Annotated in this window: 58 protein-coding genes (2 of these 58 running past the window's edge); 14 read left to right on the forward strand and 44 right to left on the reverse strand. The window is 65.1% G+C overall.

Annotation, left to right across the window (positions count from 1 at the left end; genetic code table 11):
- The 3 genes from RHO23_RS09240 to RHO23_RS09250 all read right to left on the reverse strand — a co-directional run.
- Nucleotides 1-1,246: the 5' portion of a bifunctional 3,4-dihydroxy-2-butanone-4-phosphate synthase/GTP cyclohydrolase II gene (locus RHO23_RS09240; protein ID WP_030093516.1), read on the reverse strand. The gene continues 8 nt to the left of window position 1, outside the view; the window shows 1,246 of its 1,254 coding nt (coding positions 1-1,246); its start codon is at nt 1,244-1,246; its stop codon lies beyond the left edge, outside the window.
- 96 nt (nt 1,247-1,342) lie between these two features.
- Nucleotides 1,343-1,939 (reverse strand): riboflavin synthase, encoded by a 597-nt coding sequence (locus tag RHO23_RS09245; RefSeq protein WP_030093517.1) that lies wholly within the window; start codon nt 1,937-1,939, stop codon nt 1,343-1,345.
- Between the two features lie 28 nt (nt 1,940-1,967).
- Entirely contained in the window at nt 1,968-2,534 is a 567-nt protein-coding gene (locus RHO23_RS09250) for a hypothetical protein (RefSeq protein WP_423488958.1), read from the reverse strand.
- A 442-nt stretch (nt 2,535-2,976) separates the two neighbouring features.
- Between RHO23_RS09250 and RHO23_RS09255 the strand changes: the two genes are divergently transcribed.
- From RHO23_RS09255 to RHO23_RS09265, 3 genes are all read left to right on the forward strand, one after another.
- On the forward strand, nt 2,977-3,654 hold the full coding sequence (locus RHO23_RS09255) for an MspA family porin (RefSeq protein WP_057965947.1): 678 nt from the start codon (nt 2,977-2,979) through the stop codon (nt 3,652-3,654).
- Between the two features lie 62 nt (nt 3,655-3,716).
- Entirely contained in the window at nt 3,717-4,406 is a 690-nt protein-coding gene (locus tag RHO23_RS09260) for an MspA family porin (RefSeq protein WP_064408980.1), read from the forward strand.
- 42 nt (nt 4,407-4,448) lie between these two features.
- On the forward strand, nt 4,449-5,177 hold the full coding sequence (locus RHO23_RS09265) for a hypothetical protein (protein WP_254383495.1): 729 nt from the start codon (nt 4,449-4,451) through the stop codon (nt 5,175-5,177).
- Here RHO23_RS09265 and RHO23_RS09270 read toward each other — a convergent pair whose 3' ends face one another.
- The 4 genes from RHO23_RS09270 to RHO23_RS09285 all read right to left on the reverse strand — a co-directional run bounded on the left by RHO23_RS09270 (nt 5,178) and on the right by RHO23_RS09285 (nt 8,625).
- On the reverse strand, nt 5,178-5,840 hold the full coding sequence (locus RHO23_RS09270) for a methionine ABC transporter permease (RefSeq protein WP_057967972.1): 663 nt from the start codon (nt 5,838-5,840) through the stop codon (nt 5,178-5,180).
- A complete protein-coding gene (locus RHO23_RS09275; protein WP_423488959.1) occupies nt 5,837-6,868 on the reverse strand; it encodes a methionine ABC transporter ATP-binding protein in 1,032 nt (343 codons plus the stop codon). The genes RHO23_RS09270 and RHO23_RS09275 overlap by 4 nt, the downstream gene beginning before the upstream one ends.
- Nucleotides 6,865-7,731: a MetQ/NlpA family ABC transporter substrate-binding protein gene (locus tag RHO23_RS09280; RefSeq protein ID WP_030093524.1), complete on the reverse strand. Its 867-nt coding sequence runs from the start codon at nt 7,729-7,731 to the stop codon at nt 6,865-6,867. Before RHO23_RS09280 ends, RHO23_RS09275 begins: the two co-directional genes overlap by 4 nt.
- A 153-nt stretch (nt 7,732-7,884) precedes the next feature.
- Nucleotides 7,885-8,625: a hypothetical protein gene (locus tag RHO23_RS09285; RefSeq protein WP_064408983.1), complete on the reverse strand. Its 741-nt coding sequence runs from the start codon at nt 8,623-8,625 to the stop codon at nt 7,885-7,887.
- Nucleotides 8,626-8,796: 171 nt separating this feature from the next.
- On the opposite strand from RHO23_RS09285, the gene RHO23_RS09290 reads away from it, so the two are divergent.
- Together RHO23_RS09290 and RHO23_RS09295 are read left to right on the forward strand one after the other, a co-directional pair.
- The gene (locus tag RHO23_RS09290) at nt 8,797-9,474 is read left to right on the forward strand and encodes an LppX_LprAFG lipoprotein (RefSeq protein ID WP_423488960.1); all 678 of its coding nucleotides are present in this window, start codon (nt 8,797-8,799) and stop codon (nt 9,472-9,474) included.
- Complete coding sequence (locus tag RHO23_RS09295) at nt 9,471-11,018, forward strand: MFS transporter (RefSeq protein WP_057967970.1); 1,548 nt, start codon at nt 9,471-9,473, stop codon at nt 11,016-11,018. The genes RHO23_RS09290 and RHO23_RS09295 overlap by 4 nt, the downstream gene beginning before the upstream one ends.
- Here the strand turns inward: RHO23_RS09295 and ribD are convergent.
- The 4 genes from ribD to fmt are packed head-to-tail and all read right to left on the reverse strand — an operon-like array spanning nt 10,986 to nt 15,048.
- Nucleotides 10,986-12,008, reverse strand: a complete 1,023-nt coding sequence (ribD, locus tag RHO23_RS09300) for a bifunctional diaminohydroxyphosphoribosylaminopyrimidine deaminase/5-amino-6-(5-phosphoribosylamino)uracil reductase RibD (protein ID WP_217339422.1) — start codon at nt 12,006-12,008, stop codon at nt 10,986-10,988. The two genes, RHO23_RS09295 and ribD, sit on opposite strands and share 33 nt — an antisense overlap.
- A gap of 1 nt (nt 12,009) precedes the next feature.
- Nucleotides 12,010-12,675 carry a ribulose-phosphate 3-epimerase gene (gene rpe / locus RHO23_RS09305; RefSeq protein ID WP_030093529.1) on the reverse strand — a complete coding sequence of 222 codons (666 nt, stop codon included), beginning with the start codon at nt 12,673-12,675 and terminating at the stop codon, nt 12,010-12,012.
- A gap of 40 nt (nt 12,676-12,715) precedes the next feature.
- Entirely contained in the window at nt 12,716-14,119 is a 1,404-nt protein-coding gene (locus RHO23_RS09310) for an RsmB/NOP family class I SAM-dependent RNA methyltransferase (protein ID WP_070930699.1), read from the reverse strand.
- Nucleotides 14,116-15,048: a methionyl-tRNA formyltransferase gene (fmt, locus tag RHO23_RS09315; protein ID WP_081349344.1), complete on the reverse strand. Its 933-nt coding sequence runs from the start codon at nt 15,046-15,048 to the stop codon at nt 14,116-14,118. Before fmt ends, RHO23_RS09310 begins: the two co-directional genes overlap by 4 nt.
- Before the next feature lie 179 nt (nt 15,049-15,227).
- On the opposite strand from fmt, the gene RHO23_RS09320 reads away from it, so the two are divergent.
- A complete protein-coding gene (locus RHO23_RS09320; RefSeq protein ID WP_064410332.1) occupies nt 15,228-15,794 on the forward strand; it encodes a TetR/AcrR family transcriptional regulator in 567 nt (188 codons plus the stop codon).
- Nucleotides 15,795-15,805: 11 nt separating this feature from the next.
- Here the strand turns inward: RHO23_RS09320 and RHO23_RS09325 are convergent, their stop codons facing one another.
- The gene (locus RHO23_RS09325; RefSeq protein ID WP_423488961.1) at nt 15,806-17,821 is read right to left on the reverse strand and encodes a primosomal protein N'; all 2,016 of its coding nucleotides are present in this window, start codon (nt 17,819-17,821) and stop codon (nt 15,806-15,808) included.
- Between the two features lie 57 nt (nt 17,822-17,878).
- Here RHO23_RS09325 and RHO23_RS09330 point away from each other — a divergent pair, with 57 nt between their 5' ends.
- A complete protein-coding gene (locus tag RHO23_RS09330) occupies nt 17,879-18,817 on the forward strand; it encodes an alpha/beta hydrolase (protein WP_057966039.1) in 939 nt (312 codons plus the stop codon).
- Here the strand turns inward: RHO23_RS09330 and RHO23_RS09335 are convergent.
- From RHO23_RS09335 to RHO23_RS09350, 4 genes are read right to left on the reverse strand one after another with little or no spacing between them, the layout of a single operon-like run.
- Complete coding sequence (locus RHO23_RS09335; protein ID WP_423488962.1) at nt 18,795-20,252, reverse strand: NCS1 family nucleobase:cation symporter-1; 1,458 nt, start codon at nt 20,250-20,252, stop codon at nt 18,795-18,797. The genes RHO23_RS09330 and RHO23_RS09335 overlap by 23 nt on opposite strands.
- On the reverse strand, nt 20,252-21,268 hold the full coding sequence (locus RHO23_RS09340; RefSeq protein WP_423488963.1) for a TIGR03842 family LLM class F420-dependent oxidoreductase: 1,017 nt from the start codon (nt 21,266-21,268) through the stop codon (nt 20,252-20,254). The genes RHO23_RS09335 and RHO23_RS09340 overlap by 1 nt, the downstream gene beginning before the upstream one ends.
- Before the next feature lie 25 nt (nt 21,269-21,293).
- Nucleotides 21,294-22,715 (reverse strand): dihydropyrimidinase, encoded by a 1,422-nt coding sequence (hydA, locus tag RHO23_RS09345; protein WP_070917545.1) that lies wholly within the window; start codon nt 22,713-22,715, stop codon nt 21,294-21,296.
- Between the two features lie 10 nt (nt 22,716-22,725).
- Nucleotides 22,726-23,574: a nitrilase-related carbon-nitrogen hydrolase gene (locus tag RHO23_RS09350; protein WP_057967962.1), complete on the reverse strand. Its 849-nt coding sequence runs from the start codon at nt 23,572-23,574 to the stop codon at nt 22,726-22,728.
- Nucleotides 23,575-23,744: 170 nt separating this feature from the next.
- Between RHO23_RS09350 and RHO23_RS09355 the strand changes: the two genes are divergently transcribed.
- Nucleotides 23,745-24,536, forward strand: coding sequence for a 3-oxo-5-alpha-steroid 4-dehydrogenase (locus RHO23_RS09355; protein ID WP_217339425.1), 792 nt, complete (start codon nt 23,745-23,747; stop codon nt 24,534-24,536).
- Nucleotides 24,537-24,603: 67 nt separating this feature from the next.
- On the opposite strand, the gene metK is transcribed toward RHO23_RS09355, so the two are convergent.
- From metK to mihF, 5 genes are all read right to left on the reverse strand, one after another.
- Nucleotides 24,604-25,806: a methionine adenosyltransferase gene (metK, locus tag RHO23_RS09360; protein ID WP_030093540.1), complete on the reverse strand. Its 1,203-nt coding sequence runs from the start codon at nt 25,804-25,806 to the stop codon at nt 24,604-24,606.
- Between the two features lie 82 nt (nt 25,807-25,888).
- A complete protein-coding gene (coaBC, locus tag RHO23_RS09365; protein ID WP_423488964.1) occupies nt 25,889-27,142 on the reverse strand; it encodes a bifunctional phosphopantothenoylcysteine decarboxylase/phosphopantothenate--cysteine ligase CoaBC in 1,254 nt (417 codons plus the stop codon).
- 50 nt (nt 27,143-27,192) lie between these two features.
- Nucleotides 27,193-27,501, reverse strand: coding sequence for a DNA-directed RNA polymerase subunit omega (gene rpoZ / locus RHO23_RS09370; RefSeq protein WP_030093542.1), 309 nt, complete (start codon nt 27,499-27,501; stop codon nt 27,193-27,195).
- Between the two features lie 78 nt (nt 27,502-27,579).
- Nucleotides 27,580-28,149, reverse strand: coding sequence for a guanylate kinase (gene gmk / locus RHO23_RS09375; RefSeq protein ID WP_046253899.1), 570 nt, complete (start codon nt 28,147-28,149; stop codon nt 27,580-27,582).
- A gap of 10 nt (nt 28,150-28,159) precedes the next feature.
- Nucleotides 28,160-28,477, reverse strand: coding sequence for an integration host factor, actinobacterial type (gene mihF / locus RHO23_RS09380; RefSeq protein WP_030093544.1), 318 nt, complete (start codon nt 28,475-28,477; stop codon nt 28,160-28,162).
- 457 nt (nt 28,478-28,934) lie between these two features.
- On the opposite strand from mihF, the gene RHO23_RS09385 reads away from it, so the two are divergent.
- On the forward strand, nt 28,935-30,254 hold the full coding sequence (locus RHO23_RS09385; RefSeq protein ID WP_423488965.1) for an acyltransferase family protein: 1,320 nt from the start codon (nt 28,935-28,937) through the stop codon (nt 30,252-30,254).
- Here the strand turns inward: RHO23_RS09385 and pyrF are convergent.
- The 7 genes from pyrF to pyrR are packed head-to-tail and all read right to left on the reverse strand — an operon-like array spanning nt 30,236 to nt 38,865.
- Nucleotides 30,236-31,063, reverse strand: coding sequence for an orotidine-5'-phosphate decarboxylase (gene pyrF, locus RHO23_RS09390; protein WP_217339427.1), 828 nt, complete (start codon nt 31,061-31,063; stop codon nt 30,236-30,238). The two genes, RHO23_RS09385 and pyrF, sit on opposite strands and share 19 nt — an antisense overlap.
- 43 nt (nt 31,064-31,106) lie before the next feature.
- Nucleotides 31,107-34,445, reverse strand: coding sequence for a carbamoyl-phosphate synthase large subunit (carB, locus tag RHO23_RS09395; RefSeq protein WP_057965957.1), 3,339 nt, complete (start codon nt 34,443-34,445; stop codon nt 31,107-31,109).
- Nucleotides 34,445-35,590 (reverse strand): glutamine-hydrolyzing carbamoyl-phosphate synthase small subunit, encoded by a 1,146-nt coding sequence (carA, locus tag RHO23_RS09400; protein WP_371258593.1) that lies wholly within the window; start codon nt 35,588-35,590, stop codon nt 34,445-34,447. Before carA ends, carB begins: the two co-directional genes overlap by 1 nt.
- Nucleotides 35,572-36,069: a hypothetical protein gene (locus RHO23_RS09405; RefSeq protein WP_030093549.1), complete on the reverse strand. Its 498-nt coding sequence runs from the start codon at nt 36,067-36,069 to the stop codon at nt 35,572-35,574. Before RHO23_RS09405 ends, carA begins: the two co-directional genes overlap by 19 nt.
- On the reverse strand, nt 36,066-37,367 hold the full coding sequence (locus tag RHO23_RS09410) for a dihydroorotase (protein WP_423488966.1): 1,302 nt from the start codon (nt 37,365-37,367) through the stop codon (nt 36,066-36,068). Before RHO23_RS09410 ends, RHO23_RS09405 begins: the two co-directional genes overlap by 4 nt.
- Nucleotides 37,364-38,362, reverse strand: coding sequence for an aspartate carbamoyltransferase catalytic subunit (locus tag RHO23_RS09415; protein ID WP_193601822.1), 999 nt, complete (start codon nt 38,360-38,362; stop codon nt 37,364-37,366). The genes RHO23_RS09410 and RHO23_RS09415 overlap by 4 nt, the downstream gene beginning before the upstream one ends.
- Nucleotides 38,317-38,865, reverse strand: coding sequence for a bifunctional pyr operon transcriptional regulator/uracil phosphoribosyltransferase PyrR (gene pyrR, locus RHO23_RS09420; RefSeq protein ID WP_030093552.1), 549 nt, complete (start codon nt 38,863-38,865; stop codon nt 38,317-38,319). Before pyrR ends, RHO23_RS09415 begins: the two co-directional genes overlap by 46 nt.
- Nucleotides 38,866-39,006: 141 nt before the next feature.
- Here pyrR and RHO23_RS09425 point away from each other — a divergent pair, with 141 nt between their 5' ends.
- Entirely contained in the window at nt 39,007-40,227 is a 1,221-nt protein-coding gene (locus RHO23_RS09425) for a serine hydrolase domain-containing protein (protein WP_217339430.1), read from the forward strand.
- 8 nt (nt 40,228-40,235) lie between these two features.
- Here RHO23_RS09425 and RHO23_RS09430 read toward each other — a convergent pair whose 3' ends face one another.
- The 3 genes from RHO23_RS09430 to RHO23_RS09440 are packed head-to-tail and all read right to left on the reverse strand — an operon-like array spanning nt 40,236 to nt 42,438.
- The gene (locus RHO23_RS09430; protein ID WP_057965963.1) at nt 40,236-40,919 is read right to left on the reverse strand and encodes a class I SAM-dependent methyltransferase; all 684 of its coding nucleotides are present in this window, start codon (nt 40,917-40,919) and stop codon (nt 40,236-40,238) included.
- A 51-nt stretch (nt 40,920-40,970) separates the two neighbouring features.
- Complete coding sequence (locus RHO23_RS09435) at nt 40,971-41,519, reverse strand: hypothetical protein (protein ID WP_057979799.1); 549 nt, start codon at nt 41,517-41,519, stop codon at nt 40,971-40,973.
- Nucleotides 41,512-42,438 (reverse strand): DUF4259 domain-containing protein, encoded by a 927-nt coding sequence (locus RHO23_RS09440; protein ID WP_423488967.1) that lies wholly within the window; start codon nt 42,436-42,438, stop codon nt 41,512-41,514. Before RHO23_RS09440 ends, RHO23_RS09435 begins: the two co-directional genes overlap by 8 nt.
- Before the next feature lie 144 nt (nt 42,439-42,582).
- Between RHO23_RS09440 and RHO23_RS09445 the strand changes: the two genes are divergently transcribed.
- Complete coding sequence (locus RHO23_RS09445) at nt 42,583-43,011, forward strand: nitroreductase family deazaflavin-dependent oxidoreductase (RefSeq protein ID WP_423488968.1); 429 nt, start codon at nt 42,583-42,585, stop codon at nt 43,009-43,011.
- A gap of 1 nt (nt 43,012) precedes the next feature.
- Here the strand turns inward: RHO23_RS09445 and nusB are convergent, their stop codons facing one another.
- Genes nusB through RHO23_RS09460 form a run of 3 tightly spaced genes read right to left on the reverse strand, consistent with a single transcriptional unit; the run spans nt 43,013 to nt 45,191 of the window.
- Nucleotides 43,013-43,498, reverse strand: coding sequence for a transcription antitermination factor NusB (nusB, locus tag RHO23_RS09450; protein WP_044103937.1), 486 nt, complete (start codon nt 43,496-43,498; stop codon nt 43,013-43,015).
- Entirely contained in the window at nt 43,491-44,054 is a 564-nt protein-coding gene (gene efp / locus RHO23_RS09455; RefSeq protein ID WP_030093559.1) for an elongation factor P, read from the reverse strand. The genes nusB and efp overlap by 8 nt, the downstream gene beginning before the upstream one ends.
- A gap of 36 nt (nt 44,055-44,090) precedes the next feature.
- On the reverse strand, nt 44,091-45,191 hold the full coding sequence (locus RHO23_RS09460) for a M24 family metallopeptidase (RefSeq protein ID WP_057965967.1): 1,101 nt from the start codon (nt 45,189-45,191) through the stop codon (nt 44,091-44,093).
- Between the two features lie 32 nt (nt 45,192-45,223).
- Here RHO23_RS09460 and RHO23_RS09465 point away from each other — a divergent pair, with 32 nt between their 5' ends.
- Nucleotides 45,224-45,748, forward strand: a complete 525-nt coding sequence (locus RHO23_RS09465; protein WP_423488969.1) for a B-4DMT family transporter — start codon at nt 45,224-45,226, stop codon at nt 45,746-45,748.
- On the opposite strand, the gene aroQ is transcribed toward RHO23_RS09465, so the two are convergent.
- From aroQ to RHO23_RS09490, 5 genes are all read right to left on the reverse strand, one after another.
- Complete coding sequence (gene aroQ / locus RHO23_RS09470; protein WP_423488970.1) at nt 45,721-46,155, reverse strand: type II 3-dehydroquinate dehydratase; 435 nt, start codon at nt 46,153-46,155, stop codon at nt 45,721-45,723. The two genes, RHO23_RS09465 and aroQ, sit on opposite strands and share 28 nt — an antisense overlap.
- Nucleotides 46,152-47,261, reverse strand: coding sequence for a 3-dehydroquinate synthase (aroB, locus tag RHO23_RS09475; protein WP_030093563.1), 1,110 nt, complete (start codon nt 47,259-47,261; stop codon nt 46,152-46,154). The genes aroQ and aroB overlap by 4 nt, the downstream gene beginning before the upstream one ends.
- Nucleotides 47,254-47,901, reverse strand: coding sequence for a shikimate kinase (locus tag RHO23_RS09480; protein WP_423488971.1), 648 nt, complete (start codon nt 47,899-47,901; stop codon nt 47,254-47,256). The genes aroB and RHO23_RS09480 overlap by 8 nt, the downstream gene beginning before the upstream one ends.
- Nucleotides 47,898-49,136 carry a chorismate synthase gene (gene aroC / locus RHO23_RS09485; protein WP_030093565.1) on the reverse strand — a complete coding sequence of 413 codons (1,239 nt, stop codon included), beginning with the start codon at nt 49,134-49,136 and terminating at the stop codon, nt 47,898-47,900. Before aroC ends, RHO23_RS09480 begins: the two co-directional genes overlap by 4 nt.
- A 66-nt stretch (nt 49,137-49,202) precedes the next feature.
- On the reverse strand, nt 49,203-49,643 hold the full coding sequence (locus RHO23_RS09490) for a prepilin peptidase (protein ID WP_217339431.1): 441 nt from the start codon (nt 49,641-49,643) through the stop codon (nt 49,203-49,205).
- Between the two features lie 37 nt (nt 49,644-49,680).
- Between RHO23_RS09490 and RHO23_RS09495 the strand changes: the two genes are divergently transcribed.
- Both RHO23_RS09495 and RHO23_RS09500 read left to right on the forward strand, forming a co-directional pair.
- On the forward strand, nt 49,681-50,469 hold the full coding sequence (locus tag RHO23_RS09495; protein WP_423488972.1) for a methyltransferase domain-containing protein: 789 nt from the start codon (nt 49,681-49,683) through the stop codon (nt 50,467-50,469).
- Nucleotides 50,470-50,478: 9 nt separating this feature from the next.
- Nucleotides 50,479-51,198 carry a TetR/AcrR family transcriptional regulator gene (locus tag RHO23_RS09500; protein WP_030093568.1) on the forward strand — a complete coding sequence of 240 codons (720 nt, stop codon included), beginning with the start codon at nt 50,479-50,481 and terminating at the stop codon, nt 51,196-51,198.
- Here the strand turns inward: RHO23_RS09500 and RHO23_RS09505 are convergent.
- The 5 genes from RHO23_RS09505 to alaS all read right to left on the reverse strand — a co-directional run.
- A complete protein-coding gene (locus RHO23_RS09505) occupies nt 51,181-52,194 on the reverse strand; it encodes an AurF N-oxygenase family protein (protein ID WP_030093569.1) in 1,014 nt (337 codons plus the stop codon). The genes RHO23_RS09500 and RHO23_RS09505 overlap by 18 nt on opposite strands.
- Before the next feature lie 163 nt (nt 52,195-52,357).
- The gene (locus RHO23_RS09510; protein WP_423488973.1) at nt 52,358-53,176 is read right to left on the reverse strand and encodes a shikimate dehydrogenase; all 819 of its coding nucleotides are present in this window, start codon (nt 53,174-53,176) and stop codon (nt 52,358-52,360) included.
- Between the two features lie 18 nt (nt 53,177-53,194).
- Nucleotides 53,195-54,481, reverse strand: coding sequence for an endolytic transglycosylase MltG (mltG, locus tag RHO23_RS09515; protein ID WP_030093571.1), 1,287 nt, complete (start codon nt 54,479-54,481; stop codon nt 53,195-53,197).
- Nucleotides 54,478-54,978 carry a Holliday junction resolvase RuvX gene (ruvX, locus tag RHO23_RS09520; RefSeq protein ID WP_070941087.1) on the reverse strand — a complete coding sequence of 167 codons (501 nt, stop codon included), beginning with the start codon at nt 54,976-54,978 and terminating at the stop codon, nt 54,478-54,480. The genes mltG and ruvX overlap by 4 nt, the downstream gene beginning before the upstream one ends.
- Before the next feature lie 5 nt (nt 54,979-54,983).
- A protein-coding gene (gene alaS / locus RHO23_RS09525) for an alanine--tRNA ligase (RefSeq protein WP_423488974.1) crosses the window boundary here: on the reverse strand, nt 54,984-56,753 show its 3' portion. It continues 918 nt past the right edge of the window; 1,770 of the gene's 2,688 nt are visible here — the last part of the coding sequence; the start codon falls outside the window, past its right edge; the stop codon is at nt 54,984-54,986.

The raw sequence follows: 56,753 nt of genomic DNA on the forward strand, positions 1-56,753 counted from the left end.
CGTCGGCCTCAGGATGATCGTCAAGATCCGCCAGGTCATGCCCCATCCGGTCCCGCTTGGTACGCAGGTATCGAATATTCTCCGAGTTGGCGCGCACCGGCAGGGGCACCCGCTCGATGATGTGCAGGCCGTACCCGTCCAACCCCACACGCTTGGCGGGATTGTTGGTCAGCAGGCGCATGGACTTCACCCCGAGGTCCACCAAAATCTGCGCGCCCAAACCGTAGTCACGCGCGTCGGCAGGCAAACCGAGCTTGAGGTTCGCATCCACGGTGTCCTCACCGGCGTCCTGCAATTGGTAGGCCTGCAGCTTGTGCATCAAGCCGATACCGCGCCCCTCGTGGCCGCGCATGTACAGCACGATCCCACGCCCCTCCTTGGCCACCATCTCCATTGCCGCGTCCAGCTGCGGACCGCAATCACAACGGCGAGAACCGAATACGTCACCGGTCAAACACTCAGAGTGCACCCGCACCAACACGTCATTGCCGTCGCCTTCGGGCCCCGAAATATCGCCCAGCACCAGTGCCACATGCTCGACGTCGTCGTAAATGCTCGTGTAGCCCACCGCACGGAACTCTCCGTGCTGAGTGGGAATCCGCGCCTCAGCGATCCGCTCCACATGCTTCTCGTGCTTGCGGCGCCACTCGATCAGGTCCGCGATCGATACCAGGGCAAGGTTGTGTTCGTCGGCGAAGACCCGCAGTTCCTCGGTTTGGGCCATCGCGCCCTCGTCTTTTTGGCTGACGATCTCGCAGATCACCGCGGCGGGCCGTAGCCCCGCCAGCTTCGCCAGATCCACCGAGGCCTCGGTGTGGCCCGGACGCCGCAGCACCCCACCATCCTTGGCGCGCAACGGAACAACGTGACCCGGCTTCGTGAAGTCATCGGGTGCGCTCGTCGCATCGGCCAGCAGCCTCATTGTCGCCGCGCGATCAGACGCCGAAATCCCGGTCCCGATACCATTTTTCGCGTCGACGGTGACCGTGTACGCGGTGCCGTGCTTGTCCTGATTCACCGCGTATTGAGGCAACAGTCCGAGGCGATCGCAATCCTCCCCGGCCAGCGGCACGCAGAGGTAGCCCGACGTGTATCGCACCATGAACGCCACCAACTCCGGGGTGGCCTTCTCCGCGGCGAAAATCAGATCGCCTTCGTTCTCCCGATCCTCATCGTCGACGACGACGATGGCCTTACCGGCGGCGATATCGGCGACAGCGCGTTCGATGCTGTCCAACCTGGTCATGGGGACCACTCTCGTTAGGGGCGTGTGGGGCATGTTAATTATGAACCACCGCAAATCGAACGATTCGAGCGCTGTTCACTCAGCGGAACCGGGAAGCTAAGAACGGTGCTCGAGCAGGCGTTCCACGTACTTGGCGATGACATCCACTTCGAGGTTCACCGGCGTCCCGACCTCGGCAGATCCGAGCGTCGTCAACCCCAACGTGGTCGGAATCAGCGACACCTCGAACCAATCCGGCCCCAGCGCCGACACCGTCAGAGACACCCCGTCCACGGTGATCGAGCCCTTTTCGACGACGTACCTGGCCACCTGCGCGGGCAGTGAGACGCGCACCACTTCCCAGTTCTCCGACGGAGTGCGAAGGAGCACGTTCCCGGTGCCGTCGACATGCCCCTGCACGATGTGCCCACCGAGTCGGCTGTTGACCGCGGCCGCGCGCTCAAGATTGACCTTCGTGCCGGTCCCGATCTTGTCCAGACTCGAGCGCGACAGCGTTTCCCCCATGACATCGGTGGTGAAGACCCCTCCGGGGCGCACCTCGACCACCGTCAGGCAGACGCCGTTGACGGCTATCGAGTCGCCATGTTTCGCGTCCTCGACAACCAGCGGACCGAGCACAGTGAGGCGGGCAGAGTCGCCGAGATCCTCCCTGCCCAGGACCTCGCCAAGCTCTTCAACGATTCCAGTGAACATGGAACCAGACTAGGACGGCCGCGCAGGGCTAAGCGTGCGTCCCCGCCAGCGCGCAGGCCATCTGAACGTTATGCGCGTCGGTATTCAGGTCGTTGGCCTTCCCGTTGACACCGTCGACCGGCGCCCGGACACCCATGAGGATCATGAGCTTGTTGGCGTTTGTCGCCCACGAACGCATCGGATCGGCGATCGCCGGATCCAGCTCCGGAGTATTTGCCGCCTCATTGGCGAAAGAGGCGGCTTCACGGAGCGCGGCCCGTCCCGTACCGTTGCTGGACGAGACGTACACGTCGCTGTAATTGCCCTCCATACCGGCCAGGTTGTCGGCAAAATCAGAGTAGTTGGTGGCGGCGTAATCAAGTGCCGTCGCGAATTTGGCACACGCCTCGATCGCCGCCGGAGTGGCGCTATCGGAGGTAGGCGCGGGCGCGGACGCCATGGCGGGTCCGGGCGCTACCACGGTCTGCTGCGCGGGTTGTTCCGACGGATCCGGCTGATCGGGCTCCGCATACGCCGACGGCACAACCGTCAGCCCCATGCCGATCGCAACCAGCGTGGGCACAACCGCCTTGCGACACAGATGTAGTGACCTCATCGATTCCTCTCCAGATTCTCTGGTGCCGTGACCGTACCGGGAATTCCATAAGACGTCGCGTTAGGGCGGCACCGATATTCGATGGTGAGTTGCGGAATTGTCACAAGTGTGAACGAAAGTTGAACAACCGTTATACGGCGCGAAATTCGACTGACCGTTGAAAAGTGTGCTGGATACCCCTACGGGGTAGTCCCAAACGGCCACCGCGAAACGGTAACGACACCAGTGGTTTTCGTCACAATCGCCGAGGCAGAAGGCTTTTCGCGTTTCAAATCATCGCGGTTGGAATGGTGTGTACCGACGTACGAAATGGATAGACATTGGGCGATAACTGTTGTCCGTCCATTAACCGTTTAGCAATCCGGCACCCTGAACATTCGTCGGGACAGCTTCCTCACAGAAGTCATGGACATCACCACACAATGAGAGGCGCCACCGCACCATGCTGAAAAGTCTTGTCACTCTGACTGCTGTATGCGCGCTCGCCGCGACGGCGCCCCTCGCCCTGGCCGAACCCGGTGATGATCCGGCGCCCGTGCAGCCGGTGGCCGATGCACCACCTCCCCCGCCCGTCGACGATGGCTTCATGCAGTCGGCAGAGCCGGGCACCCTATCCACCCCAGACGGCTGGATCCTGGCCGTCGCCGCCAAGGATGAAACCATCCTGCCAGTAGCGCCCCTCACAACGGCGCTGTCCTCCCGCGAGTACCTGGTGGGCGGCACCTTCATCGGTGGCGTCAAGGGCTCCGGCAAGACCAAGCTGGCCGGTGGAACGTTGGAGGCCGGATACCAGATCGGCTGCGGTATCACCGGTGGCCCGGTGGAGCTGATGGGTGGCGTCAGCCTCCAGCCCTCTATCAGCATGGCGGGTGTCCCCTCGGCCAGCGCCGGTGTCGTCGGCCAGATCAAGGTCGGCCTGAGGCCCGGCACGGTGACCATCGTTCCGGTGAACAAGAAGTCCTTCGAGGGCACTACCTCACGCACCACCATTACAGGCTTCCGCATCAAGATCGACGGCTGCGTCGGACAGTCCTTCATCCGGTCGTACGCAACCTTCACCAGCTCAACCGAAAACACCGATGACGTGGTCACCTACATGGGTGTCACCAAGGCCGTCTGACGTTGATGACCGAAACTCACTCAGCCGCCCCACCACAAAAGACCACGAGAGGCCCCATTCCCATGCTCAAGAGTCTCGTCACCCTGACTGCCGTGTGCGCGCTCGCGGCGTCGGCGCCGTTCGCCCTGGCGGACCCGTCCGATGACCCACCACCCGTGCAGCCCGTCGCTGACGCCCCGCCGCCGCCCGCCGACGGCCCCCCGCCGGACAACGGCGTCGTCGGCTCGGAAGATCCGGGCATCGTCAAGACCCCCGACGGCTGGACCCTGACCGTCGGCGCCAAGGACGAGACCCAGCTGCCCATCCCGCCGCTGACCACCGCCACCTCGTCGCGCGAATATCTCGCCGGTGGCACGTTCACCGGCTCGGCCAAGGGCGGCGGCAGCACCAAGCTGTCCGGCGGCACGCTGGAAGCCGGCTACCAGATCGGCTGCGGCATCAGCCTGAACACCGTCAAGCTGAATGGCTCCATCGGTCTGAACGTCGGTTTGACCACCGGCGGCATCGGCAGCCTCGGCCTGCCCATTCAGGGCCAGATCGAGGTGCACCCCCAGCCCGGTGAGGTCATCAACGTCTCGGTCGACAAGAAGAAGTACAAGGGCAGCGAAGTGCGCATCACCCTCAAGGACGTGCACATCAAGATCGACGGTTGCATCGGCCAGTCGTTCCTGCGTTCGTACGCCGTGCTGACCAGCTCGTCAAAGGACAACGACGATATCGTCGCCTACTACGGCGTCACGAAGACCGTCTAGTTCAGACCGTCCGATCAAGTCCAGCGCAGAGGAGACGCAGCCATGAAAAACCCCGATCGTCCGTCCATCGTGAAGATCGGGGTGGCTGCGGCTCTTGCCGCCAGTGCGCTGTTCTCCTCCGCGGCAACCGCCGGAGCCGATCCCGGGGCGCCAGACCCGGCTCCGGCGCCCGCCCCTGCGGCGCCTCCCGGCCCTCCGGAGCCGCCACCGCCGTCGCAGATCGGCAATCCGCTCGCCCTGTCCGGCACCGAACAGGGCCCCGGTGGCATACCCACCAACCTGGCGATCGTGGGTAATCCCAATCTGATCGGCCAGAATCCGGCACCGGCAGCACCCGCGGCACCGGGTGTCGAGACTCCCGTCGTCACCCCGAACACGAGGGCGCTGAACAACGAGTACCTGTTGCCACAGAACCTCAAACCCGCAGAGCCCGGCAAGGGCGAGATCTACGGGGTGAACCCCGGCGAAGAGAAGGCCGATATCTCCGGCGGTGACTATCTGGGCAGGCTCGTTCGGGGCGTTCAGGACGGTCAGTGGCGAGGCGGCATCGTGGGCCGCGGAACCAAGGAATCGCTCAACCAGCCGCTACCCGGTACCGCCCCGCCTCCCGGAACACGCATTCCCGGTTTGGGTGACGACTCGCAGGGCCCCGCACCCGAGCAGTGGCACTGGACCCCGCCCGAGGCGCCCGAAGGCGCTGCTCCCGCGCCGGGGGCGCCGCCGGCACCTGCCGCCGCGCCAGCACCTGCCGCGCCTGCGCCTCCCGCGTAACTATCGCCGAAGCGCCTTGCGCGCCAGATAGTTTCCAAAAAACTGCGCCGCCTGGACCAGCGCGATGATGATGACGGTCGATACGATTGTCACCTGCCAGTTGAAACGCTGATATCCCTGCACGATCGCGAAATCGCCTAAACCGCCACCTCCCACCAAACCTGCCATCGCGGACATGTCCACAATCCCGATGAGCACAAAGGTGTAGCCGAGTATCAACGGCCCGAGCGCTTCCGGCACCAGCAGCGTCAGGATGATCCGCAACGGCCCGGCACCGACTGCGCGCGCCGCCTCGATGACCCCGGGGTCGATGGTCACCAGGTTCTGTTCGACAATGCGGGCAATCGCGAAAGACGCCGCGACGATCATCACGAACACCACCGCCGTGGTGCCGATGGTCGTCCCCACCACCCCAAGTGTGATCGGTCCGAGTGCGGCGATCAGCACCACGAACGGTATGGGTCGGACGATGTTCACCACTACGTTGAGCAGCGTATGCAGCACCCGGTTCTGCAACAGCCCACCGGATCTGGTGGTGTACAGCAGCACTCCCAAGCCCAGACCGATGACACCGCCCACCACGAGGGTGATCGACACCATGTACAGGGTGTCGCCAAAGGCTTCGAACAATTGCGGGCGCAACCGCTCCCAATTCGTCGTCATCGCCTCACCTGCTGGATGGTCGTCACTGCGGACAAGTCCGAAATAATCTGCGCCACTTGACTATCAGGCCCCTCAAGCTCGAGTGTGAGATTGCCGAAGGAGCGCGACTGAAGAGTGGTGATACCTCCGTAGACCACCTCGAAACGCACCCCGAGCTCGGTGGCACGCGCCAGCGCCGCTCCTATCTGGACACCCTCGCTGATCTCCACTGAGACGATGCTTCCCTTGTGCCGCTGAGCTATTCGAGTGACATCCGCGGCGCTCGGCGTGTTCTGCAGAACCGTGCCGACGAAGCGTTTACCCGCCTCACTCTGCGGAGTCGAGAAAACGTCGAAAACGGTGCCGGACTCGACGACCCTGCCATCGGCGAGAACCGCGACACGATCGGCCACCGTACGCACCACGTCCATCTCATGGGTGATCACCACGATGGTGACCCCGAACTCGTCGTTCACCGTGCGCAGCAGTTGCAGCACATCGCCGGTGGTCTCGGGATCCAAAGCGCTGGTGGCCTCGTCGGCCAGCAGGATCGACGGCGATGTCGCGAGTGCGCGCGCAATCCCGACACGTTGTTTCTGCCCACCGGAAAGCTGATCCGGATAGCTCTTGGCCTTCTCACCCAAGCCGACGAACTCCAGCAGCTCGGCGACCCGCGCGGCGCGCTTCTCGGCCGTCCACCCGGCCACCCGCAGCGGGTAGGCGATGTTTCCCGCCACGGTCCGGGACCGAAAGAGATTGAACTGCTGAAAGATCATGCCCACATCGGTGCGCAGACTGCGCAATTCGCGCTCTCCGAGGGCACTGACCTCGGCTCCGTCCACCACGACCCGACCAGAGCTGGGTCGCTCCAGTCCGTTGATGAGACGTACCAGGGTGCTCTTCCCCGCCCCCGAGTAACCGATCATGGCGAACACGTCGCCCGCGTCGATGTCCAGCGACACGTCATCGACGGCGGTGACCGTCTTCTTGCCCACCCGAAACGTCTTGCTGACGTTCTCGAACCGGATGAGCGGCGCCGCTCCCGTCATTTCTCGGCGCGGATCTGCTGCTCGATCCTCGCCAGAATCGACGCGCAGTCCTGGCCACTCTTTGTCACGGTCAATTGAGTTCCCTTGCTCTCCTTGGCGTATGCCTCGGTGACGGCCGGGGAATGGAAGACATCGACGAGTTTCTGATAGGTCGGATTGTCCTTCTCCTCATCGCGCGCAACGATGACGTTGATGTACGGCTCGGCGCCCGGGCTGGCCGGGTCATCGGCGTAGAGCGCGCTCTTGGGGTCGATATTCGACTGCGCCAGATAGGTGTTGTTGATGACGGCGCCATCGGTCGACTTGAGAGACAATGCCGTCTGCGCTGCGTCCACCAGCGTCACGGTGACCCTGGAGGCTCCCTTGTCGATATCGGCCACACTCGGTGTCGTACGGCCGCCCTTGAGCGCGATGAGCCCGGCCGCCTTCAACACGAACAGCGCGCGCGCCTGGTTGGGCGGGTCGTTGGGAATCGCGATCTGTCCGCCTTGTGGAATGTCCGCGATCAGCTTGTGCTTCTGCGAATAGAGTCCGAGCGGCACGATATAGGTGGCACCGACCGGCGCAAGATTCGCGTTATCGGCAACGTTGTATTCACCCAGGAAACGAAGGTGCTGGAATAGATTCACATCGATCTGTTTTTGGGTGAGTGCCACATTGGGCTGGCTGTAGTCGGTGAAGTTGGTGGTGACGAGTTTGATTCCCGCCTTCCCCGCTTCCTCGACAAAGACGTCCCACGAGTCTTTACCCGCCTCTGTGGTACCGATACGCACGATGTTTCCCCCACGATCGTCGCTCGCGGAGCACCCTACAGTCCCCATGGCTATCGCGACGGCTGCGAGAGCAATGGCAATGCGCTTCATGTCTACCTTCCAAAATTCAGTGTGATCACAATGGTTGACATTGTGGAATTTCTGAAGGCTCAGCAAATTTAATAATGGCCCCAGAACGGCGCCACAGTACCAGAATAGAAAACGCAATGCGCCCTGTACGAACGCGAAATGAGCCGGCGAAGCCTAGGCCGCGGCGGGCACCGGGTCGACCGGCGGCGGGGTGGGCATGGCAGGCAGCGGTGGACCGCCGTTACCCGGCCCGGCAGCCGGGATCTGCGCCACCAACTGCGACTGCATCTGTGCGGATATCGCCGACCAGGACATGGCCGCGGGCTTTCCACCCCACCGCAGCGAGTAGATGCCGACCAGCAATGCCTGGCCGGGCTGGGTGATGGTGTACACCGGACCACCCGAATCACCGTGTTGCCCACCGACATCCGTCATGGTGAACCAGCCGTTGTTGATCGCATCGACCTTGCCGCACGTCTCGCCCGACACCGAGCCCATCAGACACACCGGGAGCCCGGGTTCGGGGCCCGCGTTCTGGGTCATGCGCAGCGCAACCCCGTTGGGCAGGTTGCTGCTCAGCTCGACCCCGGGCGCGAACGTGATGCCCTCATAGTCCGAGACGACGTCGCCGGGGCCGATCGCTCCGCCTGTTGGCAGGTTCCGGCTCATCAGCAGCACCTCGCCGACACGGTTCCCTCCCAGATCGGTGACCGCTCCGGTGGCGTTGCAATGTCCCGCCGTCAGACCGATTCGCGATATCGGATCGACGTAGCCGAGCGTGCAACGGCTATCCCCCTGGACAATCGACATGCCCGGGAAAGCGACAATCTTGGGCGGAGTTTCCGAGGCTGGATCGGCGAATGAAAGCGCAGGTGAAGCAACGAGAATGCCGGCGGCAGCGGCGACCGTGGACATGCCACATGCCAGTGCTCTGCTCACGTTTTTCACCACAACCAGCCCTCGGTTGACAATCCCGCCCTGCAAATGAGCATGGCGTCGGATTGCTGGGGTGTCAATTTCATCGCCAGCAACGTCGTCGTGTCGCGAGCCTCCCAGTGGTCGCGGTCAGCCTCTACGATCGGTCCCATGCGCAACCGCATCCGACTCGCCCTTATCCCCGTAGCCGTCGCCGCCATCGCCCTGGCCGGCTGCTCCAAGACCGAGAAGGCCGACCCCAGCCTGCCCGAGGCCGCCACGCTGCTCAGCGAATCGGCGGCCACCACCAAGACCCAGACCAGCACGCACATCGTGCTCAAGGTCACCGGCGACAAGCCGACCCTCAAGCTGTCGGACCTGACCGGCGATCTGACCACCGCACCCGCCGTGGCCGCCAAGGGCACCGCCAAGACCGGGGGGCTGGAACTGCCGTTCGTCGTGGTCGACGGCGAGCTGTTCGCGCAGCTCGGCAGCGCGTACTCCAGCATGGGACCGGTCAAGGACATCTACGACATCGGGCTGATTCTCGACCCCAACAAGGGGCTGGCCAACCTGCTGGCCAACATCACCGATGCCAAGTCCCAAAAGGTCGAGACCATCGACGGTGTCGATTCGGTTCTCGTGACCGGAACGATGAACAAGGACGCCCTGAACACCTTCACCGGCGGCACCACGCTCACCGCCGACATTCCGGCCAAGGCGTGGATCCAGAAGGACGACAAGCACCTGCTGACCAAGATCAGCGTCGACACCTCGCCGGGTAACACCATCGAGATGTCGTTGTCCGACTGGGGCAAGCCGGTCACGGTCGACAAGCCCGCCCTGTGACGCACACAGCGACGGAGGAGCCCGGTACCTCCCTACCCCTGCGGCATCGCAGCATCGCCATCGGCGCCGGAAGCCTGGCGGTGCTCCTGGGCGCCCTGGACACCTACGTCGTAGTCAGTGTCTTCACCGACATCATGACTACCGTCGGCATCGCGCTGAACAACATCCAGCAGGTCACTCCGATCGTCACGGGTTACCTACTCGGATATATCGCGGCGATGCCGCTGCTGGGACAGGCCTCCGACCGATTCGGCCGTCGTCTCATCCTGCAGCTGGCGCTGGCGGGCTTCGCGATCGGTTCGATCGTCACGGCGCTGTCTACCGACCTGACGATGCTGGTCACGGGCCGCATCATTCAGGGTGTGGCCAGTGGCGCGCTGCTTCCGGTCACGCTGGCTCTGGGCGCCGATCTGTGGGCGCAACGCAATCGCGCGACAGTTCTCGGCGGTATCGGTGCCGCCCAGGAACTGGGCAGCGTGCTCGGCCCCCTGTACGGCGTGCTGTGCGTATGGCTGTTCGGCCACTGGACCGCCATCTTCTGGGTCAACGTGCCGTTGGCGATCATCGCCATCGTGTTGGTCCAGTTCAGCGTGCCCGCGCACCAGCACGACCCGAATCGGCCGAAGGTGGACGTCGTCGGGGGCGCACTGCTGGCCGCCGCATTGGCGCTGCTGGTGGTGGGCTTGTACAGCCCCGATCCGAAAGTCTCGGCACTACCCGAGTGGGCTCTGCCGGTTCTGATCGGATCTGGGGTCGCATTCCTGGCGTTCATCCTCTGGGAATCGCGGGCCAAAACCCGGCTGATCAAGCCAGAAGGCGTGCGGTTCGGCCCGTTCTTCGCGGCGTTGGCCGCGTCCCTGGCCGCCGGTGCGGCGTTGATGGTGACACTGGTCAACATCGAGCTGCTCGGGCAGGGAGTGCTGCAGATGAACAAGGCCGACGCGGTCTTCCTGTTGTCCCGCTTCCTTGTCGCACTGCCGATTGGGGCGGTGATCGGTGGCTGGCTCGCGACCCGATTCGGCGATCGGATCATCGCCGTCATCGGCCTGCTCATCGCCGCGTTCGGGTACTACCTGATCTCCGGTTGGCCGGTAGATGTGTTGGATGCCGTGCACAACTTCGGGCTCTTCACGCTGCCCCGGCTCGACACCGACCTGGTGGTCGCCGGTGTGGGTCTGGGCCTGGTGATCGGACCGCTGTCATCCGCGGCTCTCCGCGTTGTGCCCGCCGCTCAGCACGGCATCGCCTCGGCGCTCGTGGTGGTGGCTCGAATGACGGGCATGCTCATCGGCATGGCTGCCCTCGGCGGTTGGGGTATTCACCGCTTCTACCAGAACTTCGATGCGCTGGCCGCCAAGGAACCCAAGCCGACCGGAAAGCCGAATTTCATGGAGCTACAAATGCGGCTCCTGAACCGCAGCATCACCGCCTACAGCGAGATGTACAGCGAGATGTTCGCGATCACGGCAATCGTCTGTGTGATCGGCGCGGTGATCGCGCTGTTCATCGGTTCACACCGCAAGGCGGGGAACGAGGCTCAGTAGCACGTCGGGTCCCATGCGTTCGATCTGGTCGTACTCCCAGTGCAGCGCGCGTGACAGGGTGGTGACGCCCACGTCCTCCACGGCGGGGACGTTGCCACCCAACAGCATTGGGGCGAGGTAGGCCAGGATTCGGTCCACCAGGCCGGCACGCAGGAAGGCCCCGGCCAACGTCGGTCCACCCTCCAGGAAGATGTCGGTTCGGTCCGCCAGCGCCGCAAGCACCTCGGCCGGGTCGTGGGTGCGTATCACCATGGTGTGCGAGTCGTCGTTCAATACCTTTGCATCCGAGGAGACCTCGCGCATACCGATGACGACGCGCAGCGGCTGGTGGGGAAACAACACGTTCTCGGGCGTGCGGGCGGTGAGCTGCGGATCGTCGGCGAAGACGGTGCCAGTACCCACGAGAACGGCATCGGCGAACGCGCGGCGCCGGTGCACGTCGGCGCGGGACTGCTCGCTGGTGATCCACTGACTGGTGCCGTCATTGGCGGCGCTGCGCCCGTCGACACTGGCGCCGTACTTCCAGGTGACGTGGGGACGACCGGTACGTTGTTTGTACAACCATTCGCGCAGCGTTCCTGCCGAGACCAGTTCTGTGCCCACACCATCGATGACGTCGATACCCAGCGCACGCAAGCGCTCCGCTCCCCCGGCCGCCTGTGGATTTGGATCGGCGACGGCGTAGATGACACGTGAAATACCCGCAGCTGCAAGCGCATCCACGCAGGGGCCGGTTCTTCCCTGGTGATTGCACGGCTCCAGGGTCACGACGGCGGTGCCGCCTGCCGCGGCATCACCGGCCTGGCGCAGCGCCACCACCTCTGCGTGTTCCTGTCCGGGCGGACGGGTGCCGCCGACCCCGGCGACCACTCCCGCCGCATCCAGGATCACCGCCCCGACGGGCGGGTTCGGATAGGTACTGCCCTTGACTTCCTCGGCGGCCCGGATCGCCAGATCCATGGCGGCATCGAGGCCAATCGGGTTGGTCATATCAGCGGGCCAAATGTGCTGCCGCCCTGGCAGCTTGCTCACGCAAAGCCCGCACCGCCGCTTGGGGGTCTTGCGCCCCGTACACGGCCGAACCAGCCACGAAACAGTCGACACCGGCCTCAGCGGCCTGCTCGATGGTGTCGGCATTGATGCCGCCGTCGATCTCCACGAGCACCGTCAGTTCACCGGAATCGACGAGCTTACGCACCGTGCGCACCTTGTCGAGCACGCCCGCGATAAAGGATTGTCCGCCGAATCCCGGTTCCACCGACATCACCAGCAGCGTGTCAAAGTCCTTGAGCACCTCCAGATATGGGTCCAGAGGCGTGCCCGGCTTGATGCTGAGACCAGCCTTGGCACCCGCGGCCCGAATGTCACGGGCGACGGCGATGGGATTATCCGTGGCCTCGGCGTGGAAGGTCACATTGTGCGCCCCCGCCTCGGCGTATCCGGGCGCCCACCGGTCAGGATTGTCGATCATCAGATGGCAGTCGATTGGGATATCGGTTGCGGCCAGCAGGCTGTCGACGACGGGGAGACCCAGTGTCAGATTGGGTACAAAGTGCCCATCCATGACGTCCACATGCAGCCAGTCGGCTCCTTCCACTGCCGCCATCTCATCGGCGAGACGTGCGAAATCGGCGGACAGGATCGACGGGGCGATCATGGGAGCGCGGTGAGACATGCCGTTCAGCTTATGTGCCGGATCATGCGTGTTTACGCAGGAGGGCGGTGAACATGGCATCGGTGCCGTGCCGGTGCGGCCACAACTGCACCGCATCGGTATCGCCGAGCCTGTCCACACCGGGGAACACCGCGCGGGCGTCCTCGGCTGTCACCGGATGACGGCGCACTGCATCGGAGACCACGCCCACCGTTTCGGCCAGGTGCGGCGAACAGGTGCTGTACACGACGATGCCGCCCGGCCGGGTCAATTCGATGGCGCTGGAAAGCAATTCGCGTTGCAACTTGACCAGCGCCGGAATATCGCCCGGTTGACGGCGCCAGCGAGCCTCCGGGCGGCGGCGCAATGCGCCCAGCCCCGTGCACGGGGCATCGACCAGCACGCGGTCGAAGGACCCGGGCACCAAGCCGCTTTCGCGCCCGTCCGTCGTGAGCACCGTCACCGGCAGGGATTTCGTGGCGGCGGCCACCAGTTCTGCGCGATGGGCAGCGACCTCGATCGCCGTGACGTGCGCTCCACGCTCGGCCGCCAGTGCGCCCAGGAGCGCGGTCTTGCCGCCGGGCCCTGCGCACAGGTCAAGCCATTGCTCGTCGGTTCCGTCCAGCGAAGCCAAGGCGGTCGCGCGCGCGACTAGCTGGCTGCCTTCGTCCTGTACCTGTGCCAGGCCGTCGCGGACTGAGTCCACCCGACCCGGATTTCCGCCGGGCAGGTACACGGCATAGGGCGAGTACCGGCCGACGGTGCCGCCCACCTCGTCGGCCAGCGTGACCGCGTCGATGTGCCCAGGACGCGCGGCGAGGTGCACCACGGGACGCTCGTCATCGCTGGCGAGCACATCGGCGAGTTCGCCTGCCGCGGGGCCAAGTGCATCGGAGAATGCTTGAGCGATCCATCGTGGGTGGGCGGTCGCGAAGGCGAGTCGGCCTATCCTGTCGGATTCCGGCGGGGCGAGCTCATCGACCCATTCCTGCTCACTGCGGCGCGAGATCGTGCGCAGCACCGCATTCACGAAACCGGCTCTGCCCTGGTCGAATTCGACGGCCACGGCATCTACTGTGGTGGACAGTGCAGCGTGTGGTTCCACGCGGGTGCGCAGTAGTTGGTAGGCCCCCAGTCGCAAGGGATCACGCAACCCCTCGTCAACCTGGTCGATAGTGCGGCCCGCGGCCGACGCGATGACCGCATCGAGAAGACCACGAGCCCTGGACGTTCCATAGGTGAGTTCGGTAGCGAAAGCGGCGTCGCGCCCGGTGATACCGCGTTCACGCAGCAGTGCGGGCAGGGCCAGATTGGCATACGCATCCTGGCGCGATACCGCGCGCAGTACGTCGAGCGCGGCCTGACGTGCCGGGTCGAGCTTGTGGCGTGCACGCTCCTTCGGGCGCGCATCCTGGTTGGGCCGTCGGCGTGGTGGTCGGGTAGTCACAGTGCGCGCACCTCCGCGTCCAGCCGGGCGCCGCGCGCCCAATCGACAGCGTTCATCAGCTTCTTACCTTGGGGTTGTACCTCGTCGAGCGCGATCGGTGTGGTGCCGGTGCCCACCAGCACGTCACGCTTGCGGACCGCGAAGGCTCCGGGTGGTAGTTCCTCGGCGGGCACATCCACATCTGTTCTCACCGGTCCAACCTTGATACGAATGTCCCCGATAGTGGTCCAGGCACCGGGTTCGGGTGTCATGGCGCGGATATGGCGATCTATCGCGTGGGCAGGCAGCTCCCATCGGATACGTGCCTGTTCCACCGTGATCTTCGGTGCGACGCTCACTCCGTCGGCCGGCTGCGGCACGGCCACCAGTGCCCCGTCTTCGATCCCGTCCATTGTCGATTCAAGAAGCCCCGCACCGGATTCGGCAAGCCGCCCCAGCAGCGCACCGGCGGTGTCACGTGCAGTGATCCGTTCGGTGACCACGCCATAGACGGGCCCACTGTCCAGCGCGGGCTCGATGAGAAATGTCGTGGCACCTGTTATCTGGTCCCCGGCCGCGATGGATGCCTGCACGGGTGCGGCACCGCGCCACGCGGGCAACAGCGAGAAATGCAAGTTCACCCAGCCGTGAGTGGGCACGGCGAGCAGTTCTGGTTTCAGCAGGGCGCCGTAGGCGACCACCGCGCAGCAGTCCGGAGCGAGTTCGGTGAGCTCCCTGACGAATTCCGCGTCGTTGGGCCGCGCCGGTGTGAGCACAGGCAGCCCATGCTCGCGGGCCAGCTCGGCCACCGGCGACGCCGCCGCAGCCCGTCCCCTGCCCGCGCGGGCGTCGGGCCGCGTCAGTACCGCGACAACCTCGTGACGGGAGGCCAGCAGCCGTCGCAGAGACGGCAACGCCGGGGCCGGAGTACCGGCGAACACTATGCGCACCGCGTCAGTCTAGGAAGGATGCACCGTCCACATCGAATCCCAGGCGCGCCGGCCAACCCTGGAGCCGTACACATGCTTCGCCGAGCAGAGCGGCACTAAGTCTGGATACATCCGATACCATGATTTCGATGGCTACCAGAGGACGAGGCCGGCCGAGTGGCGCTCCGTATGATCGCAAACTGCGAGCAGAAGAACTACTTGACGCCGCGGAGCGCGCGATTCGCAACACGGGAGGCACCGTCTCCATCGCCGAGGTTGCCAGGGAGGCCGGATTCGCCCGGTCCGCCTGCTACGCAATCTTTCCCACCAAGGCGGACCTGCTGCGGGCGTTGAGCCGCCGCCACGCCGATCGGCTGATCTCCGGTTCGTGGCGAGACAGCATGGTCGGCGATATACGCGACCAGACCCGGGCATTTGCCGACATCGTCATCGACTGGATCACCGCGGAACCGGAGCTGTACATCGCGCTCGATCGCGACCTCACCGCGCAAGAACGGCTCGATCACGGGGTGTTCGACCTCATCGCGCAGGTCACCGAGGAACATTTGCAGGCCGAGTTCCCCGGCGATCACATGCAACAGCTGGCGCCGATCTGGTCTCGGCTGGCGGTTGGCGGTGTGCTCATGACGATCAACTGGTGGAGCGCCTCGCGGACTCTTAGCCGGGACGATCTCATCGGCTATATCGTCGAGACCTTCGCCCAGGGCATCAGCGCCGGTCCCGCGCTCGTCGCCGCTAACACCTGAGGTTCGCCCGATCAGCCCACATGCAGCGGGTCGATCTGCACTCTGACGGGTTCCGCGTCGCGCCGGGCACTCAACGTTGCCACTCCACGGCGCAAAGCCGCGGCCATCTCCAGCCCGGCTGTGCGCGGTACGCGTACGAGCATGCGCACCACTTCGGCACCATCGGATATCCCGGCCGGCCGGCGAGCTCCCGCCGGAAGATCGACCGGTCCCAACAGTTCGGCGCCCTCGGGCAGCTCCGCGGTGTCGACCAGGGCGGCCACCGCTGCGGCAGGCCCGTCGATGGCCGCGATGTGCACCTGCGGCGGCAATCCAACCTCTGCGCGCGCGGCCAATTCGCCGGCGGCATGCCCCACCGGATCCCACCGGATGAGTGCCTGCACGGTGGGCAGTGTGGAGTCCGCGACCACCACCACGGCGCCACCTTCTTCATGTCCGCGCACCAACGCCGCGGCTGCCATCCACTTCCGCAACGTGTCTTCCGCGGCGCGTAGGTCCTGGCGGCCCAGCAGCGCCCATGCGTCCAAGAGCAGCGCCGCGCCATAACCGTTGGGTGTCAAGGGCTCTGCCCCCGGCGTGCACACCACCAGGCTCGGCGGCCCGGTGACCATGGTGTGCACCTCGCCGCCACCGGATGTCACCACCGGGACCCCGGGCAGTGCCCTGCCCAGTTCCTCGGCCGTTCTGCGGGCACCCACCACCACGGCGCGGACCGCGCTGGAGCCACAGCGGACGCAATGCAGGTCAGCATCCACGCGTCCGCACCAGCGGCAGCTGGGGCTGACATTGTTGGACGGCCCGCCGGGCCCTTCCAAAGCCAGTGGGCCGGTGCAGTGACGGCACCGCGCGACAGTGCGGCACCGGGTACAGGCCAACGCCGGAACGTATCCACGTCGCGGCACCTGCACGAGCACCGAGTGGCCGCGCTTCAACGCATCCCGCGCGGCCGTCAGCGCCACCATGGGAAGCCGCGCCGAACGTGCCGCCGGATCGCGTTCCTGCGCGTACCCGCTGTCGTCGAGAGCACTGATCCGCGCGCAGGCCCTGCGCACCACAGGCCGGGCCGCCACAAGGTCGTGTGCCCAGCGGCTCTCCACGAGCGCCTGCGATTCGGCGGTGCGCGCGTACCCACCGATCACCGCCGCGCATCGCAGCTGATGTGCGCGCAGCATGGCCACCTCGCGGGCGTGCGGGTAGGGCGAACGGGGTTCGGCGAGATTGTCGTCGCCGTCGTCCCACACCATCACCAGACCCAAATTGGCCACCGGGGCGAACACCGCGGCCCTGGTACCGATCACCACGGTCGCATCTCCACGCAGTACCGCCAGCCAGCGCCGATACCGCTCGGCGGGTCCGAGTTCCGCCGAAAGCGCGATAACGCGCGGTGCCCCAATATGTTTCACACACTCAGCGGACAGCGCATCGATATCGCGCTGATCGGGGACGACTGCCAGCACTCCCCTGCCGGTGCCGGACGCGGCCACCGCCGCCTCGGCGAGGCGAGTGCACCAGGCCTCGCCGGGCAGCGCCTGCCACGCCGCGCGTGCTGCCCTGCCCTGCGACAGTGCCTCGAGAAAACGCTCGCCGCGCTGGTAACGAGCCCAGCCCGATCCGTCGACCGCTGGCAGCTCGAAGTCATCGGCGGCCGCCGGGCGAGTTTCCTTCTCGGCCCGCGCATGGCGTGGCGGCAGCGCGAGTCGCAACACGTCGGCGCGGGTTCCCGCGTATCGGGCCGCCACCGCGTCAACGAGCCTGCGCACATCCGGCGTCAGCACCCGCGTGGGTGACACCACGCGATCCAGCCACCCGAGCTTGCCCGCGTGATCGCTTTCGGAACGGCGTTCCAGCAGGATCGCGTCGACGAGCCGGCCATGGAAGCGCACCCGCACCCGTACTCCGGGCTGGGCGTCGTCGGATTGCTCCGCGGACACCAAATAGTCGAACTCACGATCGAGATGCGGCACGGTGAGCAGCGGCAGCACCCGGGCAACCGGCTCATGCTCGGCCACCACCCGCGTCGCAGTCACCTGGTGGTTCTAGCAGACGCCCCCGACTCGCAGGTCAGCACCCGTTACAGTGACGGCATGACCGCCACCGAAACCGGCATCGACCCGATCATCCTCAAGATCCTGGAAGCTGTTCCGATTCAGCTCGTTTCGCCGGACGGGCCGCAGGCTTCCCGGGACGCGTATCGCGCGATCGCCACCGCGCGCCCGCCGTGGATCGAGGTGGCCAAGGTAGAGGACCGCACCATCCCGGGCCCCGCGGGTGAGATACCGGTACGTATCTACTCTCCGTCCGAGGATGGAGTGCACCCGGTGTTTGTGCTGATCCATGGGGGCGGCTGGGTGATCGGCGACCTCGATACCCACGACGCGGTCGGCCGCGCCGCGGCCGTGCAGGCCGACGCCGTGGTGGTGTCGGTGGACTACCGACTGGCACCGGAGCATCCCTACCCCGCGGCGGTCGAAGACTGCTGGGCCGCGCTGCAATGGGTGCATCAACACGCCGCGGAGATCGGCGGCGATCCGGATCGTCTTGCCGTGGGTGGCGATTCCGCCGGCGGAAACCTGTCCGCGGTGCTGGCTCAGCTGGCCCGCGATAACGGCATTCCGCTGGCCTTCCAGGTGCTGTGGTACCCGGCCACCACCTTCGACGTGACGCTGCCATCGATGATCGAGAATGCCGAGGCACCCGTCCTGGACACGAAGGCCGTCGCGGGGCTGAGCAAGTGGTATCTCGGGGACACCAATCCGGCCACCGCGGGTCCGACGCTGGTCCCGGCGCGTGCGGAGAGCTTCGAGGGGCTGGCCCCGGCGTTCATCGGGACCGCGCAATTCGATCCGCTGCGCGATGACGGCGCCACGTACGCCGAGCTGCTCAGCGGGGCCGGCGTGCCGGTGGAGCTGCACAACGCCCCCACCCTTATCCACGGCTACCTGGGCTACGCCGATATCGTGCCCGCCGCCACCGAAGAGCGCGACCGATCACTGGCCGCCCTCAAGAAGGCGTTGCACGGGTAGCCCGGCCCGATCTCCGGCTCAACACATACATCAGCGCGCCCCCCAAGAGCGCTCCGGCCGGCCACGAAAGTGCCGTCAGGCTCTGCGCCGAGGGCGCGAGCGCGATGGCGACCGCCGCCGCACCGGAAACACCCAGTGCGATCAGCGCCGCGGGGTTGAACCCGCGGGCGTAGTAGTAGGCGCCCTCGGTGGACTCGGAGTACAGGTCGGCGGTATTGGTGCGCTGGCGGCGCAGCAGGTAGTAGTCCACCACGAGGATTCCGAACACCGGACCCATGAGCGCGCCGACCCCGCCGAGGAAGTACACGATCGCAGCTTCATTCCCCCAGATCTTCCAGGGAAGCACCGCGACCGATAGGACCGCCGTGATGATGCCCCCGGTACGAAACGAGATGTATTTCGGTGCGACATTGGAGATGTCGTAGGACGGGGACACGAAATTGAGCACCACGTTGATGCCGACGGTGGCGATGGCGAAGAGAATCGCCGCGACGACCACTATGGCATCGGAGTCGATATCGGCGACCAACTCCACGGGGTCGGTCATCGCGCTGCCGTACTTCTTCAGCGCGGCAAGCGATATGACGATCGAGATCACCACGAAGGCGGTCTCATTGAGCGGGATCCCCAGTGCGTTCCCCCGCAGGATCGCCCGCCTGCTCGGGGCAAAACGTGCGAAGTCCGCGTAGTTGACCAGGGGGCCCGCCATGAATGCGACCATCAGGAATGCGACACCGGTGAATGCCAGCATCGTGGGCCCCGGTGCCAGCGGCGGGCCCACGCGCGCACCGAAGTCGATGCTCCAGCCCACACTGGCCAACATCCATATCGCCAGCGCGATCATGCCGATCCAGACGACCGGACCCGCCACATCGGATGCCTTCCGAACGATCTCCATGCCGTAGTTGAGAATCAGCAGCTGCACCGTCCACAGCGTCAGGAAAGCGGCCCATCCCAGTGCGTGCAAACCCAGGAACGTCGGCTCGGTCCAGGACCGTAGCCCCGGATCCAGGCGCAACAGCAGCACGATGACCGCCGTGGATGCCAAATAGGTCTGGATTCCGTACCAGAAGATGGCCACCAGTCCCCGTAACAGTGCCGGCACGTTGGCGCCGAAGACCCCGAAGGTGGCGCGCGCGAAAACCGGGAAGGGCACCCCCAGCCGCTGGCCGGCGATTCCGATCAGATTACTTCCGCCCCAGAGCACCAGTACCCCGGTGAACAGCGCGAGCATGGTCTGCCAGCCCGTCAGCCCCAACGCGAGCATGCCCACGGCGAATCCGTAGCTGCCGAGACTGTGCGCCGAGGTCATCCAGAGGCAGAAGATGTCCCAGGTGCGCCAGGTGGCCTGCCCGGCAGTCGTGGGCGCCAGGTCGTCGTTACTCAGCCTGCCGGGCGCCAAAACCGGCGTGAGCTCTCCCTCTGTTGTGGCCATCAGCTCTTCGCCGTGATGTGTTGCGACAGAGCGGGAATAATCGTCTCTCCGTACACCCGCAGTGTCTCCTCCTTGTTGTCGTGCTGCAGATATCCGGCGAATTGGTCCACGCCCAGCGCCTTGAGCTCCAACAATTTTGCGATGTGATCCGCCGCGGTGCCGAGCACACAGAAGCGATCGACGATGTCATCGCCCACGAACTCCGCGTGAGTGTTCCCGGCCCGGCCATGCTGGTTGTAGTCGTATCCCTGACGTCCACTGATGTAGTCGGTAAGAGACTGTGGCACTTGACCGTTGGATCCATATCTGGCCACGATGTCGGCGACGTGATTGCCCACCATTCCACCGAACCATCGGCATTGGTCGCGCATATGCGTCCAGTCCGATCCCACATACATGGGTGCGGCCACGCAGATCCGCACGTCCGCCGGATCGCGTCCGGCCGCCGCGGCGGCATCACGCACCGCCCCGATCATCCACCGTGCGATGTCGATATCGGCCAGCTGCAGGATGAACCCGTCGGCTATCTCACCAGTCAGGGCGAGCGCTTTCGGGCCGTATGCCGCGACCCACACCTGAAGTTCAGATCCTCGACTCCACGGGAATTGCATGGTGGCACCGTGGTATTCGACAGGCCGCGAGTTTGCGAGCTCCCTGATGACGTGGATTGATTCGCGCAGTGTGGTCAACGTCGTGGGCGCGCCGCCTGTCACCCGCACCGCCGAATCGCCCCGACCGATTCCACATATCGTGCGGTTCCCATACATGTCGTTCAAGGTGGCGTACAGCGACGCGGTGACGGTCCAGTCCCGCGTCGCCGGGTTGGTGACCATGGGGCCCACCACAATCCGCGTGGTCTCATGCAGGATCTGGCTGTAGAGCACGTAGGGCTCCTGCCACAACAGATGCGAATCGAAGGTCCACAGATGGGTGAAGCCATGTGCCTCTGCAAGTTTCGCCAGCTGTACGGTCCGCGCCGCCGGTGGATCACATTGCAAGACAACCCCGAAGTCCATCGCAGGCCCTCTCTATCGACCGACCTCAGATGAGGTATTGACACAGGTCGCGGCGCACGAAAGCGCCGTCTCCCTTACTGCCCAGATACTCGTCGCCGTCGACGATCACCTTCCCGCGGGAGAGCACGGTGTCGACATGCCCGTCGATCTCATATCCCTCCCACGCCGAGTGGTCCATGTTCATGTGATGGGTCTTGCCCAACCCGATCGAGGTGTGTCCGCGGGGATCGTAGACAACGATGTCCGCATCGGCACCCGGCGCGATCACTCCCTTGCGGCCATACAGCCCGAACATTCGTGCCGGAGTCGTCGAGGTGATCTCGACCCACCGCTCCAGAGTGATCCGGCCGTCTACGACGCCCTGGTACAGCAGATCCATCCGGTGCTCAATCGAGCCGATCCCGTTGGGAATCTTCGAGAAGTCACCCACGCCCATGTCCTTCTGCCCCTTCATGCAGAACGGACAATGGTCCGTGGAGACCATCTGGATGTCGTTGGTGCGCAGCGCGCGCCACATCTCGTCCTGGTGGTGTTCGCGCTTGGACCGCAGCGGGGTCGAACAAACCCACTTGGCTCCCTCAAACCCCGGCGCACCCAGGTTGTCCTCTAAAGACAGGTACAAGTACTGCGGGCAGGTCTCCCCGTACACGTTTTGGCCGGCATCACGTGCGGCGGCCAACTGAGCGACGGCCTGTTTGGCCGAGACGTGTACGACGTACAGGGGCGCACCGGTCAGATTGGACAGCATGATGGCGCGGTGGGTGGCCTCCTCCTCCAACTGCCAGGCCCGGGCGATGCCGTGGTAGTACGGATCCGTCTTACCGGCCGCAAGTAGTTGAGCCACCAAAACATCTATGGCAGGGCCATTCTCGGCATGCATCATGGTCATCAGCCCGGTGTCTGCACCTACCTGCATGGCGCGCAGTATCTGCGCGTCGTCACTGTAAAAGACGCCCGGATACGCCATGAACATCTTGTAGCTGGTGATGCCCTCGTCAGCCAATCGGTGCAGCGCCATCAGCGAGGCATCGTTGACATCGCCCACAATCTGATGAAAGGAATAGTCCACCGCACACTGACCCGCCGCCATCTCGTGCCAGGTTTGCAGCGAATCTTCAAGCCGCTCACCGTACTTCTGCACGGCGAAATCGATGATGGTGGTGGTGCCGCCCCAGGCCGCGGCGCGCGTCCCGGTCTCGAAATCATCCGATGCCGTGGTACCGCCGAAGGGCATCGACATATGGGTGTGCGCGTCGATGCCACCGGGAATCACGTACTTACCGGCGGCCTCGACCACGGTGTCCACGGCGCTGGCCAGATCCACCCCGAGCAGCGTGCTGCCGGGCAGCAGGACCGCCGCGATCTTCTCGCCATCAACCAGAACATCTGCGGCGCCACGGCCTGTCGCGGTTACCACGGTGCCGCCCCGAATAAGGATCGTAGCCATCGCGGGCCTCCTACGGAGCGACGATCGGGTCGTAGGTGTCCGGCCTGCGATCCCGATAGAACTGCCAGTCCCCCCGCACCTCACGGACCACGGACAGATCCAGATCCCGGATCACGATCTCTTCGGCACTCTCTGAAGCGATCTCACCGACATAGTTGCCGCGCGGGTCCACGAAGTAGGAACTGCCGTAGAAAGTCACGGCCTGATCCCCGAATTCGCCGTTCTCGGTTCCTATCCGGTTGTTGGCACCGACGAAGTACTGGTTGGCTGCCGCCGCGGCGGGCTGCTCCAGTTCCCAAAGCCTATTGGACAGTCCAGGTTTGGTGGCCGAAGGGTTGAAGACCAGCTCGGCTCCCGCGAGCCCGTAATTACGCCAGCCCTCTGGGAAATGTCGGTCGTAACAGATGTAGACACCGATCTTTCCCACCGCGGTGTCGAACACCGGGTACCCGAGATTTCCGGGCCGAAAGTAGAACTTCTCCCAAAATCGATCAAGGTGAGGAATGTGATGCTTACGGTATTTTCCCAGGTAGGTGCCGTCGGCGTCGATGACCGCCGCGGTGTTGTAGAGAACTCCCGGACGCTCCTCCTCGTACACCGGGAGCACCATGACCATGTGGTGTTCCCTGGCGAGCGCCGCGAACCGCTCGGTGACCGGACCGGGCACCGACTCGGCGTATTCGTAGTACTTCTTGTCCTGCACGATCCCGAAGTAGGGGCCGTAGAAGAGCTCCTGGAAGCAGATCACCTGGGCGCCACCGGACGCCGCTTCGGCGACAAAACGCTCATGCTTGGCCAGCATCGATTCCTTGTCGCCAGTCCAAGTCGCTTGCGTCAGTGCGGCTCTGATCACCGTCATTGGCAGACTCTATGCGCACCTCGCCCGGCGCGCGCGCCAATCCGCACAACACCGGCGCGTACACCCGGCGGTTGGCCGCTTGCGATGGGCGCGATGCACCCGTGGTAGAACACGTTACAGTTCTGCGGCACACATCAGGGCGATGCCGCCCACTCACCGAGGGAATGGTCATGCACTGGTACACCGGCAACACCACGTACGACACCGTGCTGACGGCGGCCTTCGGTTTCGCGGCATTCGTGATCATCGGAGGTCTTTTCGCGCAGAGTTCGTACGGGCGATTCTCGACGACGAAGCTCGGCCTCAATCTGAATCCGAAACTCGGTTGGTGGCTGATGGAGATTCCGGCGACCGCAGTGTTTCTCGTCTGCTATCTGACCGGACCTGCGCGTTTTGAGCCCACGTCCTTGGTTCTCGCCGGAATATGGCTGCTGCACTACGCCAACCGCGGCTGGTACTTCCCGCTCGCCATCCGCCAGGTACCCGGCAAGCGCAGTACGTTCAACGTCTCGGTGGTGGTCATGGGCATGCTCGTCACCTCGATGCACGGATACCTCAACGGAACCCTTTTCAGCCACGACTTCTTCGGGCAGTACAACCGCGCCTGGCTGTACGACCCACGATTCCTGCTCGGCCTGGCCGTCTATCTGTGCGGCTTCGCGCTGCTGCTCAGTTCGGAATCGATCGTGCGAAACCTGCGTGACAAGAAGAACCCCGGCGGCGCCGAGTACCGCATCCCGTTCGGCGGTGGCTTCCGATTCGTCACCAGTCCGGCATATCTGGGCGAGCTGATCGCCTGGTCCGGCTTCGCCCTGCTCACCTGGGCCCTCCCCGGCGTCGTCATCCTGTTGATCACGGCCGGCAATCTGATCCCACGCGCATTGGCCACCCACCGCTGGTACCAGGAGAAGTTCGCCGACTATCCGGCCGAGCGAAAAGCGCTGGTCCCTTACCTCATATGAGTACAGCAGCGATAGAAAAGCGCCGGGCGTGAACACTGTTCACGTCCGGCGCTTTTTTGCGAAGAGGCTAGATGGCGGCCTTGAGCGCATCGACCCGGTCGGTCCGCTCCCACGGCAGGTCGATGTCGGTGCGGCCGAAGTGGCCGTACGCGGCAGTCTGCGCGTAGATCGGTCGCAGCAGATCCAGATCGCGGATGATCGCGCCCGGCCGCAGGTCGAAGACCTCGTTGATGGCCTTCTGGATCTTGGCCTGGTCGACCGTGTTGGTGCCGAAGGTGTCGACGAACAGGCCCACCGGGGCGGCCTTGCCGATGGCGTAGGCAACCTGCACCTCGACGCGATCCGCCAGCCCGGCAGCCACCACGTTCTTGGCGACCCAGCGCATGGCGTACGCCGCCGAGCGGTCCACCTTTGACGGGTCCTTACCGGAGAACGCACCGCCGCCGTGGCGGGCCCAGCCGCCGTAGGTGTCGACGATGATCTTGCGGCCAGTCAGGCCGGCGTCACCCATCGGACCACCCAGCACGAACTTTCCGGTCGGGTTCACCAGCAGCCGGTAGTCGGAGATGTCCAGCGATTCCTGCTCGAGCTCGTCCAGAACGGTGTTGACGACCTTCTCGCGGATATCCGGGGTCAGCAGGTTTTCCAGGTCGATGTCGGCAGCGTGCTGCGTGGAGAGCACAACCGTGTCCAGGCGCACGGCCTTGTGGCCGTCGTACTCGATGGTGACCTGGGTCTTGCCGTCGGGGCGCAGGTACGGCAGCAGCCCGTCCTTGCGGACCTCGGTCAGACGTCGCGCGAGGCGGTGCGCCAGCGCGATAGGCAGCGGCATGAGCTCGGGGGTGTCGTTGATGGCATACCCGAACATCAGGCCCTGGTCTCCAGCTCCCTGGGCGTCGAGAGGATCGGCGGCACCCTCCACACGGGCCTCATGTGCTGTGTCGACGCCCTGCGCGATATCGGGAGACTGAGCACCGATGGCGATGTTCACACCGCAGGAGTGCCCGTCGAAGCCTTTGGAGGACGAGTCGTAGCCGATCTCCAGCACGCGATCGCGCACGATCTTGGGGATGTCGGCGTAGGCGGAGGTGGTGACCTCACCGGCGACGTGGACCTGACCGGTGGTCACCAGCGTCTCCACTGCGACCCGGGACTTGGGGTCCTGTGCGAGCAGCGCGTCGAGAATCGAGTCGCTGATGGCATCACAGATCTTGTCCGGGTGCCCTTCGGTCACCGATTCACTGGTGAAAAGCCGTCCCGCTGAGCTCACCGCGCAGCCCCTTTCAGATCGTTACGTGTCCTAATCATTATGGCCGACGATTTGGTATCGGGGCCATGCCGGGTTGTCAGGTTCACTGACAAAGTCCGGCGACGGCATCCACAATACGGCTTGCCATCAGAACTTTGGTGCCGTGCTCCAACACGACTTCGGCGATCTCACCACCGCCTTGAGCGGACAGCAGCCATCCATCGTTGCTATCCACCTCAAAGGCTCGCCCCTCGCCAACAGCGTTGACTACCAACAGATCACAGCCCTTGCGCTTCAGCTTGGCGCGGGCGTGGAACAGTACGTCGCCGTTGACGTCACCGGTTTCGGCCGCAAACCCGACGATGGCCCGCATCCTGGGCAGCTGCCCGTCTGAGCGCGCACGGACCACCCCCGCCAACACGTCGGCATTACGCAGTAACTCGATGGGCGCATCGACGGGATTCTCACCGTCAGCGCCGTGACTCTTTTTGATCTTGCTGGTCGCAACGTGCGCGGGCCGGAAATCGGCCACGGCGGCCGCCATGATCAACACCTCGGCCGCCGGCGCGTGTTTGTTCACCGCATCCTGCAATTGCGCGGCAGAGCTGATGTGCACTACCTCGACTCCGGCCGGGTCGGGCAACCCGACGGTATGACCCGCGATGAGCGTGACCTCGGCGCCGCGCTGTGCGGCCACCCGGGCGATCGCGTATCCCTGCTTACCGGAGCTGCGATTTCCGATGAAGCGGACGGGATCCAGGGGCTCACGGGTGCCACCGGCCGTCACCAGGACGCGCACACCTGCCAGATCGTGCGGGAGAGCATCGGCTCGCGCCAGCAGCAGCTGTGCCAGCGTCGTGATTTCCTCGGCCTCGGGAAGCCGGCCCGGACCGGTATCGGCGCCGGTAAGGCGTCCTGAAGCGGGCTCCAAGACCACCGCGCCATGGCTCCGCAATGTCGCGACGTTCTGCTGCGTTGCCGGGTGCTGCCACATCTCCGTGTGCATCGCGGGCGCGAACAGGACCGGACAACGCGCGGTCAGCAGGGTTGCGGTCAGCAGATCGTCGGCGCGGCCAGTGGCCGCGCGGGCCAACAAATCGGCGGTGGCAGGAGCGACCACGACAAGGTCTGCGTCCTGCCCAAGCCGAACATGCGGGACCTGCGGAACATCGTCGAACACCCCGGTTCGGGCCGGCTCACCCGAGAGCGCCTCGAAGGTGGCGGCACCCACGAACTGCAGAGCCGACTCGGTCGGTATGACCCGGACGCTGTGTCCGGCCTCCGCGAGTTGGCGCACCACAGTGCAGGCCTTGTACGCGGCGATTCCTCCGCCTACTCCGACGATGATCCGCGACACAGCCGGACCTCAGGCCCGATGCTCTTCGCGCGAGCCGCTCATCGCAGCTTCTACTCGCCTTCGGTGTGCTCAAGCAGGTCGCCGTGGATCTCGCGCAGCGCGATCGACAGCGGCTTCTCCTGCAGACCCGGCTCGACCAGCGGCCCCACGTACTCGAGGATGCCGTCGCCCAGCTGGTTGTAGTAGTCGTTGATCTGGCGTGCGCGCTTGGCTGCGTAGATCACGAGCGCATACTTGCTCGATGCCCGCGCCAGCAGCTCGTCGATCGGCGGGTTGGTGATACCCAGCGGCGTGTCGAGCGCGGCGTCGTAGCTTTCGGTGCCCGGTTCGACGATGACGTCAGTCTGGGAGGTGCTCACTAAGAAATCTCCTGGATAGGTATATGGCGCTGAATATGGCGGGCGCGGTATTCGCAGTCTTTGTTCATGCGCTGCCGATTAACGTCCGACCAATAACGATACCAACTGTGCGCAGGCATTTTCCAACTGGTCATTGACGACGACGACATCAAAGTCGCTTTGAGCCGCCATTTCGACCTCGGCAGTTTCCAATCGCCGGGCGATCACGGCCTCCGATTCGGTGCCCCGGCCGGTGAGCCGCTGCACCAGCGCATCCCAGCTCGGTGGCGACAGGAAGACCGTCAGAGCCTGCGGAAGTACCGCCTTGATGGCGCGGGCACCGGCCAGATCGACCTCGATGAGAGTCGGCCGCCCGGCCTCCATCGCCTCGTGAACAGGCGCCGCAGGGGTTCCTGAACGCTGCAAACCGCCATGAATATCGGCCCATTCCAGCAGCGCACCGGTGTCTATGAGCCGCTGGAACTCCTCGGTGGTGACGAAGTGGTAGTCCACGCCGTCCACCTCACCGGGCCTCGGGGCCCTGGTGGTGGCGGAGACGCTGAAGAAAAGACCATCCACGTCATCGCGTAACCGATGCACCACGGTGGACTTACCGACGGCTGAGGGGCCGGATAGGACTACTACCCGGCCCCTCGTCGAAGCTGTCATCTGGAGAAGATCAGGAGAAGTCGAACCGCTCCAGCAGCGCCTTGCGCTGACGGTCGCCGAGGCCACGCAGACGGCGGGTCGGGGCGATCTCCAGCTCGGTCATGATCTCCTGCGCCTTGACCTTGCCGACCTTGGGCAGGGCTTCCAGCAGAGCGGAAACCTTCATCTTGCCGAGGACCTCGTCGGTCTCGGCGTCCTTGAGCACCTGCTTGAGATTGGTGCCGCCTTTCTTGAGCTTCTCCTTGAGCTCGGCCCGGGCGCGGCGGGCGGCAGCCGCCTTCGCCAACGCGGCGGCACGCTGCTCGTCAGTCAACTGTGGAAGGGCCACGATTCCTCCGTCTCATACGAAACTCGTCGGTTTTTCTGATCGGCTGGAAAACAACCAGCCAGCGACAGCGACCGTACCCACGCCAACCGACATATGTGAACCCCACCCCCCTCATCTCGGTGAAAATCGCCTGCTAGAGGGGCCGCAGGCGATCCTGCCGAGCAACCATCGCTTCCATGCGTTCCGACCCGGCATTTCTGCAGGTCGCAATTGAATAGCGTTGTTGCACAATATGTTTCACGCGGAGTTGACAACACCGCCGATTCTTGTACCTGAACCGGAGACAAGCAAACCGTGATTGCCATGAGGGCAAACTGAAAATCTTGTGTGAATCTCGTGTTGCGCGTGTCGCGACCCGTCAACGTTCAGTTGAAGAGGCGCAGGTGAGAATGCCGGCGAGCAGGCGCCCGGGAAGTTGCTTAGCAAGGCACACCAGTTGCTGGGTAGGGTGCGCCATATGGGTGATTCCGCGCACCCATCACGTGAGCGTGATCGGGTATTGGATGCCGTGAGGCTCGTGTCACTGGCCACCGTGGTGGCCTATCACGTCCTCGCGGGTAGCCCCACTATCGTCAAGGGCAAACCAGCCATGTCCGCGAATTACAACGTACATTGGCTATTCTGGCTGATCCCATTGATGCCGCTGTTCTTTTTTGCAGGTGCAGCAGCAAATCTCCATTCCTGGGAATCCGGTAGGTCTTGGGGGCAGTTTCTGATGAGCCGGACGACACGGCTTTTTCGCCCGGTGTTCTACTTCCTCGTCTTCGTCGCACTGGTGACCACCTTGCTGCGCATCACCATGGGCAATTCCAGACAACTCCTGTATCTCGAGATGAGACATATCGAGCTGCTTTGGTACGTCGGTGCGTATCTGCTGACGCTTGCGTTCATGCCGTGGCTGGCCCGCATCCGCACCGGACGCCGGCTCGGCTGGTTCACCGCGGCGATGTGCCTGCTCACAGCCCTGGTGGACACCATCAGCGTGGTCACCGATACCTGGGTGATGACGGGTTGGATCAACATGATCTTCATGTGGCTTGTCCCCGCCGCATTGGGTATCGCCTATCAGCGCGCCATGGTCCCCCGCCGGGTGGCCATGGCGGCCGCGGCCGTCGCATTGGGTGTCACCGTCGCATTGGCCATCCTGGGGCCCTATCCATCCGGGCTGATCGCCAACATGCCGCCGACTCTGCTGCTCGCGGCCAGCGCCATTCTCGAATGCATGCTGGTCATCGCTTTCGCCCCGGCCATCAACCGCTGGCTGCAGGGGGCGCGGACGTGGAAGTTCCTGCAGGTCTGCAATAGCGGCAGCATGACGATCTATCTATGGCACTGGGTGGTCACGTTCCTGCTGTCCTACGGGGTTTACCTGGCTCTTCGCGTCGGATTGGTGAGCCCGCGCGACGCCTGGTACTGGCCGGGGAACGTACTGCGGCTGGCCATCGTCTGCGCCATCGTGGCCGTGTTCTTCATCCCACTGCGGGCCACAGAACGTCGTGCGCTGCCGTGGTGGGACCGTCCGGTGCCCTCGATGAGCACAGGACGCGATACCGCGGTCGGTGTCCTGGTGCTGATCGGGGCGATACTGACGCTGGTCTACACCCGGATCTATGTGATCAATCCGCTCTGGGGTGGGTTCACACCCATCGGACGCTGGGTGGTGGTGGCGTCCCTGATACCGCTGGCGGCCGCACGTGCACTGTGCCGAAACCCATTGCACAGCAACGCGAATAGTTCAGAGAACCAATTCTCGCTTGCTCATTCAGCACGCAGATAGGCGACGCTGTCCCGCAGTCTCGACACGGCCGCACGCAGCGCTGTGACGTCGGGCCCCTCGCGCAGCACCTCACGCGAAACCGCCGGTAGCAACAGCGATCCCGGAGCCCCGCCCAAGCCACGCAGATCCTCGGGGTTACCGCCCTGTGCCCCGAGCCCCGGAACAAGTACCGGGCCGCCGATCGACGACAGATCCGGCGGATCGGTGACGGTGACCCCGACCACGACACCGACAGATCCCGGACCGGCCCCCTTGGCGTTCAACGCGGCCACCTGGTCCACCATCGCCTGTGCGACGGTCAGCTCCCCGGCGCGTGCGCGCTGCACCGGGGGCGCCTCGGGATTGGAGGTCGCGGCAAGGACAAAGACGCCACGGTCACGTTCACGCGCCAGGTCCAGCAGCGGAGACAATGATCCGAAGCCCAGATACGGCGAGGCCGTGACCGCATCGGAGCTCAACGGTGAATCGCCCAGCCAAGCCTGTGCGTATGCGGCCATCGTCGAGCCGATGTCCCCACGCTTGGCATCGGCGAGCAACAGCACACCAGCCTCGCGGAGCCCCACGATGGTTTGTTCGAGCACCGAATACCCTGCAGCACCATAGGTTTCGAAGAACGCCACCTGCGGCTTGACGATCGCCACGTCAGCGAAGGCCTCCACACAGATATCGCTGAACCGGGCCAGACCCGACGCATCGGCGTTTAGCCCCCAGGCGCGTAGCAGCTCAGGATGCGGATCGATGCCCACACACAGCGGGCCGCGGGATGCGGTGGCCGCCTGCAGCCGTGCGCCGAAGGTCACCGGACCCACCGCTCTTCGCGCAAGCTGGGGATACCTCCCGCGTGCGGGGGCCTCATCGCAAGCCCGCGTGGAGTTCCTGCAGCGACCGCACGCCGATATCCCCACGGATACCCGCCTCGATCCCCTGCACCGCGGCCGACGCACCCTGCACCGTGGTGATGCACGGAATGTTCATCGACACCGCGGCCGAACGGATCTCGTATCCGTCGACACGGGGGCCAGAGTTCCCGTACGGGGTGTTGATGACCATCGCGACCTCACCGGCCTTGATGACGTCGACCGAGGACCGCGGGGGCAATCCGTCCTCGGCGCCCTGATAGTGCTTGCGCACCTCTTCGCACGGTATTCCATTACGGCGCAGCATTTCTGCCGTACCTTCGGTCGCGAGCACCTTGAATCCGAGATCGGCCAGTCGCTTCACCGGGAACACCAGGGAGCGCTTGTCACGGTTGGCCACCGAGACGAAGATCGTGCCCTCCTTCGGCAACGACCCGTACGCGGCGGTCTGGCTCTTGGCGAACGCGCTACCGAAGTCGGCGTCGATGCCCATGACCTCGCCGGTGGACTTCATCTCCGGCCCGAGCAGGGAATCCACCTGGCTGCCATCCGCCTTGCGGAAACGGTGGAACGGCAGCACGGCCTCCTTGACCGCTACCGGAGCGCCCGGCGGCAGGGTGGCGCCGTCGCCATCAGCGGGCAGCAGTCCTTCCTCGCGCAGACCGGCAATGGTGGCGCCCAGCATGATCCGTGAGCACGCCTTGGCCAACGGAACCGCGGTAGCCTTCGACACGAATGGAACCGTTCGGCTCGCACGTGGGTTGGCCTCCAGGACGTACAGCACATCGTCCTTGAGCGCGTACTGCACATTGAGCAGGCCCACCACTCCGATTCCATGCGCGATGGCCTCGGTGGCATTGCGAACCTTTTCGATATCGCTGCGGCCCAGGGTTACCGGCGGTAGCGCGCACGCCGAGTCGCCGGAGTGAATACCGGCCTCCTCGATGTGCTCCATGACGCCGCCGAGGTAAACCTCGGTGCCATCGCACAACGCGTCGACATCGATCTCGATGGCATCCTCGAGGAAACGGTCGACGAGCACGGGGTGCTCGGGTGAGAGCTGGGTGGCCCGCGTGATGTAGCCGTGCAGGGTGTCCTCGTCGTAGACGATCTCCATACCCCGTCCACCCAGCACGTAGGACGGTCGCACCAGCACCGGGTAACCGATATCGGAGGCGATCTGCCTGGCCTGCTCGAAGGTCGTCGCGGTGCCGAATCGAGGCGCCGGCAGACCGGCCGACACCAGCAGATCCCCGAACACGCCCCGGTCCTCGGCGCGATCGATGGCCGCTGGGCTGGTGCCCACCACCGGCACGCCGGCATCGGCCAAACGCTTCGCCAGCCCCAGCGGGGTCTGTCCGCCGAGCTGCACGATCACACCGACAACACCCGGTCCACCGCGGCCGGACTCATTTTCGGCGTGGAACACCTCCAGCACATCCTCGAACGTCAGCGGTTCGAAGTACAGGCGGTCGGCGGTGTCATAGTCGGTGGACACCGTTTCCGGGTTGCAGTTGACCATGATGGTCTCGAATCCGGCCTGCGACAACGTGGTTGCCGCGTGCACGCAGCTGTAGTCGAACTCGATACCCTGGCCGATGCGGTTGGGGCCCGACCCGAGGATGAGCACCTTGGGCCGCTCGGTCTGCGGGGCCACCTCCGACTCCGCGGCCGGATCCAGCTCGTAGCTCGAATAGTGGTACGGGGTCTTGGCCTCGAATTCGGCGGCGCAGGTGTCGACTGTCTTGTACACCGGCCGGATTCCCATCCGGTGGCGCAACGATCGCACCCCGTCCTCCCCCGCCAATTCCGGTCGCAGTGCGGCGATCTGGCGATCCGAGAGCCCGTAGTGCTTGGCCCTGCGCAGCAGTTCCTCGTCAAGGATCGGTGCCTCACGCAACTCCGTACCGAGCTGGTGAATCTGCGCGATCTCTTCCACGAACCACGGGTCGACACCGGTGATCTCGGCCACCTGCTCAACGGACACACCGGCACCCAGCGCGTGTTCGATACCGTAGAGCCGCCCGTCACGTGGCACCCGCAGCTCCTGCAGGAACGTATCCAGATCCTCGATGGGGCTGGCGTTGTCGGTCCAGAAACCCGCCGCGGAGGTCTCCAGCGAGCGCATGACCTTCCCGAGTGCCTCAGCGAAGTTGCGCCCCAGGGACATTGCCTCACCCACCGATTTCATGGTGGTGGTCAGGGTGGCGTCGGCGCCGGGGAACTTCTCGAAGGCGAATCGCGGGGCCTTGACGACGACGTAGTCCAGAGTCGGCTCGAAACAGGCCGGAGTCTCCTTGGTGATGTCGTTCACGATCTCGTCGAGTGTGTACCCGATCGCCAGCTTGGCCGCGATCTTGGCGATGGGGAATCCGGTTGCCTTGGAGGCCAACGCGCTGGAGCGCGATACGCGTGGGTTCATCTCGATGACGATGAGGCGACCATCGCGCGGGTTGATGGCGAACTGGATGTTGCAGCCGCCCGTGTCCACGCCGACCTCGCGCAGGATCGCGATACCCAGGTCACGCATCTTCTGATACTCACGGTCGGTCAGTGTCATCGCCGGAGCCACCGTCACCGAGTCTCCGGTGTGCACGCCCATCGGATCGACGTTCTCGATCGAACACACGACCACCACGTTGTCGCGGCTGTCGCGCATCAGCTCGAGCTCGAATTCCTTCCAGCCGTAGATGGATTCCTCGATCAGCACATTCGCCGACGGGGACGCCGAGAGTCCCTCGCCCGCCATCCGCTCGACATCCTCGGGGGTGTAGGCCATGCCGGAGCCCAAGCCGCCCATCGTGAAGGACGGTCGCACCACGACCGGCAGCCCGAGGTCGGCGACGGTATCGCGGACCTCGTCCATGGTGAAACAGACACGGGACTTCGCCGACTCGCCACCCACCTTCGCGACGATGTCCTTGAACCGCTGCCGGTCCTCACCGCGCTGGATGGCCTCGAAGTTGGCGCCGATGAGCTCCACGTTGTACCGGTCCAGTGCACCGTTCTCGTAGAGCGCGACCGCGGTGTTCAACGCGGTCTGGCCGCCCAGCGTCGGCAGCAGGGCGTCGATCTTGTTGCCCTTTTCCGCCTGTGCGGCAAGGACTTTCTCGACAAACTCTGCGGTGATCGGCTCGACGTAGGTGTTGTCGGCGTACTCCGGGTCGGTCATGATCGTCGCCGGGTTCGAATTGACGAGGCTGACCTGGAGCCCCTCCGACCGCAGCACACGGCAGGCCTGGGTGCCCGAGTAGTCGAACTCGCAGGCCTGGCCGATCACGATGGGGCCAGAACCGATGACCAGGATGTGGTTGAGGTCTGTGCGACGTGGCATCAGCGATTACCCCGATTCTCAAGTGCCGTGACGAACTGGTCAAAGAGGTACTCGGCGTCATGAGGTCCCGCCGCCGCCTCCGGGTGGTACTGCACCGAGAAAGCCGATCCGTCCAACAGCCGGATCCCTTCCACCGTGCCATCGTTGGCGCAGGTGTGGCTTACCTCGGCGCGCCCGTACGGCGTATCGAACTGCTCACCCGCCTCACCTTCGAGGGCAAAGCCGTGGTTCTGCGCCGTGATCGCGACCCGGCCCGTCGCGTGATCGATGACCGGGATATTGATACCGCGATGCCCGAAGGTCATCTTGTAGGTGGACCTGCCCAATGCCCGGCCCAGCAGCTGATTACCGAAGCAGATGCCGAACAGCGGGATTTTCTGTTGCAGCACCGCCTGTGTCACCGCCACCACGTGATCCGCGGTGGCCGGGTCGCCCGGCCCGTTGGACAGGAACACGCCGTCGGGCGCCAGCGCGAGCAGCTCGTCCGGGCTGATGGACGAGGGCACCACCTGTACGCGGATACCGCGTTGCGTGAAGTTGCGTGGGGTGTTGGTCTTGATCCCCAGGTCTAGAGCGGCCACGGTGAACCGGTGCGCGCCATCGGGTTCCACAATGTAGGTGTCGTCGGTGCTCACCTCCCCTGCCAGGTCCGCACCCAGCATCGAGGGCTGGCCGTTGACGCGCGACAGCAGGAAGTCGGTGGGAGCGTCGGCAACTGTCCCGCTGAAGATGCCCGCCTTCATCGACCCACGGGTACGCAGGTGACGGACGACGGCCCGGGTGTCGATTCCGGCGATGCCGACAATGTGCTGCCCCTTGAGGGCATCATCCAGGGACCCTGTGGCGCGCCAATTCGAGACCCGGTTCGAAGGGTCGCGCACCGCATATCCGGCAACCCAGATCTTGCCGCCGCGACTCTCGTCGTCCTCGTCGTTCCATCCGGTGTTACCGATCTGCGGCGCTGTTGCCACCACGATCTGCCGGTGATAGCTCGGGTCGGTCAGGGTTTCTTGGTAACCCGACATGGCCGTGCAGAACACCGCCTCGCCGAGAGTTTCACCCACCGCCCCGAACGGCTTGCCGGTGAACACCCGCCCGTCTTCGAGAACGAGCACCGCCTTGTCACTCATGACGCCTGCTTCCATTCCTGATATTCGCTTCGCGGTCGTGCCAAAAATCCGGTGTCGATCTCGGTGCCCGAGGGCAGCCGCCACCGGATCGCAAGAATTCCTTCGTGAGTAAGCACCTTGCCCGCCAGCGCCTTGGCCGTACGGATCTCGGTGATGACGTCGGCGGGGATCCAGATGTCCCCGGTGCCGCTGCGTTCCAGCAGGATCCCGCCGGTGTATCTGGTCAAGGTGGCGTTCGCGCGGTAGCCCAAGTCGCCCACCGCGATTCGGTCCTGCCAGTCCGGCGCGATGGTGCTGCCGACGTAAAGGCCATCCGCGGGTTCGATGACGATGTCGCCGCGCTCGGCGGGCACCACGGGCAGTTCCCCCACGGTGTCGATCTGACGTTGGCCGCGTGCGCGCCAGCCGCGCCACATCAGGCGGGCAAGCAGCACAGTCAACGTGAGCGAGGCGCCCGCCATGATGAGGGCACCGATGAAGTCGCCGTGGTTCATTGGGTCACCTTGCCGTCCCGTGCGGTGATGCGGCCGCGCAGCAGCGTCGCGGTCACGGTGGCAGGCAACGTCATCGATTCGAATGGGGTGTTGGCCGACTTGCTGGCCAATCCGTCGGCACTGACGGTCCAGGTGGCGTCGGGGTCAACGATCGTCAGGTTGGCGGGCTCGCCGACTGCCAACGGACGCCCTTGATCGGGCAGACCGACGATCTGCGCCGGCCGCTCACTCATCACCCTGGCGATATCGCGCCAGGTCAGCAATCCTGTTTTCACCATGGTCTCCACGACCACCGACAGCGCGGTCTCCAACCCGAGCATGCCGGGGCGAGCCGCCGCGAACTCGCAGCATTTCTCGTGATCGGCGTGTGGTGCGTGGTCGGTTGCCACACAGTCGATCACCCCGTCGGCGAGGGCCCGGCGCAGTGCCTGGGCGTCGGTCGACTCCCGCAGCGGCGGATTTACCCGATACACACCGTCGTACGAGGCCAGCCGGCCGTCATCGAGCAGCAGATGGTGCGGTGTCACCTCGGCGGTAATGGAAATGCCTTGCCCCTTGGCCCATTTGAGCAGCTCGACGGTGCCGGCGGTGGATGCGTGACAGATGTGCACCGGAGCACCGCTGTCGCGTGACAAAATCGCGTCCCGCGCGACGATGGATTCCTCGGCGGCACGGGGCCACCCGGTCAGGCCCAACTTGGCCGCGTTGGCCCCCTCATGCGCCACCGATCCGACGGTGAGCCGCGGTTCCTCGGCATGTTGGGCGATGAGCACACCCAAGCCCTTGGCGTATTCGAGAGCGCGCCGCATGATCAGCGGATCGTGCACGCATTTGCCGTCATCGGAGAACATCCGCACCCGGCCCGCACCACGCGCCATCATCGCCATCTCGGTGAGCTGCTTGCCTTCCAGCCCGACCGTGACGGCACCCACCGGATGTACGTCGACCAATCCGACCTGCTGGCCGCGCTGCCACACGTGATCGGTCACCACGGGGCTGTCTGCCACCGGGTTCGTGTTGGCCATCGCGAAGACGGCGGTGTACCCGCCCAAAGCCGCTGCCGCCGAGCCCGAGTCGATGGTCTCGGTGTCTTCACGCCCCGGTTCACGCAGATGCGTGTGCAGGTCGACGAATCCCGGCAACAGCACCTGCCCCGGCGCCTCGATGGCGGTGTCGACTTCCGTCTCGATACCCGCTCCGATACCGGCCTCGATACGGGTGATCTGGCCGTCTTCGATGAGGACGTCGACCTGCTCGCCCTCCCCGTACAGCAGTACGCCCTTGATCAGGACACTCATGCGGGCACCGCCTCTGAGCTGTCGGACGACCCGACCAGCAGGTGGAACAGCACGGCCATGCGGATATGCACTCCATTCGATACCTGTTGCAGAACAGCTGATTGCGACGAGTCGGCCACGGAGGACGCGATTTCCATACCGCGCAGCATCGGGCCCGGATGCAGCACCACCGCGTGTTCGGAGAGCAGCCGCTGCCGGGCCTCGGACAATCCGTACAGCACCGAGTACTCGCGCGCCGAGGGGAAGAAGCCACCGGTCATGCGCTCGGCCTGCACCCGCAGCATCAGCACGGCGTCGGCACCCGGTAGCTCGGCATCCAGGTCATGACTGACCGTCACCGGCCACGTCTCGACACCAACGGGCAGCAGCGTGGGCGGAGCCACCAGCACCACCTCGGCGCCGAACGTGTTGAGCAGCAGAGCGTTCGATCGAGCGACTCGACTGTGCAGGATGTCCCCGACGATCACGATGCGGCGACCTTCCAGACCGCCCAGCCGCTGCCGAATGGTGAGCGCGTCAAGCAGTGCCTGCGTCGGATGTTCGTGGGTGCCGTCGCCGGCATTGATCACAGCGGGACCGCCGGCCAGTCCTTCTGACGTCCACTGCGCAAGCTGCGCGGCGACCCCGGAGGCCGGGTGGCGGACGATCAACGCGTCAGCGCCGATCGCGCGCAAGGTCAGGGCGGTGTCGCGCAGCGATTCACCTTTGGCCACCGAGGAACCAGATGCACTGACGTTGATCACGTCGGCACTCATCCACTTCCCCGCCACTTCGAAGGAAACCCTTGTCCGCGTGGAGTTCTCATAGAACATCGTGATGATGGTGCGCCCGCGCAGGGTGGGCAGCTTTTTGACCTCACGCCCCGCCAGGGCCTGCAGAAACCGGTCGGCGTCGTCGAGGATGGCGGTGGCCTCGTCGCGGGTCAGGTCGGCCGCGGACAGCAGATGCTTCACGAGGCCTCCCCCTGCGCACTGTTGATGACCACGGCGTCGCATCCGTCGTGTTCGGCCAGCAGCACCTTGACGTCTTCGGAGCGCGCGGTCGGCACGTTCTTGCCGACGTAATCGGCGCGCAACGGCAGTTCACGGTGCCCGCGATCAACCAGCACCGCCAGCTGCACCGCCCGCGGCCGGCCCAGATCCCGCAGCGCGTCGAGCGCCGAGCGCACCGTGCGGCCCGAGAACAACACGTCGTCGACGAGCACCACCAGGGCGCCATCGACCCCGCCTTCAGGAATGGAGGTGCGTTCCAGCGGGCGGTGGGGTTTGTTGCGCAAGTCGTCGCGGTAGAGCGTGATGTCCAGGAATCCGGCGGGCACCTCGACACCGGAGAACTCGGTGATGTGGGCGGCCAATCGTTTGGCCAGGGTGGCGCCGCGTGTCGGGATACCGACCAGCACGACGCGGGGCGCGTCACTGGAATCGGAAAGAGCGGTCTTCTCGATGATTTGATGCGCGATACGCGAGATGGTCCTGCCGACATCTGCGGCGGACAACAGTTCGCGTCCCTCTGGTAATGCGCCCACGCTTACGCGAGACCTCCTTCTCCGCCTCACTGGACGGATCGTTAAAGGATGTCACTTATCGCCAGGGAGCTTAGCATCCGGGCACCCACCGGCCTCGGCTGACAGGATGGAGTTATGCCCCAGCCCAACTCAGCCTTCGACGCCGCCCTTGCCCCGATCCGGGCGGCGGTCAATGACCGCATCCTGGCCGGAGCGGTGACGCTGGTGTGGCAGGGCGGGCAGCTCAAACACCTGGCCGCGACCGGATACCGCGATGTCGAGGCGGGCCTGTCCATGGCCGAGAACACCATTTTCCGCATCGCGTCCATGACCAAGCCGGTCATCAGCGCGGCAGCCATGGCCCTCGTCGACGACGGCACGATCCGCTTGAGCGACCCGATCACCAGGTGGCTGCCGGAGTTCGCCGACATGCGGGTGCTCAAGGATCCGGGTGGGCCGTTGGATGACACGTTCCGGGCGCCCCGCACCATCACGGTGGAGGATCTGCTGACCCACCGCAGCGGTCTGACCTACGACTTCATCGCGACCGGACCTATCGCGAAGGCCTATCAGCCACTGCATACGGCGACATTCAGTGAGCCCGACGCATGGATAGCGGCCATCGCCGCGCTGCCGCTGGTGTACCCACCCGGAGAGCGTTTCCACTACAGCCATTCGACCGATGTGCTCGGGCTACTGATCGCCCGCGCGGCCGGGCTGCCACTCAACGAGCTGCTGCGTCAACGAATCCTGGATCCGCTGCGCATGTCGGATACCGACTTCTTCGTTCCCGAACACAAGGCCGGACGACTGGCACGCCTGTATGGCCTCGACGATCACGACCAGGTTGTGGCGGCCGACCGTGGCTATCTCACCTCGATGCCCACGTCGGCCCCGGCGCTGTGTCGTGGCGGCGGCGCGCTGGCAAGTACCGCAGGCGACTACCTGACCTTTGCGCGGGCACTGCTGGGTGGCGGCGAGGCCGACGGGGTCCGCATTCTCTCCCCGGAGTCCACCGCGGCATTGCGCGCCAACCGGCTCACGCCCGCTCAGCGAGAACTGCCGGCATTCGGCCTGCCGTACTGGACCGGACGCGGCTTCGGCCTGGGCTTGTCGGTCGTCCTGGATCCGAATGCGGCCGCGTTGTTCGGCCCCGGCGGCGCCGGCACCTTCGGCTGGCCTGGCGCGTTCGGAACATGGTGGCACGCCGACCCGAAGGCCGACGCGATCCTCATGTTCTTGCCGCAGTGGCGGATGCCCGACCTGGACCCCAAAGCCGCGTTGGCGAGCACATCCACCCTGCGCCTGCAGCTGTTGCACATTCAATTCGCGCAGGCCGTCTACGCCGCACTGTGAGCGCCGGATCAGTCCAGGTGCGCCTGTAGCAGCCAGCCCGCCATCGAGACTCGGCCGTTGGGCTCTTCGCGGACTTCGGCGAAGCTCTGCGCCGCGCCGTCCTTGAATCCCTCGCCGTTGGCGTACAGCCGCGCCGGGCTGATGTCGTCGATGGTCCAGAACTTAGACACGATCGCGCGCAGCTCGGGTTCGGTGACGGGATAGGGCCCGTCGATGTCCGGGGGAAAGCCCGCCTTGTCGAAAACCAGCACGATGTACGTGGCGCCCGGTGCCGCGGCACGCACGATCGACTGCTGATATCCCTCACGCAAGGCGACGGGCATCGAATGGAACAGCGTTGAATCGATGATCGTCCCGAAGCGTCCGTCGTACCCCGTGAAGTTCGAGATGTCGGCAACGTCAAAGGTGACATTGGTCAGGCCGCGCTCGGCCGCATAACCCTTGGCCAGCTCGATCGCCGTGGGCGCCGCGTCCAGGCCGACGGCGGCATGGCCTCGCTCGGCGAGGTACAGAGCGGTCGCGGCCTCCCCACACCCGGCATCCAACACGTCGCCGTGCACCTTGCCCTGCTCGATGAGCGTCAGGATTTCAGGCTGCGGCTGCCCGATGCTCCACGGCGGCCGAGCGGCGAGCTGCTCGGGCGCCTCACCCCGATACGAGGATTCGAACATGTCTTGCAGGTTCTCGGTCATGGACCCAGGATGCCGAATCCGGCGGAGCGTGTCAATGCACCTGACATTTGATCAACGAATCTCCCGGGACACCGCGTGCGCGAAATCGATGAGTCGATTCATCTGTGCCACACCATGACTGGAGTACTTCGAGAACTGGAAGTGCTCGATGCTGTGCCGGTATTCCTCCAGCGAAGCCTTGACGGTACGCGTGGTGGTCGAGGTGTAGAGCGTCAGGTCAACCGTCGTCATGGTCACGGCGCCATCCGGCGCGACGTCGTAGTCGACCTTCAGGGACTTATCGGTAATTTCGGACAGCGGGATGGTGCGCAGGGTCACCGATACCGTGGGATGCGGGGGCCGCTCGTCATGCCCCGCACAGTGCCCCTCCCTGACGAACCACAGAATCAGCCGCCCACTGTCGACCAGCGCAATCTCGTACCACCACTTCTCACCCCACGCCCCGTGCTCGCAGCCTCGGTTCAGCAGGAAGGTGCCCACCTGCGCTACGTCGACCACCCGGCGTAGTTGATCGATCGCCATCCAGGCATGCGGCGTGAAAACTCCAATCGCAGCACCCAAATGCGGGATGGCTGCCCAGTCGGCATCTCTGTCAAACACGTTGTGCCACCACCCGTCCGAATTGAAGAAGCCGTTCCATCTGCGCGAGACCGCCGTCCACGATCGACTTGGCGAAGTAGAAATCCTGCACTTCCCATTCGGTTTCCGAGATGGAGACCGCACGACTCTTTTCCGGAGTCACCGTCGAGAGCCACAATTCGACGGCGACTAGCGAGCGCTCCGTACCAAGCTGTTGATACGTCGTCTTCAGCTGACGGTCGGTGATCGCGCCCAGCGGAATCACACGGATCGATGAAGTGAACTCGGAGGAGCCGAGCAGTCCGGACTTGTCCTCGCCGTGCCACATCACAAGCCTGCGGCCGTCGGTCAGCGCCACCTCCTGCCACAGACCTTCCGACTGCTCAGCTGGTTCACGATCCAGAACGAATGCAGACACCTCCGAGATGTCGACCACCGCTCGCAGCGCGTCGAGCGCCACCTTCGGGTCCCGGAGTCCGACGGTCGCGGCGTTGGTGAGGTCCGGATACGGGGCCCAGTCCTGGTACCCATCCCCCTCGACACCGCGCAGTGAACGCTCGATAGCCGCCACCTCAGCCACCCACTCAGCGGGATCCGCATCGGTCCACAGATCGGCGAGCTCACTGCCCGGAGCCTGCACCCGGGCGATCGCGCCGCGCGCCAGGACCGCAAGCGCATATGCCTGGGTTTGCTTTATGGCGATGTCGGCCACCGCTTCCGACCACCGCTCCGCACCCGCATCGACCTCGCCCGAACATCGCAGGGCAATCACCGCAGCGGCGGCGACCACCGCCGACCCCTCCGGCGCCTCTAGATAGTCAGCATTCGCCAGACGCAGACATCGCGCCAGTTGAAGCTCGATATCGTCGCCCTGCCTGAGATCGCCCAAGAAGTCAGCAGCGTCATCGTTGTCAAACGGTCCAGCACCCCAGGCTCCCACGCAGCTAATAGTGGCAGAACACCCCACCTAGCGCATCTCAACGCACTTGAGCCGAGGCGCGCGCCTATTGTCCACGTTGCTGTCCGGATCACACTCAGGACCGGCCGATAGGCTCGCGGCATCACCGAGAGAATCGAGGCGACCATGACCGAACCATCGAGCAGCGAGCAGTCATTCAACGAGGCCAACATCGCCGAGTTCCGCGCCAACGGCGGCAAGGTTGGCGGCCAATTCGAGGGTTTTCCGCTCATGCTCTTGACGAGCACTGGAGCCAAATCCGGCGCCGAACGCGTGAACCCGTTGGCCTACTTCGATATCGACGGCAAGGCCTACATCGTCGGTTCGTCGGCGGGAAGACCGAAGAATCCCGCCTGGGTGGCGAACCTGCGCGCCAACCCCGATGTCGCCGTGGAGATCGGCGCCAACCCGAAAACAAAGGCCACGGCCGTCGAACTCCCCCGCGCCGATCGTGATCGAGTGTTCGAGATCGTCAAACAGCGCGCACCCGGATTCGCCGAGTACGAGACCCTCACGGACCGGGTGATCCCCGTGTTCGAGATACGCCTCGACTGACCTATTCCGCGGAGCCGGAAGCCGAGCCACCCCGGATGTGCGGGGTCACCAGCATGAGCTGACCCAGCACGCCGTTCACGAACGCCGGTGACTCATCGGTGGAAAGCTGCTTGGCCAGTTCGACCGCTTCGTCGACGGCCACCACCTCGGGCACGTCCTCGGCATGGAGCAGCTCCCACACCGCGACGCGCATGATCGCGCGGTCCACCGCGGGCAGCCTGGCCAGCGTCCATCCCTGCAGATGCGAGGAGATCAGCTCGTCGATGTGCGTGGCGTGCTCGGTGACACCGTGCGCGACCGTCACCGTGTAGGGGTTCAGCGGCTCCACGTCGGGCTTCGCCTCCGCCAGGCCGCGACGCTCATCGGCCACGGCGGCTGCCGTCATATCCCGCGCCTCGGCCTCGAACAGCAGGTCCACTGCCCGCTTACGCGCCTTGCGGCGGCCGCCCTTGGCGGAGGCGCGGCCGGTCGAACCGCTATCAGCCATTCACGCGGCCGAGGTAGCTGGCGTCGCGCGTGTCGACCTTGAGGCGGTCACCGGTGTTGATGAACAGCGGCACCTGGATCTCGGCGCCGGTTTCCATCGTCGCCGGCTTGGTGCCCGCACTGGAACGATCACCCTGCAGGCCCGGCTCGGTGTGCGTCACCACCAGCTCGACCGACACCGGCAGCTCGATGTACAGCGGCGCGCCCTCGTTGAACGCGACCTGCACGGTCATGCTCTCCAGCAGGAACCGGTGTGCGTCGCCGACCAGTTCGGGAGTGAGGTGATGCTGCTCGTAATCCTGGCTGTCCATGAACACGAACGAGTCGCCGTCGCGGTACAGGTAGGTGGTGTCGCGCCGGTCGACGGTCGCGGTCTCGACCTTCACGCCCGCGTTGAAGGTCTTGTCGACGACCTTGCCCGACAGCACGTTCTTGAGCTTGGTGCGCACGAACGCCGGTCCCTTACCGGGCTTCACGTGCTGGAACTCGGTGATCTGCCACAGCTGACCATCGATGTTGAGCACCAGGCCGTTCTTGAAATCGGCGGTTGAAGCCACAGTCGTCTATCTCCTTGCGTAACTGTTCAGTACTACTCAATTAATGACGGTGAGTTCCTTGGGGAACCGGGTCAATAGCTCCGGCCCGTCGGGCCGCACCACGAGCGTGTCCTCGATCCGGACTCCGCCCCGGTCGGGCAGGTAGACCCCTGGCTCGACTGTCACCGCCGAGCCAGCAAGCAGTGTACCGGTGGCGCCGGCACCGATACCCGGTGCTTCGTGGATCTGCAACCCCACACCGTGGCCGAGACCGTGACCGAAGTTCTGTCCGTATCCGGCGGCGGCGATGACATCGCGGGCCGCGGCGTCCACACCCTTCAGCGATGCTCCGGGTGCCAGGGCCTCCCGCCCGGCCGCCTGTGCGACCAGCACCAGTTCGTAGATCTCCTGCTGCCACGGCGACACCGATCCCAGCACCAGGGTGCGGGTCATGTCCGAGTGATATCCGGCGACCAGTGCACCGAAGTCGATCTTTACGAAGTCGCCGGTGGCCAGCACCGCGTCGGTGGGTCGGTGGTGCGGTATCGCCGAATGCGGGCCGGCCGCGACGATGGTCTCGAACGACGCGCCGTCGGCTCCGTGTTCACACATGAGGTTCTCCAGGTCGCGGGCGACATCACGCTCGGTGCGCCCAGGCCGGATCCCGCCCGTCTCGATCAAGGCAGATAACGCGGTATCTGCTGCAGCGCAGGCTCTTTCGAGGAGGAGTACCTCGGATTCGTCCTTCACTTCCCGGAGTTTCTCCACCCGGTTCGGGGCCCGGACCAACTCGACGTGCCCGGCCGCCGCGCTCAATTTGTCGAATCCGTCGACGGTGACCACGTGGCTTTCGAATCCCGCGCGCCCGGCGGCGGCCGACGCGATCAGCGCCGCGCCGTAGCCACGGTCGATCAGTGCACGCAGATCCGGAACCTGCGCGGCGGCTTGGGTGCGGTAGCGGCCATCGGTGCACAACACGGTCGCCTTCTCATCCGCTCCGTCGCTCGCGGCCACCCATAGTGCGGCGGCGGACCCCGTGAAACCCGTCAGATAGCGAATGTTGACCAGGTCGGTGATCAGAAGCGCATCGAGTCCGTCGGCGCGCAGACCCTCGCGCAGTCGTTCCCGGCGATCGATATGGCTGAGGACGGTCGTCATAGGTGTCGACGCTACCGCGATACGCTGGGCCCATGCCCGAAGCTGGAACACGTTCCATGACCGCGCAATGGCTTACCCGGGGCGCCGTCTTCGCCGTCTTTATGGTGCTGATCCGCGTGATACAGGGTCTGGCCATCAGCGTCTGGGAGACCCACGGCACCCTCATCAACATCACGCTGGTTCTGGTGTTCGTCGCGGCGGTGGTGGTCTGGGCGGTCACCGACGGCCGCGGCGATGCCCGGCGCAACCCCGATCCGGACCGCCGTGAAGATCTGGCCATGTGGTGGCTGCTGGGCGGCATCTTCGCCGGTGCGGTCAGCGGCCTGGTGATCTGGCTGATCAGCCTGTTCAACGAGGGAATCTACGCGGCGGGCGTCCTGGCCGAGCTCACCACCACCGCGGCATTCGTGGCGCTGCTGGTGTTCGGACCCGCCATGGTCAGCGTATTCGCGGGCCGACTGCTAGTGGACCGCAAGGAAAAGGAGCACGCCGCGCTACAGCAGTCGGATACCGACGTGTTCCAGGCGGTTCAGGACGAAGTGGACGTCACGAAGTAGCGCAGCGCCAGCAGGTATCCCTGCACGCCGAGCCCCACAATCACCCCGGTGGCCAACCCACTGAGGTACGACTTGTGCCGAAACTCCTCGCGTGCATACACATTCGAGATGTGCACCTCGATCAATCCGGCCGTCAATTCGGCACACGCATCCCGTAGCGCAACCGACGTGTGGGTGAACGCGCCCGCATTCAGGATCACCGGATCCTTGGCGTCCGCGGCATCGTGAATCCAGCCGAGCAATTCGGCTTCGCTGTCGGTCTGGCGCACCTGGACATCCACACCCAACGAGTCCGCTTCGGACCCAACGAGTGACACCAGCTCCTCGTAGGTGACACTGCCGTAGACGGCGGCCTCCCGTTTACCGAGACGGCCGAGATTGGGGCCGTTGAGAACCTGGATCGTCACAACATCACTCCCTCACCAGTGGTCGGCCCTGCCACCACCGAGTACGCGGCGGCCAGCAGTGACGGGTCGGGGCCTTCCAGTCGTCCCGGCTTGGCCAACCCGTCAAGCACCACGAATCGCAGTATGCCCGAGCGGGTCTTCTTATCGCCCTGCATCGATTCGACGAGCTGTCCCAGCGCATCGGCGTCGTAACGTGTCGGCAGCCCGAGCGCCGAGAGCACTCGCGCGTGGCGATCGGCGGTCTCGTCGTCCAGGCGTCCGGCCAAGCGCCCCAGTTCGGCTGCGAACACCAGACCGACCGACACGGCGGCACCGTGGCGCCACCGGTACCGCTCGCGCCGCTCGATCGCATGACCGAGGGTGTGGCCGTAGTTGAGGATCTCGCGTAGCTCGGCTTCCTTCTCGTCGGCGGCCACCACCTTGGCCTTGACCGCGATGGAGCGTTCGATGAGCTCGCGCAACACCGGCTTGGACGGATCGATCGCAGCCTCCGGGTCGGCCTCGATGAGCTCGAGGATGACCGGATCGGCGATGAATCCTGCCTTCACCACTTCGGCCATACCTGCGACGATTTCGTTGCGCGGCAACGAGTCGAGGGTCGCCAGGTCCACCAGCACCGCCCCCGGCTGGTGAAATGCGCCGACGAGGTTCTTGCCCGCCTCGGTGTTGATGCCCGTCTTGCCGCCAACCGCGGCATCGACCATCGCGAGCAGCGTGGTGGGTACGTGCACCACCTTCACGCCGCGCAACCACGTGGCGGCGGCAAAACCGGCGGTATCGGTGGCGGCCCCTCCCCCCAGGCTGACGACGGCGTCTTTGCGCCCTATGCCGATGCGGCCGAGTACCTCCCAGATGAATCCGAGCACGGCCAGATCCTTGCCTGCCTCGGCGTCGGGAATCTCGACCCGATGCGCATCGATTCCGGTGTCGGCCAGGGTCTTCCGAATTTCCTCGGCGGTGGCCGCGAGGGTGGGCTGATGCAGTATCGCCACCTTGTCGGAGCCTTTGAGCGCGCCCACCAACTCACCCAATAGACCCGTTCCCACGATAACCGGGTAGGGCGGGTTCACCTCGACGGTGATCGTCGTCGGCTCGGCGCTAGTCATTGTCGGCTCTTCCTTTAGTGTCGGTTCCGGGGGTATCGCTCTTGGTCGCCGCGGGAGTGCCGGACGTACGGCGCCGCGATCGGGGACGCCGTCGGGGGCGCCGCCGCCGTGAAGAAGCTGTGGCGCCCGTCTCGGGGTTCTCCAACCGAGACACGATGGTCCGGACCACTGCGCCGGGATTTCGCCTGTCGGTGTTGACCTTGATGGTGGCGACCTCTCGGTACAGCGGAACTCGCTGCGAGATGAGGGCGTGGTACTTCTCGGCACGGTCCGGCCCAGCCAGCAGCGGACGCACCACACTTCCCCCGGTGCGCCGAATTCCTTCCGCGGCACTGATTTCCAGGTACACGACGGTGTGCCCGCTGAGTGCTTCCCGGACGCCTGGAGTGAGCACGGCGCCCCCGCCGAGCGAGACCACCCCATCCTGCTGATCGAGCGCCTGCCGAATCACCGATTCTTCGATACGCCGGAATTCTGGCTCCCCGTCGGTGGCGAAGATGTCGGCGATGGTGCGGCCGGCCTGTGCCTCGATGCCGATGTCGGTGTCATAGACGTTGACGTTCAACGCTTTTGCCAGCCGACGGCCGATGGTGGACTTACCCGACCCGGGCAGTCCGACAAGGACGGCTTTGGGGCTCATCCCGCTGTGTTAGCCGCTCTTCGCGCAGGCTGCTCATCGGAAGATTCTCGGCGCGGCTCCCGCAGCGCCACCGCATCCAGGTACGCACCGACGTTGGTCTTCGTCTCGGACAGTGAGTCTCCACCGAACTTTTCCAGTGCGGCACGGGCCACTACCAGCGCGACCATTGCCTCGGCGACCACGCCCGCAGCCGGGACCGCACACACGTCGGAACGCTGGTGAATTGCGACTGCCTCGTCGCCGGTGGACATGTCCACGGTCGCCAACGCCCGCGGAACGGTGGAGATGGGCTTCATCGCCGCCCGCACTCGCAGTGGCTGACCGTTGGTCATGCCACCTTCCAGCCCACCGGCGCGATTGGTGGAGCGCAAAATGCCGTCGGGACCCGGGTAAATCTCGTCGTGTGCGGCGCTGCCGCGTCGGCGCGCGGTAGTGAAACCGTCACCGATCTCCACACCCTTGATCGCCTGGATACCCATGATCGCCGCCGCCAGTTGGCTGTCCAGCCGGTCGTTTCCACTGATGAACGAGCCGAGTCCGACAGGCAGACCGGCGACCACCACCTCGACCACGCCGCCGAGGGTGTCGCCGTCCTTCTTGGCTGCCTCGATCTCGGTGATCATGGACTGTTCGGCTTGTGCGTCGAACGCCCGCACCGGGCTGGCGTCGATGGCGTCCAGGTCGGCGGCGCCCGGTACCGGACCTTCGTAGGGATCGGAGTCGCCGATGGAGATGACATGCGAAATGACATCGACTCCCAGGGCCTGCTTCAGGAAGGCCTTGGCGAGGGTGCCCACCGCCACACGCGCCGCGGTCTCGCGCGCGCTGGCCCGCTCGAGCACCGGGCGGGCGTCATCGAATCCATACTTGAGCATGCCTGCGTAGTCGGCGTGCCCCGGACGGGGCCGGGTCAGCGGCGCGTTGCGCGCGATGTTCTCCAGCTCGGCGGGGTCCACGGGGTCCGGAGACATCACGGTCTCCCACTTGGGCCATTCGGTGTTGCCGACCTCGATGGCAACCGGACCGCCCAAGGTCAGTCCGTGGCGCACGCCGCCGAGCACGGTGACCTGATCGGCCTCGAACGCCATCCGCGCACCCCGGCCGTAGCCCAGGCGGCGACGCGCCAGCTGCCTACCGATGTCCTCCGATGTCAGTTCGACACCGGCGACCATGCCTTCCAGGACCGCGACCAACGCGCGTCCATGCGATTCACCTGCCGTGATCCAGCGCAACACGTGCACCATTGTCCCATGCGGGCAGGCCGGTCTTCCAAATCGATCGGGACAGTGGATGGTTCTTTGTCAGATGCCCGGCGCGAGGACCATCAGCGCGGTCGCTAACGCCGTGGCCAGACACATCGACGGTCCGTGCGGAACCGATACTGCCCGGCGCCCGCACGCCATGAGCAGCACACCAATCAGGCCGGTCAACAGCGGCGCACCGATTGCCGCCAGAAACCACGTGTCCAATCCGAACGCCCCCGACAATCCCCCGGTGCCGAAGGCGAGCTTCACGTCCCCTGCGCCCATCGCGCGCGGCGAGAGCAGATGTGCGGCCAGGTACACGATCGTCAACGCCACCGCGCCGGCCAACATCGGTGGATTGCGGTCGAGCATTGCCACCACGACGATCCCGGCGGCTGCGGGCAGCGTGAGCCAGTTCGGCAGCCTGCGGTACCTGATGTCGAAATATGACAGCGCCGCCATCCAGCACAGCACCGCCGCCCCCACCCCGTAAATCATGTGGGGAATGTAGCGCCGCGCGGCTAGATTCGGAGTAGTGACGAAGACATTGTGGAGCCCGCAGGAATACAGCCGATTCGGAGACGAACGCAGTCGCCCGTTCTACGAATTGCTGTCCCGGATACCGGCCTCGACTCCGCACACTGTCATTGACTTGGGTTGCGCCAGTGGAATCTTGACCGTCGAATTGGCCCGCCGGTGGCCCGGCGCATCGGTGCTGGGACTGGATTCCTCCGCCGAGCTGCTGGCCACCGCACCCGCTGACCTGCCCGCCAATCTGCGTCTGGAGCAAGGCGATATCGCGGACTTCCGGGCCGACGGCGTGGACGTACTGTTCACCAATGCGGCCTTGCAATGGCTTCCACAGCACCGTGAGCTCATCTCCGCATGGGCCGGGCAGCTCAATCCGGGTGGATATCTGGCCTTTCAGGTTCCGGGCAACTTCGGAGCACCCTCGCATGCGCTGATGCGCCAGGTGGCTGAATCGCCACGCTGGCTATCGCGATTGGACGGTGTGCTGCGCGGAACCGAGAGCACGGACGGAGCCGAAGGTTATGCGCGCCTGGCCATTTCCGCCGGCTTGGTTCCGGACGCCTGGGAAACGACATACGTGCACCTGCTGGCGGGCGAGGATCCGGTGCTGCGATGGGTGCATGGCACCGGGCTGAGGCCCGTTGTGTCGGCACTGTCGGCCGACGAATTCGCCGAGTTCGAGTCGGAGTATGCCGGGCTGCTGCGCCAGGCTTATCCGCGCTCCGGCGAGGTGACTCCCTTCGGATTCCGCCGAATCTTCTGTGTGGCATCCAAGCCGGAAGTGGGTCGATAGAATCGGGCGGTGCCGGATACCAATGCCAAGGAACGCTCACTCACTGGGCATGAGGCACGTTGGGAACGGCACAACTCCGCCCGCCAGACCCGCATCGTGGAGTCTGCCGTCGCGCTGCTCGATGAAACGCCGCCCGGCACCGAGATTCCCGTGCAGTCGATCGCCAAGCGGGCCGAGCTGGCCAAGTCTGTGGTGTACCGGCAGTTCGAGGGACGCGAGGACCTCGATCGGCGCATTCGTTCGTATCTGATGGAGGACTTCGATACGACAATCTCGTCGCAGCTCGATGTCACCAGAGGTTCCATCAACGACATTGCCACCAGAACCATTCGGGCGGTACTGGATTGGATGACCGATTACCCCCATCGCTATGAGTTCATGGGCTCCGGCACCACCGACGAGGATCCCGCCGTCGATGCGGTCAGTACGGTCAAGGTGCGCATGGAGCAGCGTGTCCGGGGAGTCCTGATCCCGATCACCGAGTTACTCGGAATCGACTACAGCCCCTTCGAATCAGTCACTTACGCGGTGGTGACGATGGTCGAGGGAACCCTCTCCCGGTGGTTGCGGGAAACCGACCCCGTGCGCAGCCGCACCGAGATCGTCGAGGATCTGGCGAACTACGTCTGGTACGTACTGGACGGGGCCGGGCGTTCGATGGGCGTGTCGCTGGACCCGCAGACCGAGCTGATGGCGGCTATCGCCGAACTGTCAGGCGCCAACCGCTAGCGGCGTGCCCGCGGGCGAGCGGTCGGGCTCACTGCGGTACCGCGACGGACGGCCGTCGATGTGCAGCACCTTCCACAAGGGGCGCACCCACCACGGCCGCATTCCGATGTCTTCGGTCAGCTTGCGCATGTCTCCGAAGTACTCGGCAAGCGTGTGACGCGCGTGCTCGCTGCGCCAGAAGGCCTGCTTGAAAACCTCACGCGGGATGCCGAACTCGGCGGCGAAGCTCCGTGGCGGAATCATGATCTCGTTCGCCAGCAGCTTCATGACGACCGGGAACAGCAGGGTGCACAGTGCGCGCTTACGCGCACTCATCAGCGGCATATGTACGCGCAGGAACTCACCGGCGAAGGAGATGTGCCGCGCCTCTTCGGCCACATGGATTTCCATCGTTCGCCGGACGGCGGGAGGCAGGTCGACGTCCTTGCGGATCAACGACTTCTGGTAGTGGTCGATGGGCTCTTCGCCGCCGAGGATGCCGATGAAGAGCACCACGTGCGCCCAGCCACCCGCTACGCCGATAATCGGCGAGAGCCTGCGGAACCACTTGCGCATGCCCGGAACGTCGTCACCGATGCGGTTGACGAGTTCCTGGAACATCTGGATGTGGTTGCACTCCTCGGTCATCTCGTGGAGGCAGTAGCGGAACTCCGGCGAGCCGTTCGGCAGCTTCATGAGGTACTGCATCATGCCGCGGATCAGGATGCTCTCGAAGGCGAGTCCGACCTTGACGCTGTTGGCCAGCCGCCAGCGGCCGATCTCGATCTGACGGTCGAGGGGCAGATCCCGGTACCACTGGGTGGCGCCGAGGGTGTCCAGCTCGGGGTTCAGCACCCAGCGGGGGTCGTTGCGGTCGATCTGGTAATCGGGCGCATCCCAGTCGATGTCCGTGAAGGGATCGAAGTGCAGACGCACCGAGCCTTCGGACAGCGTGTGCAGGGTCTGCAGGTACTCCGCGTCGAAATCGCTCGGCCCGGGGACGGTGTAAAGCGGCATTGCTTCCTCCTCGAATTACCTACCAATTTACTGGGACGCGGCATCCCATGCAACATCTGGTGGGACCAAAAGTCCCATAAATTTGATTCGCGCAGGTCGCCTCTACTCGTGAGGCTGAATCTGCCCGGTGGCCAGCGGCCGCCAACGCCGGGTTATCGGGTGCTCAGCGCAGGGCGGAGGCCATCGCCGCACGTGGTGCGGGCTGCCCGGTGAACAGCTCTACCTGGGTGAACGCCTGGTTGAGCAGCATCTCCAAACCGCCGACGACCGCCGATCCCCGATCGTGTGCCTTAACCGCCAGCTCGGTGGGCCAGGGGTGATAGATAACGTCGAGAATCGCCGGAGCCGCCGCCAGGGAATCCGAATAGGGTGCCGCCGCGTCCGCGGGCACGGTGCTCACCAGCACGCCGGACGATGCGCACACCGAGGACAGCGCGGCGTCCCCGAAACCAATCACCGAGGCCCGCAGGCCCACTCGCTGCGCCAGCTCCAGAGCTCCGTGCGCCCGGCTCGCATTCCGGGCCACCACCGTCAGGGACGTGATACCCATTGCCGCCAGCGCCACAATGGCCGGCCGCGCGGTACCGCCGGCGCCGACGATCACCGCCGCACGCTCCGCGGGTTCGATTCCCGCACCGCGCAGCGCTCCGGATACGCCATCGACGTCGGTATTGTCGGCATGCCAACCGTCATCGGTACGCACCAGGGTGTTGGCGGCACCGATCAGCCGCGCACGTTCGGTGCAGCTCGACGCCGATTCCAAGGCGGCGAACTTGCCGGGCATCGTCACCGAGAAACCCACCCAATCGGGCCCGGCACCGCCCACCACATCGGGCAGCTGCTCAGCCGTGCACTCGATGCGTTCGTACGTCCAGCCCGTGAGCCCCAGCGCGCGATAGGCGGCCAGGTGTAGATCGGGTGAGCGTGAATGCCCTATCGGTGAGCCGAGCACCGCGGCGCGGCGAACCTCAGCCGCGCTCATGCTCTACGCCCGGGAGGCTCATCGCGCACTGTCCAGAATGCCGTTCTTCTTAGCCAGCTCGATGTTGGCCAAATGCTCGTTGTAGTCGGCGGTGAACAACGTGGTGCCCTCGGCGTCGATCGTGACGAAGTACAGCCAGTCCCCCGGCTCCGGATGCTCGGCCGCCTGAAGTGCCTCCGGGCTCGGCGAAGAGATCGGGGTAGCCGGGAGTCCCTGCGACACATAGGTATTCCAGAGTGTCTTGCGTTCGCGGTCGTCATCGGTGGTCGCGACTTCCTGGCGGTCCAACGGGTAGTTCACCGTGGAGTCGAATTCCAGCTTCTGATGCTTGGCAAGCCGGTTGTAGACCACCCGCGCCACCTTCGCGAAGTCACGGGGTTTGGCCTCCCGCTGCAGCAGCGAGGCCACCACCAGCACTTCATAGGGCGACAATCCGGCCGCATCGGCCTGCAGTAACCCCAGCTGCTGGTACTGGTCGCTGCTCTCGCGGATGAGGGAGGCCAGAATCTGCTCCGGCTCGGCCATCGGGTCGAAGTCCCACCGCCCAGCGGCGATCAGCCCCTCGATGCGGCGGTGGTCGTCACGGACGGCGTTGACTCCGTTGGACGCCCACTGCGGGACCGACAGCTCGGCCTGCGATGCCGTCGTGGCGGCCTGCCGCAAGTCCGAAGCGGCCACGCAATGCTTGTCGCCATCCAGCTCCACGCACGAAGCACGCGCGATGAGGGTGAAGATGCCCTCGGTAACCGCACCATTGGCCACCGCGGAGACGTCATCGAGCTGACGGCCCTCCGGGATGACGAGCAGACCGACACGGTTGTCTTGTTCGGCCAGACGCGCGACGGCATCCTTGCCGGGAATCTTGGTGCGCAGCTTGTAGAAGCCGGGCTGGATCGCGGCGATGGCCTGATTGCCTTGCGCGGCATCGGTGAACGCACTCGGGGTGGCCACCACTCCCTCGTCCTTCAGCCGCTGTCCGATGACCTTGGTGGTGTCGCCGCGATGCACCTCGAACACGAAGTCCTTGACCCCGGAGCCCGAGTAGTCGGTGACGGGGGCGTCGGCACCGAAGAGGCTGTCCCACAGCTTGGCTCCGCCGACAACGGCAGCGACGGTGATGATGACAACCAGCGCGAGACCCGCCAGTCCGGCGTTACGGCGACGCCGCGCCGCAGCCCTACGGCGCGCCCGTTCGCGACGGGTCTCGCGAGGACGCGGACCCACGGCCACCGGGACGGCCCGGCGACCGCCTCCCCAGTCGTCGTCGGGCTCCTGGCGATCGTCCCAATCGCGCCAGTCGCTCAACGCGTGCCCCCTTCACTGCCGCACCGGCGACGCTGCTCAAGCCAATCCTGCAGAATGGCCACCGCTGCCGCCTGGTCGATGATGCCGCGCTGCTGACGAGACCGTACTCCTGCCTCACGCAGGGAACGCTGGGCGGTAGTAGTAGTGAAACGCTCGTCTACTAAGCGCACCGGCACGGGCGCGATTCGCTCACTCAGCTCGCGGGCGAACGCGGCGGCATCGCGCGCCGAGGCCCCCGTACCTTCGCGCAGGTTACGTGGCAGGCCGACAACGACCTCTACCACGCTCAGCTCCTCGACCAATTCCACGATTCGGCGAAAATCACTGTCTTCCTTGTTATCCCGCGCGACCGTTTCGACCGGGGTGGCAAGAATTCCGTCGGGGTCGCACGATGCGACCCCGATTCTGACGGTGCCTACATCCACGCCGAGACGACGGCCTCGGCCCGGATCATCCGGGCCTGGACGATCAGGGGCAGGAGCTTCGCTATCGGGCACTCGGTTCAGGCCTGGCGGATCTGTTCACGCAGCGACCGCAGTGCCGCGTCAATGCCGGAGGGGTCCTTACCGGAACCCTGTGCCGTGTCGGACTTACCGCCGCCTCGACCGTCCACGGCCGATCCGATGGCACCCACGAGATCGTTGGCACGCAGCCCCGCATCTTGAGCGGCCTGGTTGACCGACACCACGAAGGGCACCGAGCCCTCGCCCGCCGCGATCAGCGCGACCACCGCGGGGTCACTGCCGAGCCGGCCCCGAATGTCTCCGATCAGGCTGCGCAGGTCACCGGCGCCGGTGCCGTCGGGCAGCCGGTGCGCCACCACGGTGACGGTGCCGGCCGACGTGCTCAGGCGTTCCGCGTTGTCCACCAATGTCGAGATGGAGGCCTTCACCGAGGCCAAACGTGTTTGCTCCAGCTCCTTTTCGGCCACCTTCAGGCGCTCCACCAAAGTGGCGACCCGGCCGGGAACCTCCTCGGAGGGCACCTTCAGGCTTGAGGACAGCGCAGCCATCAAGGCACGTTCCTTTGAGAGGTACCGGAACGCGTCCAGGCCGACATAGGCCTCCACCCGGCGCACACCCGAGCCCACCGAAGACTCTCCCAGCAGCGTCACGGGTCCGATCTGGGAGGAGTTGGCCACGTGCGTGCCACCACACAATTCGAGCGAGAACGGACCGCCGATGTCGACAACGCGCACGTTGTCCCCGTAGTTCTCACCGAACAGCGCCATCGCGCCCATGGCCTTGGCCTTGTCCAGATCGGTGATGAAGGTGTTGACGGGGTAGTTGGCCTCGACCGCCTTGTTGGCGACATCCTCGACCTCTTGCCGCTGCGCCTCCGAGAGCGCTCCCTGCCAGCTGAAGTCGAAACGCAGGTATCCGGGCCGGTTCAGCGAGCCCGCCTGAACGGCATTGGGCCCCAGTACTTGCCGCAGCGCGGCGTGCACCATGTGCGTGCCCGAGTGGCCCTGAGTGGCGCCGTGACGCCACTGCGGATCCACCGAGGCCACCACCTGATCACCCTCGACGAACTCACCGGATTCCACCGTGACCTTGTGCACGAACAGGGTTTTGGCGATCTTCTGAACATCGGAGACCTTCGCCTGCGATGTTGCGTTCGTCCCGTCGCCGCGAATGGATCCGACGTCGGCGATCTGGCCACCCGATTCCGCGTAGAGCGGGGTGCGGTCCAACACGATTTCCGCCTCGGCGCCCGCCGAGGCGACCGGCACCCGGGCGCCGTCGACAAAGATGCCCAGAATCGTGGCCTGCGAATCTAATTCGTCGAACCCGGTGAATTCCGTGGGTCCCGCGTCCACGAGTTCGCGGTATGCCGTCAGGTCTGCGTGGGCATGCTTGCGTGCGGCGGCGTCGGCCTTGGCACGCTGCCGCTGCTCGTTCATCAGCTCACGGAAGCCGCTCTCGTCCACCGAAAGCCCGGCCTCGGCCGCCATTTCCAGGGTGAGCTCGATGGGGAATCCGTAGGTGTCGTGCAGGGTGAACGCGTCGCTACCCGAAAGCGTGCTTTTTCCTGCCGTTTTCGTCTTGTCCGCGGCATCCTCGAACAGCTTCGAACCGGAGGCCAGGGTCCGGTTGAACGCGGTCTCCTCGGCAACGGCGATTCTGCTGATGCGTTCGAAGTCGGTCACCAGCTCGGGGTACGAGGGGCCCATCTCGTCACGCACCACGGCCATCAGCTCGCCCATCATGGGCTTTTCGACGCCAAGCAACTTGGTGGAGCGGATGATCCGGCGCAGCAGGCGGCGCAGCAC

It is taken from the genome of Mycobacteroides sp. PCS013, assembly GCF_049532645.1.
GTDB lineage: Bacteria > Actinomycetota > Actinomycetes > Mycobacteriales > Mycobacteriaceae > Mycobacterium > Mycobacterium gwanakae.

Coding starts and splice junctions, on each gene's coding strand:
- RHO23_RS09245 (WP_030093517.1), bottom strand. CDS start 1,939: ATGTTCACTGGAATCGTTGAAGAGCTTGGCGAGGTCCTGGGCAGGGAG.
- RHO23_RS09250 (WP_423488958.1), bottom strand. CDS start 2,534: ATGAGGTCACTACATCTGTGTCGCAAGGCGGTTGTGCCCACGCTGGTT.
- RHO23_RS09255 (WP_057965947.1), top strand. CDS start 2,977: ATGCTGAAAAGTCTTGTCACTCTGACTGCTGTATGCGCGCTCGCCGCG.
- RHO23_RS09260 (WP_064408980.1), top strand. CDS start 3,717: ATGCTCAAGAGTCTCGTCACCCTGACTGCCGTGTGCGCGCTCGCGGCG.
- RHO23_RS09265 (WP_254383495.1), top strand. CDS start 4,449: ATGAAAAACCCCGATCGTCCGTCCATCGTGAAGATCGGGGTGGCTGCG.
- RHO23_RS09270 (WP_057967972.1), bottom strand. CDS start 5,840: ATGACGACGAATTGGGAGCGGTTGCGCCCGCAATTGTTCGAAGCCTTT.
- RHO23_RS09275 (WP_423488959.1), bottom strand. CDS start 6,868: ATGACGGGAGCGGCGCCGCTCATCCGGTTCGAGAACGTCAGCAAGACG.
- RHO23_RS09280 (WP_030093524.1), bottom strand. CDS start 7,731: ATGAAGCGCATTGCCATTGCTCTCGCAGCCGTCGCGATAGCCATGGGG.
- RHO23_RS09285 (WP_064408983.1), bottom strand. CDS start 8,625: ATGTCCACGGTCGCCGCTGCCGCCGGCATTCTCGTTGCTTCACCTGCG.
- RHO23_RS09290 (WP_423488960.1), top strand. CDS start 8,797: ATGCGCAACCGCATCCGACTCGCCCTTATCCCCGTAGCCGTCGCCGCC.
- ribD (WP_217339422.1), bottom strand. CDS start 12,008: ATGACCAACCCGATTGGCCTCGATGCCGCCATGGATCTGGCGATCCGG.
- rpe (WP_030093529.1), bottom strand. CDS start 12,675: ATGATCGCCCCGTCGATCCTGTCCGCCGATTTCGCACGTCTCGCCGAT.
- RHO23_RS09330 (WP_057966039.1), top strand. CDS start 17,879: ATGACCGCCACCGAAACCGGCATCGACCCGATCATCCTCAAGATCCTG.
- RHO23_RS09335 (WP_423488962.1), bottom strand. CDS start 20,252: ATGGCCACAACAGAGGGAGAGCTCACGCCGGTTTTGGCGCCCGGCAGG.
- RHO23_RS09340 (WP_423488963.1), bottom strand. CDS start 21,268: ATGGACTTCGGGGTTGTCTTGCAATGTGATCCACCGGCGGCGCGGACC.
- hydA (WP_070917545.1), bottom strand. CDS start 22,715: ATGGCTACGATCCTTATTCGGGGCGGCACCGTGGTAACCGCGACAGGC.
- RHO23_RS09350 (WP_057967962.1), bottom strand. CDS start 23,574: ATGACGGTGATCAGAGCCGCACTGACGCAAGCGACTTGGACTGGCGAC.
- RHO23_RS09355 (WP_217339425.1), top strand. CDS start 23,745: ATGCACTGGTACACCGGCAACACCACGTACGACACCGTGCTGACGGCG.
- gmk (WP_046253899.1), bottom strand. CDS start 28,149: ATGACAGCTTCGACGAGGGGCCGGGTAGTAGTCCTATCCGGCCCCTCA.
- RHO23_RS09385 (WP_423488965.1), top strand. CDS start 28,935: ATGGGTGATTCCGCGCACCCATCACGTGAGCGTGATCGGGTATTGGAT.
- carB (WP_057965957.1), bottom strand. CDS start 34,445: ATGCCACGTCGCACAGACCTCAACCACATCCTGGTCATCGGTTCTGGC.
- carA (WP_371258593.1), bottom strand. CDS start 35,590: ATGGAAGCAGGCGTCATGAGTGACAAGGCGGTGCTCGTTCTCGAAGAC.
- RHO23_RS09405 (WP_030093549.1), bottom strand. CDS start 36,069: ATGAACCACGGCGACTTCATCGGTGCCCTCATCATGGCGGGCGCCTCG.
- RHO23_RS09410 (WP_423488966.1), bottom strand. CDS start 37,367: ATGAGTGTCCTGATCAAGGGCGTACTGCTGTACGGGGAGGGCGAGCAG.
- RHO23_RS09415 (WP_193601822.1), bottom strand. CDS start 38,362: ATGCGACGCCGTGGTCATCAACAGTGCGCAGGGGGAGGCCTCGTGAAG.
- RHO23_RS09425 (WP_217339430.1), top strand. CDS start 39,007: ATGCCCCAGCCCAACTCAGCCTTCGACGCCGCCCTTGCCCCGATCCGG.
- RHO23_RS09430 (WP_057965963.1), bottom strand. CDS start 40,919: ATGACCGAGAACCTGCAAGACATGTTCGAATCCTCGTATCGGGGTGAG.
- RHO23_RS09445 (WP_423488968.1), top strand. CDS start 42,583: ATGACCGAACCATCGAGCAGCGAGCAGTCATTCAACGAGGCCAACATC.
- nusB (WP_044103937.1), bottom strand. CDS start 43,498: ATGGCTGATAGCGGTTCGACCGGCCGCGCCTCCGCCAAGGGCGGCCGC.
- RHO23_RS09460 (WP_057965967.1), bottom strand. CDS start 45,191: ATGACGACCGTCCTCAGCCATATCGATCGCCGGGAACGACTGCGCGAG.
- RHO23_RS09465 (WP_423488969.1), top strand. CDS start 45,224: ATGCCCGAAGCTGGAACACGTTCCATGACCGCGCAATGGCTTACCCGG.
- aroB (WP_030093563.1), bottom strand. CDS start 47,261: ATGACTAGCGCCGAGCCGACGACGATCACCGTCGAGGTGAACCCGCCC.
- RHO23_RS09480 (WP_423488971.1), bottom strand. CDS start 47,901: ATGAGCCCCAAAGCCGTCCTTGTCGGACTGCCCGGGTCGGGTAAGTCC.
- RHO23_RS09490 (WP_217339431.1), bottom strand. CDS start 49,643: ATGATTTACGGGGTGGGGGCGGCGGTGCTGTGCTGGATGGCGGCGCTG.
- RHO23_RS09505 (WP_030093569.1), bottom strand. CDS start 52,194: ATGCCGCTTTACACCGTCCCCGGGCCGAGCGATTTCGACGCGGAGTAC.
- RHO23_RS09510 (WP_423488973.1), bottom strand. CDS start 53,176: ATGAGCGCGGCTGAGGTTCGCCGCGCCGCGGTGCTCGGCTCACCGATA.